General features: G+C 71.2%; 55 protein-coding genes and 1 pseudogene (2 of these 56 running past the window's edge). 40 read left to right on the top strand and 16 right to left on the bottom strand.

Annotated elements, in window-relative coordinates:
- Together C1A38_RS01235 and C1A38_RS01230 are read left to right on the top strand one after the other, a co-directional pair.
- Positions 1-667, top strand: partial view of a glycine betaine ABC transporter substrate-binding protein gene (locus tag C1A38_RS01235; protein ID WP_102655974.1) — the 3' portion only. Its footprint begins 335 nt before the window's first position; only the last 667 of its 1,002 coding nucleotides appear in the window; its start codon lies beyond the left edge, outside the window; it ends in the stop codon at positions 665-667.
- Positions 668-816: 149 nt separating this feature from the next.
- Positions 817-2,394: a hypothetical protein gene (locus C1A38_RS01230; RefSeq protein ID WP_102655973.1), complete on the top strand. Its 1,578-nt coding sequence runs from the start codon at positions 817-819 to the stop codon at positions 2,392-2,394.
- 28 nt (positions 2,395-2,422) lie between these two features.
- Here the strand turns inward: C1A38_RS01230 and C1A38_RS01225 are convergent, their stop codons facing one another.
- Positions 2,423-3,604 carry an NADH-quinone oxidoreductase subunit D gene (locus tag C1A38_RS01225; RefSeq protein ID WP_199180039.1) on the bottom strand — a complete coding sequence of 394 codons (1,182 nt, stop codon included), beginning with the start codon at positions 3,602-3,604 and terminating at the stop codon, positions 2,423-2,425.
- 18 nt (positions 3,605-3,622) lie between these two features.
- Positions 3,623-4,933, bottom strand: a complete 1,311-nt coding sequence (locus C1A38_RS01220) for an SAM-dependent methyltransferase (protein WP_502696910.1) — start codon at positions 4,931-4,933, stop codon at positions 3,623-3,625.
- A 145-nt stretch (positions 4,934-5,078) separates the two neighbouring features.
- On the opposite strand from C1A38_RS01220, the gene C1A38_RS01215 reads away from it, so the two are divergent.
- The 11 genes from C1A38_RS01215 to C1A38_RS01165 all read left to right on the top strand — a co-directional run bounded on the left by C1A38_RS01215 (position 5,079) and on the right by C1A38_RS01165 (position 18,011).
- Complete coding sequence (locus tag C1A38_RS01215) at positions 5,079-6,035, top strand: Rossmann-like and DUF2520 domain-containing protein (protein WP_199180038.1); 957 nt, start codon at positions 5,079-5,081, stop codon at positions 6,033-6,035.
- Between the two features lie 20 nt (positions 6,036-6,055).
- The gene (gene panC, locus C1A38_RS01210) at positions 6,056-6,904 is read left to right on the top strand and encodes a pantoate--beta-alanine ligase (protein WP_102656026.1); all 849 of its coding nucleotides are present in this window, start codon (positions 6,056-6,058) and stop codon (positions 6,902-6,904) included.
- A 29-nt stretch (positions 6,905-6,933) separates the two neighbouring features.
- Positions 6,934-7,353 (top strand): aspartate 1-decarboxylase, encoded by a 420-nt coding sequence (gene panD / locus C1A38_RS01205; protein ID WP_102655970.1) that lies wholly within the window; start codon positions 6,934-6,936, stop codon positions 7,351-7,353.
- Positions 7,354-7,510: 157 nt separating this feature from the next.
- A complete protein-coding gene (locus C1A38_RS01200; protein WP_102655969.1) occupies positions 7,511-8,407 on the top strand; it encodes a septum formation family protein in 897 nt (298 codons plus the stop codon).
- A gap of 61 nt (positions 8,408-8,468) precedes the next feature.
- On the top strand, positions 8,469-10,163 hold the full coding sequence (locus C1A38_RS01195; RefSeq protein ID WP_102655968.1) for an L-aspartate oxidase: 1,695 nt from the start codon (positions 8,469-8,471) through the stop codon (positions 10,161-10,163).
- 26 nt (positions 10,164-10,189) lie between these two features.
- On the top strand, positions 10,190-11,086 hold the full coding sequence (gene nadC / locus C1A38_RS01190) for a carboxylating nicotinate-nucleotide diphosphorylase (protein ID WP_102656025.1): 897 nt from the start codon (positions 10,190-10,192) through the stop codon (positions 11,084-11,086).
- Positions 11,087-11,119: 33 nt separating this feature from the next.
- Entirely contained in the window at positions 11,120-11,878 is a 759-nt protein-coding gene (locus C1A38_RS01185; RefSeq protein ID WP_102655967.1) for a type III pantothenate kinase, read from the top strand.
- Between the two features lie 128 nt (positions 11,879-12,006).
- Positions 12,007-13,515, top strand: coding sequence for a lysine--tRNA ligase (lysS, locus tag C1A38_RS01180; protein WP_102655966.1), 1,509 nt, complete (start codon positions 12,007-12,009; stop codon positions 13,513-13,515).
- Positions 13,516-13,629: 114 nt separating this feature from the next.
- The gene (locus C1A38_RS01175) at positions 13,630-13,980 is read left to right on the top strand and encodes a histone-like nucleoid-structuring protein Lsr2 (RefSeq protein ID WP_013736254.1); all 351 of its coding nucleotides are present in this window, start codon (positions 13,630-13,632) and stop codon (positions 13,978-13,980) included.
- A 457-nt stretch (positions 13,981-14,437) separates the two neighbouring features.
- Complete coding sequence (locus C1A38_RS01170; RefSeq protein WP_102656024.1) at positions 14,438-16,978, top strand: ATP-dependent Clp protease ATP-binding subunit; 2,541 nt, start codon at positions 14,438-14,440, stop codon at positions 16,976-16,978.
- A gap of 382 nt (positions 16,979-17,360) precedes the next feature.
- Positions 17,361-18,011 carry a C39 family peptidase gene (locus C1A38_RS01165; RefSeq protein WP_102655965.1) on the top strand — a complete coding sequence of 217 codons (651 nt, stop codon included), beginning with the start codon at positions 17,361-17,363 and terminating at the stop codon, positions 18,009-18,011.
- A 112-nt stretch (positions 18,012-18,123) separates the two neighbouring features.
- On the opposite strand, the gene C1A38_RS01160 is transcribed toward C1A38_RS01165, so the two are convergent.
- Positions 18,124-19,026: an iron-sulfur binding domain-containing protein gene (locus tag C1A38_RS01160; protein WP_102655964.1), complete on the bottom strand. Its 903-nt coding sequence runs from the start codon at positions 19,024-19,026 to the stop codon at positions 18,124-18,126.
- A 97-nt stretch (positions 19,027-19,123) separates the two neighbouring features.
- Here C1A38_RS01160 and C1A38_RS01155 point away from each other — a divergent pair, with 97 nt between their 5' ends.
- The 3 genes from C1A38_RS01155 to C1A38_RS01145 all read left to right on the top strand — a co-directional run bounded on the left by C1A38_RS01155 (position 19,124) and on the right by C1A38_RS01145 (position 21,084).
- On the top strand, positions 19,124-19,636 hold the full coding sequence (locus C1A38_RS01155) for a glycine cleavage system transcriptional repressor (protein WP_102655963.1): 513 nt from the start codon (positions 19,124-19,126) through the stop codon (positions 19,634-19,636).
- Between the two features lie 23 nt (positions 19,637-19,659).
- Entirely contained in the window at positions 19,660-20,220 is a 561-nt protein-coding gene (locus tag C1A38_RS01150; protein ID WP_102656023.1) for a peptide deformylase, read from the top strand.
- Between the two features lie 135 nt (positions 20,221-20,355).
- Positions 20,356-21,084, top strand: coding sequence for a hypothetical protein (locus tag C1A38_RS01145; RefSeq protein ID WP_102655962.1), 729 nt, complete (start codon positions 20,356-20,358; stop codon positions 21,082-21,084).
- Positions 21,085-21,091: 7 nt separating this feature from the next.
- Here the strand turns inward: C1A38_RS01145 and disA are convergent, their stop codons facing one another.
- From disA to C1A38_RS01125, 4 genes are all read right to left on the bottom strand, one after another.
- Positions 21,092-22,270, bottom strand: a complete 1,179-nt coding sequence (gene disA, locus C1A38_RS01140) for a DNA integrity scanning diadenylate cyclase DisA (protein ID WP_102655961.1) — start codon at positions 22,268-22,270, stop codon at positions 21,092-21,094.
- A gap of 107 nt (positions 22,271-22,377) precedes the next feature.
- Complete coding sequence (gene radA, locus C1A38_RS01135; protein WP_199180037.1) at positions 22,378-23,847, bottom strand: DNA repair protein RadA; 1,470 nt, start codon at positions 23,845-23,847, stop codon at positions 22,378-22,380.
- Positions 23,848-23,950: 103 nt separating this feature from the next.
- Positions 23,951-24,661, bottom strand: a complete 711-nt coding sequence (locus C1A38_RS01130) for a hypothetical protein (RefSeq protein WP_102655960.1) — start codon at positions 24,659-24,661, stop codon at positions 23,951-23,953.
- A gap of 140 nt (positions 24,662-24,801) precedes the next feature.
- Positions 24,802-25,689, bottom strand: a complete 888-nt coding sequence (locus tag C1A38_RS01125; protein WP_377680383.1) for a UbiA family prenyltransferase — start codon at positions 25,687-25,689, stop codon at positions 24,802-24,804.
- On the opposite strand from C1A38_RS01125, the gene C1A38_RS01120 reads away from it, so the two are divergent.
- The 4 genes from C1A38_RS01120 (at position 25,688) to C1A38_RS01105 (ending at position 29,422) form a co-directional block, all read left to right on the top strand.
- Entirely contained in the window at positions 25,688-26,425 is a 738-nt protein-coding gene (locus tag C1A38_RS01120) for a methyltransferase domain-containing protein (protein ID WP_102655958.1), read from the top strand. The two genes, C1A38_RS01125 and C1A38_RS01120, sit on opposite strands and share 2 nt — an antisense overlap.
- 109 nt (positions 26,426-26,534) lie before the next feature.
- Positions 26,535-27,701 (top strand): acyl-CoA dehydrogenase family protein, encoded by a 1,167-nt coding sequence (locus C1A38_RS01115; protein WP_102655957.1) that lies wholly within the window; start codon positions 26,535-26,537, stop codon positions 27,699-27,701.
- A gap of 34 nt (positions 27,702-27,735) precedes the next feature.
- Positions 27,736-28,785: a type III polyketide synthase gene (locus tag C1A38_RS01110; RefSeq protein ID WP_102655956.1), complete on the top strand. Its 1,050-nt coding sequence runs from the start codon at positions 27,736-27,738 to the stop codon at positions 28,783-28,785.
- Between the two features lie 52 nt (positions 28,786-28,837).
- Positions 28,838-29,422 (top strand): hypothetical protein, encoded by a 585-nt coding sequence (locus C1A38_RS01105; protein WP_102655955.1) that lies wholly within the window; start codon positions 28,838-28,840, stop codon positions 29,420-29,422.
- Between the two features lie 11 nt (positions 29,423-29,433).
- Here C1A38_RS01105 and C1A38_RS01100 read toward each other — a convergent pair whose 3' ends face one another.
- Entirely contained in the window at positions 29,434-30,114 is a 681-nt protein-coding gene (locus tag C1A38_RS01100) for a hypothetical protein (protein ID WP_102655954.1), read from the bottom strand.
- 481 nt (positions 30,115-30,595) lie between these two features.
- On the opposite strand from C1A38_RS01100, the gene C1A38_RS01095 reads away from it, so the two are divergent.
- The 4 genes and pseudogenes from C1A38_RS01095 to C1A38_RS32125 form a co-directional block, all read left to right on the top strand.
- Positions 30,596-31,081 carry a CarD family transcriptional regulator gene (locus C1A38_RS01095; RefSeq protein WP_007073334.1) on the top strand — a complete coding sequence of 162 codons (486 nt, stop codon included), beginning with the start codon at positions 30,596-30,598 and terminating at the stop codon, positions 31,079-31,081.
- A 56-nt stretch (positions 31,082-31,137) separates the two neighbouring features.
- Positions 31,138-31,854: a 2-C-methyl-D-erythritol 4-phosphate cytidylyltransferase gene (gene ispD, locus C1A38_RS01090; RefSeq protein WP_102655953.1), complete on the top strand. Its 717-nt coding sequence runs from the start codon at positions 31,138-31,140 to the stop codon at positions 31,852-31,854.
- Positions 31,851-32,333, top strand: a complete 483-nt coding sequence (gene ispF, locus C1A38_RS01085) for a 2-C-methyl-D-erythritol 2,4-cyclodiphosphate synthase (RefSeq protein ID WP_102655952.1) — start codon at positions 31,851-31,853, stop codon at positions 32,331-32,333. The genes ispD and ispF overlap by 4 nt, the downstream gene beginning before the upstream one ends.
- A gap of 9 nt (positions 32,334-32,342) precedes the next feature.
- A pseudogene (locus C1A38_RS32125) lies at positions 32,343-32,990 on the top strand (tetratricopeptide repeat protein); the annotation flags it as partial.
- An 858-nt stretch (positions 32,991-33,848) separates the two neighbouring features.
- Here the strand turns inward: C1A38_RS32125 and C1A38_RS01075 are convergent.
- Positions 33,849-35,012, bottom strand: a complete 1,164-nt coding sequence (locus C1A38_RS01075; protein ID WP_102655950.1) for a homogentisate 1,2-dioxygenase — start codon at positions 35,010-35,012, stop codon at positions 33,849-33,851.
- 84 nt (positions 35,013-35,096) lie between these two features.
- Here C1A38_RS01075 and C1A38_RS01070 point away from each other — a divergent pair, with 84 nt between their 5' ends.
- From C1A38_RS01070 to C1A38_RS01055, 4 genes are all read left to right on the top strand, one after another.
- Positions 35,097-35,963 carry a hypothetical protein gene (locus C1A38_RS01070; RefSeq protein ID WP_102655949.1) on the top strand — a complete coding sequence of 289 codons (867 nt, stop codon included), beginning with the start codon at positions 35,097-35,099 and terminating at the stop codon, positions 35,961-35,963.
- 8 nt (positions 35,964-35,971) lie between these two features.
- Positions 35,972-37,168, top strand: a complete 1,197-nt coding sequence (gene fahA, locus C1A38_RS01065; protein WP_102656021.1) for a fumarylacetoacetase — start codon at positions 35,972-35,974, stop codon at positions 37,166-37,168.
- Positions 37,169-37,342: 174 nt separating this feature from the next.
- Positions 37,343-37,552, top strand: coding sequence for a DUF397 domain-containing protein (locus tag C1A38_RS01060; RefSeq protein ID WP_102656020.1), 210 nt, complete (start codon positions 37,343-37,345; stop codon positions 37,550-37,552).
- 151 nt (positions 37,553-37,703) lie between these two features.
- Complete coding sequence (locus C1A38_RS01055) at positions 37,704-38,948, top strand: outer membrane protein assembly factor BamB family protein (protein ID WP_102655948.1); 1,245 nt, start codon at positions 37,704-37,706, stop codon at positions 38,946-38,948.
- 113 nt (positions 38,949-39,061) lie between these two features.
- On the opposite strand, the gene hisC is transcribed toward C1A38_RS01055, so the two are convergent.
- The 4 genes from hisC to hppD are packed head-to-tail and all read right to left on the bottom strand — an operon-like array spanning position 39,062 to position 43,122.
- Positions 39,062-40,162 carry a histidinol-phosphate transaminase gene (hisC, locus tag C1A38_RS01050; protein WP_102655947.1) on the bottom strand — a complete coding sequence of 367 codons (1,101 nt, stop codon included), beginning with the start codon at positions 40,160-40,162 and terminating at the stop codon, positions 39,062-39,064.
- Positions 40,159-41,097: an RDD family protein gene (locus tag C1A38_RS01045; RefSeq protein ID WP_102655946.1), complete on the bottom strand. Its 939-nt coding sequence runs from the start codon at positions 41,095-41,097 to the stop codon at positions 40,159-40,161. Before C1A38_RS01045 ends, hisC begins: the two co-directional genes overlap by 4 nt.
- A gap of 22 nt (positions 41,098-41,119) precedes the next feature.
- The gene (locus C1A38_RS01040) at positions 41,120-41,905 is read right to left on the bottom strand and encodes an RDD family protein (protein ID WP_233196551.1); all 786 of its coding nucleotides are present in this window, start codon (positions 41,903-41,905) and stop codon (positions 41,120-41,122) included.
- A gap of 11 nt (positions 41,906-41,916) precedes the next feature.
- A complete protein-coding gene (gene hppD / locus C1A38_RS01035; RefSeq protein WP_102655944.1) occupies positions 41,917-43,122 on the bottom strand; it encodes a 4-hydroxyphenylpyruvate dioxygenase in 1,206 nt (401 codons plus the stop codon).
- A gap of 138 nt (positions 43,123-43,260) precedes the next feature.
- On the opposite strand from hppD, the gene C1A38_RS01030 reads away from it, so the two are divergent.
- Entirely contained in the window at positions 43,261-43,767 is a 507-nt protein-coding gene (locus C1A38_RS01030) for an Lrp/AsnC family transcriptional regulator (protein ID WP_102655943.1), read from the top strand.
- A 37-nt stretch (positions 43,768-43,804) separates the two neighbouring features.
- Here the strand turns inward: C1A38_RS01030 and C1A38_RS01025 are convergent, their stop codons facing one another.
- Positions 43,805-44,791, bottom strand: a complete 987-nt coding sequence (locus C1A38_RS01025; RefSeq protein WP_102655942.1) for an ArsR/SmtB family transcription factor — start codon at positions 44,789-44,791, stop codon at positions 43,805-43,807.
- A gap of 65 nt (positions 44,792-44,856) precedes the next feature.
- On the opposite strand from C1A38_RS01025, the gene C1A38_RS01020 reads away from it, so the two are divergent.
- The 6 genes from C1A38_RS01020 (at position 44,857) to C1A38_RS00995 (ending at position 52,252) form a co-directional block, all read left to right on the top strand.
- Positions 44,857-46,155 (top strand): MFS transporter, encoded by a 1,299-nt coding sequence (locus tag C1A38_RS01020; protein ID WP_502696908.1) that lies wholly within the window; start codon positions 44,857-44,859, stop codon positions 46,153-46,155.
- Between the two features lie 103 nt (positions 46,156-46,258).
- Positions 46,259-47,713 (top strand): outer membrane protein assembly factor BamB family protein, encoded by a 1,455-nt coding sequence (locus C1A38_RS01015; protein WP_102656019.1) that lies wholly within the window; start codon positions 46,259-46,261, stop codon positions 47,711-47,713.
- A gap of 169 nt (positions 47,714-47,882) precedes the next feature.
- The gene (locus C1A38_RS01010) at positions 47,883-49,544 is read left to right on the top strand and encodes a fumarate hydratase (RefSeq protein ID WP_102655940.1); all 1,662 of its coding nucleotides are present in this window, start codon (positions 47,883-47,885) and stop codon (positions 49,542-49,544) included.
- Positions 49,545-49,644: 100 nt separating this feature from the next.
- The gene (locus tag C1A38_RS01005; RefSeq protein WP_043725901.1) at positions 49,645-50,049 is read left to right on the top strand and encodes a hypothetical protein; all 405 of its coding nucleotides are present in this window, start codon (positions 49,645-49,647) and stop codon (positions 50,047-50,049) included.
- Positions 50,050-50,162: 113 nt separating this feature from the next.
- Positions 50,163-50,825, top strand: a complete 663-nt coding sequence (locus C1A38_RS01000) for an Abi family protein (RefSeq protein ID WP_102656018.1) — start codon at positions 50,163-50,165, stop codon at positions 50,823-50,825.
- Between the two features lie 17 nt (positions 50,826-50,842).
- Complete coding sequence (locus C1A38_RS00995; RefSeq protein ID WP_199180035.1) at positions 50,843-52,252, top strand: class II fumarate hydratase; 1,410 nt, start codon at positions 50,843-50,845, stop codon at positions 52,250-52,252.
- Between the two features lie 6 nt (positions 52,253-52,258).
- On the opposite strand, the gene C1A38_RS00990 is transcribed toward C1A38_RS00995, so the two are convergent.
- On the bottom strand, positions 52,259-52,543 hold the full coding sequence (locus C1A38_RS00990; RefSeq protein ID WP_102655938.1) for a hypothetical protein: 285 nt from the start codon (positions 52,541-52,543) through the stop codon (positions 52,259-52,261).
- A gap of 255 nt (positions 52,544-52,798) precedes the next feature.
- Here C1A38_RS00990 and C1A38_RS00985 point away from each other — a divergent pair, with 255 nt between their 5' ends.
- The 3 genes from C1A38_RS00985 to C1A38_RS00975 are packed head-to-tail and all read left to right on the top strand — an operon-like array spanning position 52,799 to position 54,182.
- Complete coding sequence (locus tag C1A38_RS00985) at positions 52,799-53,611, top strand: helix-turn-helix domain-containing protein (RefSeq protein ID WP_102655937.1); 813 nt, start codon at positions 52,799-52,801, stop codon at positions 53,609-53,611.
- Positions 53,602-53,790, top strand: a complete 189-nt coding sequence (locus C1A38_RS00980) for a DUF397 domain-containing protein (protein WP_102655936.1) — start codon at positions 53,602-53,604, stop codon at positions 53,788-53,790. The genes C1A38_RS00985 and C1A38_RS00980 overlap by 10 nt, the downstream gene beginning before the upstream one ends.
- The gene (locus C1A38_RS00975; RefSeq protein ID WP_102655935.1) at positions 53,787-54,182 is read left to right on the top strand and encodes a pyridoxamine 5'-phosphate oxidase family protein; all 396 of its coding nucleotides are present in this window, start codon (positions 53,787-53,789) and stop codon (positions 54,180-54,182) included. Before C1A38_RS00980 ends, C1A38_RS00975 begins: the two co-directional genes overlap by 4 nt.
- A 73-nt stretch (positions 54,183-54,255) precedes the next feature.
- Here the strand turns inward: C1A38_RS00975 and C1A38_RS00970 are convergent, their stop codons facing one another.
- Positions 54,256-54,801 carry a CGNR zinc finger domain-containing protein gene (locus C1A38_RS00970; RefSeq protein ID WP_102655934.1) on the bottom strand — a complete coding sequence of 182 codons (546 nt, stop codon included), beginning with the start codon at positions 54,799-54,801 and terminating at the stop codon, positions 54,256-54,258.
- Positions 54,802-54,884: 83 nt separating this feature from the next.
- Here C1A38_RS00970 and C1A38_RS00965 point away from each other — a divergent pair, with 83 nt between their 5' ends.
- Both C1A38_RS00965 and C1A38_RS00955 read left to right on the top strand, forming a co-directional pair.
- On the top strand, positions 54,885-55,844 hold the full coding sequence (locus C1A38_RS00965) for an EamA family transporter (protein WP_102655933.1): 960 nt from the start codon (positions 54,885-54,887) through the stop codon (positions 55,842-55,844).
- A 160-nt stretch (positions 55,845-56,004) separates the two neighbouring features.
- A protein-coding gene (locus C1A38_RS00955) for a S8 family serine peptidase (RefSeq protein ID WP_102656017.1) crosses the window boundary here: on the top strand, positions 56,005-56,430 show its beginning. It continues 1,251 nt past the right edge of the window; 426 of the gene's 1,677 nt are visible here — the first part of the coding sequence; it begins with the start codon at positions 56,005-56,007; its stop codon lies off the right edge, out of view.

Here is a 56,430-nt window from a genome sequence, read left to right as displayed (position 1 = left end):
GGCGGCGCAGGAGTTCAGCGACGCCAACGGGCTCGCCGACGGGGTGGAGAAGGGCCCAGGCGGAAAGATCACGGTCGGCGCGGGCAACTTCACCGAAAGCGAGATCATCGCCGAGCTTTACAAGATCCAGCTGACTGCGGCCGGTTACCAGGTGACCGTCCAGCAGATCGGCAACCGGGAGCTGTACGAGCCGGCGCTGGAGAAGGGTGAGATCCAGGTCGTCCCGGAGTACGCGGCGACGATGGCCGAGTTCCTCAAGGGCAAGACCGGCGGCGGCAGTGACCCCGTCTCCTCGCCCGACGTGGAGAAGACCGTCACCGCCCTGCGCGGTCTCGGTGAGCAGGTGGGCCTCAGCTTCGGCCAGCCGGCACCGGCGCAGAACCAGAACGCCTTCGCGGTGACCAAGGAGTTCGCCGAGAAGTACGGCGTACGGACGCTGTCCGAGCTGGCCACGAAGTGCTCGGGTACCGCCACGGTGCTGGGTGGCCCGCCGGAGTGCCAGGAGCGCCCGTTCTGCAAGCCGGGGCTGGAGCAGACCTACGGCCTCTCGGTCGGCTCGTTCTCCTCGCTGGACCAGGGTGGTCCGCTGACCAAGACCGGGTTGCGTAACGGCACGATCAGTGTCGGCCTGGTCTTCTCCACCGACGCGGCGTACGCCACGAGCTGAACCGACACCGCCCCCGGCCGGACTGGTGGTCGGGGGCGGCCCGTCGTTGCTGCTCACGGGTAGATCAGCGGCCGGCGTCGAACTTCGGCAGCGATCGCTGCCACTGGCCCCGTTCCCAGCCAACGCAACTCTCGGTAGGCTCCGGACCCATGCCCGCAACGGTGCCCACCGATCCGCGCAGCAAGCAGTTACTCACCGCTCTCTTCTGGGGCGGGGTGGCGCTGGCCCCGGTCGCGGCGCTGATTCTGCTGGTCGCCGACGGGAACGGTCCACTGCGGTTCGCCGCGCTGCTGGCCATCCTGGCGGTGGTGTTGATCGGGCTCTCCATCACGCTGCGCAGCGAGAACGGTCACGAGCAACACGCCGAGGAACTGCGCGCGGAACTCGACGAACTGCGGCGGGAACTGCGTAGTGAGATCGTGGCGGCCGCGCAGCGGGGCAATCAGGCGCTGGACGAGCTCCAACGGGTCCAGCAGACGCTTGCCGGGTTGCGCCGGACTGCGGACGCCGCCGGTTCCTCAGCCGTCGATGCTGTGCCCGCCGGTGCGGAACCGGTCGGCGGAGGCCGCGCCCGGGTCGCGGCACCGGAACCTCCACCGTCCGCCCCCTTCACGGACCGGCCCCCGTCAGCCCCTTTCGGAGACCGGCCTGCGTCGTCACCTCCCTTCGGAGACCGGCCTGCTTCCCCTCCCTTCGGGGAGCGGCCCGCGCCGGCTGTGGCGGGGGAGCGGCAGACCCGCCCCGGCGGGGTCTACGGCTCGGCCCAGCCGACAGGCCAGGGCGTCGTCCGCCACACCGAAACCGTGCATGTCACCACCCGGCACACCATCGTGGACGGTGGCGGGATGGGCGAGGCACCCCGCTATGGCGGCTACGCCACCCCATGGTCGGCAGGGGAGCGGTCACGTGGCGGACCTGCGGACCCTGCCGAACGACACTGGCCTGACAGCGACGAGCGCCCTCGCCGCGACGACGAGCGAGCCTGGTCGGGACCGGCCCGGGACGAGCACGCCGCCTGGTCGGAGCCCCGCGACGACCGTCCCTGGTCCGGGTCTCGTGACGACCGGTTCGCACCACCCGACGAGCGGTCCGCCTACCGTGACGACCGCTCCGCACACCAGGACAGCTCCGCTTACCAGGACGGCTCTGCGTATCAGGGCCGTTTCGCGTATCAGGACGGCTCTGCACCCCACGACCGCTCGGCACACCAGGGCGGCTCCGCGTACCGGGGCGAACAGGGCTGGGATGACGGTGGGCAGCAGTGGGCGGCCGCCGCCGAGGTGGAACCTGGTCCGTCGCGTCCGGACGACACCGGCGAGTACTGGGCGCAGTTACGTGCCGGGGACCGCTGGGCCGCCGTACGCGACGACGATCGGGGGCGTGAACTGCGGGTCGGTGAACGCCACGCCGAGGTGAACGCGGACCACACCGGCACCGAGTACCGGATGGCGGACCGCTGGGCCAGCGTGCGCCACGCCGAACCACGTCGTGCCGCCGACGGTGACGAGCGATGGCGCGACGGCCGGGGCGAACCGGAGCGGCGGCCCGGCCTGCCCGCCGGGGGTGTGCCGGTCCCGGACGAGTGGCGTCCTCCACGACAGCGCGGACACCAGCCCGAGCCGCCCCGGGCGTACCAGCCCGAACCGGAGCCGTACGGTCGGCGTCACCGGGCCGAGGACACCGGCTACGGGCAGCCGGTCCAGGATCCGAACAACCGCTGGCGCTGATCGGATCGCCGCGCCACCGGCCGCCGGATCACTTGTCGATGTCGCCGACCACGAAGAACATCGAGCCGAGGATGGCGATCAGGTCCGGCACCAGGCAGCCGGGCAGCAGGGTGGCAAGTGCCTGCACGTTCGCGTACGACGCGGTGCGCAGCTTGAGCCGCCACGGCGTCTTCTCGCCCCGGGACACCAGGTAGTAACCGTTGATGCCGAGCGGGTTCTCCGTCCAGGCGTAGGTGTGCCCCTCAGGGGCCTTCAGCACCTTCGGCAGGCGGGTGTTGATCGGCCCGGTGAGCCGATCGACCCGGTCCAGACACTGCTCGGCGAGGTCCAGTGAGGCGTACACCTGGTCGAGCAGCACCTCGAACCGGGCGTGGCAGTCTCCGGTGGTGCGGGTGACCACCGGCACGTCGAGCTGGTCGTAGGCCAGGTACGGCTCGTCGCGGCGCAGGTCCAGGTCCAGCCCGGAGGCGCGGGCGACCGGGCCGGAGGCACCGAAGGCGGCGGCGTCGGCGGCGGAGAGCACCCCGACGCCTACCGTACGGGCCAGGAAGATCTCGTTACGCCGGATCAGGTTGTCCAGGTCGGGCATCCGGCGGCGTACCTCACCGATGGCGGCACGGGCCCGACCGGTCCACCCGGACGGGACCTCCTCCTTCAACCCACCGACCCGGTTGAACATGTAGTGGATGCGCCCGCCGGAGACCTCCTCCATCACCGCCTGGAGCGTCTCCCGTTCCCGGAAGGCGTAGAACATCGGCGTGATCGCGCCGATCTCCAGCGGGTACGAGCCGAGGAACATCAGGTGGTTGAGCACCCGGTTCAGCTCGGCGAGCGCCATCCGCAGCCAGGTCGCCCGCTCCGGCACCTCCATGCCCATCAGCCGTTCCACGGCCAGCACCACGCCCAGCTCGTTGGCGAACGCCGAGAGCCAGTCGTGCCGGTTGGCCAGCACGATGATCTGCCGGTAGTCGCGGACCTCGAACAGCTTCTCCGCGCCGCGGTGCATGTACCCGACGATCGGCTCGGCGGCGACCACCCGTTCGCCGTCCAGGACCAGCTTCAGCCGCAGCACACCGTGCGTGGACGGGTGCTGCGGTCCGATGTTGAGCACCATGTCCGTGCCGAGTTGCTCCCCGCCGGTGCCCGCCACCAGCCCGGCGCCGGTGCCGACGGTCAGCTCACGCAGGTCGCCCGTGGTCATGCCCGCCATCGTGCCATGACCGGCCGGTCACGACGGCGCAGCGGTGTCGATCGGTCCGGCACACCCCGCCGGTAGCAGGTCCGTGGACAGGCCGACGGGCTGCCACAACCACAAGTGCCCACCGAGCCCGGCCGGATCGGTCAGCTCGGCCGCCGCCGATGCCGCGGCCAACGCCCGCACGTACCCGGCCGGGTCACCGGCGGCCAGGCTCAGCGGCGGTCGCCCTCCGTCGGCCCCGAGCGCCCGCAGCCCGTCCCGCTGCGACCCCAGGAGGTACGCACACCGGGCGACCCGCTCACCGGCGGAGGCGACCGAGTCCATGGCCACGTGCACGGTGACGTCACACGACCCGTCCGGCACCGGCGGCACCTGCCGTCCAGCCCGGTACCCGGTCAACGTCCCGTCGACCGGCCGCTCCGCGCGCAGATGCCCGTAGTCCACCGCCAACGCCAGCCCACGTTCGACGTGGCCGACCGCGTCAGCCCAGGCTTCGTCCCTGGTCCTGCCGATCTCCACTCGTTCGAGCGGGACTGGGGTGCGGTCCGTGGGGGTTTCCGGGCAGCCCGACCGGCTCCGGGCGGTCAGGCTTGATCCCTGCGCCGGTCGGGCTGCCCGGAAACCCGACCCGGTCGAGCTGTCACTGTCAGGTACGAGAGGGCTGGGCCACCAGGTGGAGATCCAGTCGAGGTCTGCTCGGCTGAGCGGGTCTCCGATCGTCTCCTCGCCCGAGGTGGGGTCGACGAGGAGGTAGTGCCAGCCGTGCTGGGTGTGCACGGCGAGGTCCAGGGGGACGTTGTCGAGCCACTCGGTGGCCAGCAGCAGACCCGTGACACCGGCGGGAATCCGGTCGGTCCAGCGGATCTCTTCGGGCAGGTCATCGGGGCGCGGAGCCAGCTCGACGGCGGTGAACCGTACCCGCTCGACCAACGGCACCGACCCGCCCACGGTGAGATCCGACGCGCAGCTGTCGTCGTACCCCGTCGTGATCGTCAATGGGTTGACGGGTGAGGGCCGGACGGTGGCCGTGGTGGTCGGGGTTTCCGGGGAGCCCGCCCGCGCAGGGATCAAGCCTGACCGCCCGGAGCGGGCGGACTCCCCGGAAACCCCCACGGACAGCGACCGAAGCAACTCCCCCCGCCCCGCACCCACATCCACCACGTCGAAGACGGAAGGAAACCCGAGCACCCCGTCAAGGTGATGGATCAACCGGAGCAGCGCACCCGCGAAGACCGGGGAAGCGTGCACGCTGGTGCGGAAGTGCGCCGCCGGCCCCGCACCGGAGACGAAGAAGCCGTCGGTGCCGTAGAGCGCCCGCTCCATCGCCTGATGCCAGCGCATTGCCATCAGCTCGGTCCTCGCTTTCGGCGCTTCCACCACGCCTGATTCAACGGCGGTGAACGATTTCACACATCCTTGTTTCGGATCCCCGTCGGCGACGCATACTTGCCTCGACCGGTACCCATCTCGAGGACTGGATCGTGACATGAGCGCACCGCTGCGCACGCGCCCGGCCGCCCGTCGGCGGCCCGCGACCGTGCCATTCGCCACCATTCCCGCCGTGCTCACCGTCGGCGTCGTCGGCGCTGGACGCGTCGGTGCCACCCTGGGGGCCGCGCTCGCGGCCGTGGGTCACCGGGTGGTCGCCACCACCGGCAGTTCGGGGGCATCGCAGGCGCGGGTGGCGCTGCTGCTGCCCACCGTCTCCCGTGGCCCGGCCGTCGAGGTCGCCCGGGCGGCCACCGATCTGCTGCTGATCGCCGTACCCGACGACGCCCTGGCCGGGGTGGTCGCCGGGCTCGCCGCCGAGGGGGCGTTGCGACCCGGCCAGGTGGTCGCGCACACGTCGGGGGCGCACGGCCTCGCGGTGCTGGCCCCGGCCGTCGCGGTCGGCGCCCGCCCGCTGGCGCTGCACCCGGCGATGACGTTCACCGGTACGCCCGACGACCTCAGCCGGCTGCCCGGTATCTCGTACGGGGTGACCGCGCCGGCCGAACTGCGCCCGTTGGCCGCCCGACTGGTGGCGGATCTCGGCGGGGTGCCCGAGTGGATCGGGGAGGCCGACCGGCCGCTCTACCACGCGGCGCTGGCGCACGGCGCGAACCACCTGGTGACGCTTGTCAACGAGGCGGCCGACCGGCTGCGCGACGCCGGTGTGGCGCAGCCCGAGAAGGTGCTCGCTCCGCTGCTGCGGGCCGCGCTGGAGAACGCGCTGCGCCTCGGCGACGACGCGTTGACCGGCCCGGTGGCCCGGGGTGACGCTGGTACGGTCGCCCGGCACCTGACGCAGTTGGCCTCCACCGCGCCCGAATCGGTCCCCGCCTACCTGGCGTTGGCCCGGCGTACCGCCGATCGGGCGATGGCCGCCGGCCGACTGCGGCCGGTGGATGCCGAGCCGCTGCTCGGGGTACTCGACCGGGATCAGAGCGGGGTGGCGGCATGAGTGGGACGGCGATGGATCACGTGACGAGGCTCGTGCACACCCGTGCCGAGTTGGCCGAGGCCCGCGCCGCCCTCACCGGGACGGTGGGGGTGGTGATGACCATGGGAGCCCTGCACGAGGGGCACGAGTCGTTGCTGCGGGCAGCCCGGGAGCGCGCCGATCACGTGATCGTGACGATCTTCGTGAACCCGCTCCAGTTCGGCCCGACCGAGGACTTCGACCGCTATCCCCGGACCCTCGACGCTGATCTCGAGGTGTGCCGACGGGCCGGTGCCGACCTGGTCTTCGCCCCGGCGGTGCCGGACATGTATCCCGGTGGCGCACCGCAGGTACGGCTCAACCCGGGCCCGCTCGGCGAGGACCTGGAAGGGCTGAGCCGCCCCGGCTTCTTCCACGGTGTGCTCACCGTGGTGCTGAAGCTGCTCCAGCTCACCCGCCCCGACCTGACGTTCTTCGGGGAGAAGGACTACCAGCAGCTGACCCTGGTCCGGCGGATGTGTCGGGACCTGGACGTGCCGGTCGAGGTGGTCGGCGTACCCACCGTCCGGGAGCCCGACGGGTTGGCGCTGTCCAGCCGCAACCGTTACCTCTCCAGCGAGGAGCGGCAGGTGGCGCTCGGCCTGTCGCGGGCGCTGCGGGCCGGTGCCGAGGCCGCCGAGGCGGGCCGCGACGCCGGGGCGGTGCTGAGCGCCGCGCACGCCGCCTTCGGAGCCGGCGAGCCCGGTGCCCGCCTCGACTACCTGGTCCTCACCGACCCCGACCTGGAACCGGGGCCGGTCGAAGGGCCGGCCCGGCTGCTCGTCGCCGCCTGGGTGGGCCAGACCCGGCTGATCGACAACGCGCCCGTCCTGCTGCACCCGGCCTCCTGACCAGACACATCAGCGCGAAAGGCGTCCCGATGTACCGCACCATGCTCAAATCCAAGATCCACCGGGCCACGGTGACCCAGGCTGATCTGCACTACGTCGGGTCGGTGACCGTCGACGAGGACCTGCTCGACGCCGCCGACCTGCTGCCCGGCGAACAGGTCGCGATCGTGGACATCACAAACGGCGCCCGGCTGGAGACGTACGTGATCCCGGGCCGGCGGGGCAGCGGCGTGATCGGCATCAACGGTGCGGCGGCGCACCTGGTGCACCCGGGTGACCTGGTCATCCTGATTTCGTACGGGCAGATGGACGACGCCGAGGCCCGCACGTACCGCCCCCGGGTGGTGCACGTCGACGCCGACAACAAGGTCGTCGACCTGGGTGCCGACCCGTCGACCGCCGCCCCCGGCACCGCCGGCAGCCCCCTCCCCAACCCGCTTTCGGTGTAAGGAAGGGCACCTTATTAACGCCTCATGAGGTGAAAGGGCCCCTTGTTAACGCCTGCCTCCCGCAGTGCCCCGGAATCCGGTCTGTCACCGGAAGGTCATTTCTGGTTACGCTGTGACCGCCGTCGGGGGACGGCCGCTGGCTGGGGGAGGCGGCGTCATGCAGCGTGCGACGAGAACCCTGACCGCGGCCCTGGCCGTCGCGGCGGTGCTGGCGGGCTGCGGTGCGCCGCACGGACTCGACGGTGACCTGACCGACGACTGGCCGGCCATGGCTGCGCCCGGCGCGTTCACCCCGGCGGCCGAGGTCTGCCACGAGACGGACTTCGCCGACGCGGTGCCGGTGGCGGCGTACGCGCCGGTGGACTGCGCCACGCCGCACCGGGTGGAGACGGTGCACGTCGGGGTCTTCACCGCCGAACGCAACGAACCGCCGCCGATCGCCTCACCCGAACTGCGTACCGCCTTCGCCGACTGTGACCAGCGGACCAACGGTTACGTGGGGGACAACTGGCGGGCCGGCCGGCTGCGACTGGCGGTCGCGGTGCCCACCGGGGCCGGCTGGGCCGCCGGGTCGCGCTGGTACCGCTGCGACCTGATGGAGGTGACCACCGCCGAGGCGGGAGCCAAGGTGGTGACCCGCAGCGGCTCGCTGCGCAACGCCCTGCGGCCACCGTCACCGCTCTGGTTGGGGTGCCAGCAGGCCCGTACCAACCGCTCCGGGGTGGTGCAGGCCCTGGCGCAGGTGGACTGCGCCGAGCGCCACAATGCCGAGTTCGCCGGAGTGTGGCAGGCGCCTGACCGCCCGTACCCGGCGAACGGTGCAGAGTGGGCGCCGTTCTACGCCGGCTGTCGTACCGCCCTCGCCCGCTACGCCGGTCTGCCGGACAGCACCGACCTGCTCTACCGCACCGACCTGGTGGTCCGCCCGCCCAGCGCCGGGCGGTGGCGGGCCGGTGACCGGGGGGTGCGGTGCTACCTCTGGCTCAGCGACCGGCAGGTGACCGGCTCGCTCAAGGGGGCCGGTCCGGCCGGCCTGCCGGTCCGGACGAAGTAGCCGGAACCACTCGTCCCGCCCCCGCCGCCCGAGCCGAGTGACGTTCGGGTTGACTGAGGGGATGGAGCTACCGACCGTCGGCCTGCCGGCGCTGCCCCGCCTGCTGTCCGCTCCGGCACCGGGTTGGGTGGAGACGACCGACGTGATCGTGGTCGGCTCCGGAGTGGCCGGGCTGACCGCCGCGCTGCACCTGCGCGAGGCCGGCCTGCACGTCACAGTGGTCACCAAGGTGAACATCGACGAGGGCTCGACCCGCTGGGCCCAGGGCGGCATCGCAGCGGTGCTCGACCCGGCGGACACCCCGGCGATGCACGCCTCCGACACCGAGATCGCCGGCGTCGGGCTCTGCGACCCGGCGGCGGTCGGTGTGCTGGTGGAGGAGGGGCCGACCCGGCTGCGGGAACTCATGCGCATCGGCGCCGCCTTCGACCGCAACCCCGACGGCTCGTTGATGCTCACCCGGGAGGGCGGGCACCGGGCGGACCGGATCGTGCACGCCGGCGGCGACGCGACCGGCGCCGAGGTCCAGCGGGCCCTGCACGAGGCGGTCCGCCGTGACCCGTGGATCCGGTTGGTCGAGCACGCGCTGGTGTTGGACCTGCTCCGCGCCCCCGGTGACGGCCCCGACGGGCTCGGCAGGGCGTGCGGCATCACCCTGCACGTGCTCGGCGAGGGCAGCGAGGACGGCGTGGGCGCCATCCTGAGCCGGGCCGTGGTGCTGGCCACCGGCGGGATGGGTCAGGTCTTCGCGGCGACCACCAACCCCGCGGTCTCCACCGGTGACGGGGTTGCCCTGGCCATGCGGGCCGGTGCCGCGGTCACCGACGTGGAGTTCGTGCAGTTCCACCCGACCGCGCTGATCGTGCCCGCGCAGGCCCGTACGCCCGGCGACGGCCACGCCCAGCAACCGCTGGTCTCCGAGGCGCTGCGGGGCGAGGGCGCGTACCTGGTGGACGCCGACGGCAAACGGTTCATGCTCGGCCAGCACGAGCTGGCGGAACTGGCCCCCCGGGACGTGGTGGCCAAGGGCATCCACCGGGTGCTGCTGGCCACCGGTGCCGACCACGTCCACCTCGACGCCCGCCATCTCGGCGGCGACTTCCTGGCCCGCCGGTTCCCCACCATCGTCGCCTCCTGCCAGGCCATCGGCGTGGACCCGGGCGTGGACCTGATCCCGGTGGCGCCCGCCGCCCACTACGCCTCGGGCGGCGTCCGTACCGATCTGCACGGTCGCACCTCCATCCCCGGCCTGTACGCCTGCGGTGAGGTTGCCTGCACCGGCGTGCACGGCGCGAACCGGCTGGCCAGCAACTCGCTGCTGGAAGGGCTGGTCTTCTCCCGGCGGATCGCCGATCACATCGCCGCCGGGCTGCCCGAGCAGGCACGCCCGGCGGAAACCGGAGCCTGGCGGGGTGGCGACGGCTGGGTGCTGCCGGCTGCGGCCACACCCGTCCTGCAACGGGCGATGACCCGGGGCGCGGGCGTGCTCCGCTCGTCGGCGACGCTCGCCGGGACCGCCGCCGAACTGGTCGAGCTGGGCGCGGAGCGCGGTACGCCCCGTACCGCCGACTGGGAGGCGACGAACCTGCTGACGGTGGCGACGATGCTTGTCGCCGCGGCGTTCGCCCGGCAGGAGACCCGGGGCTGTCACTGGCGGGAGGACCACCCGTCGGCCGATGCGCGGTGGCACGGCCACCTGGTCGGCGCGATCGGGGCGCAGAACCGGCTGGCCATGCGGTGGGAGGAGACACGATGAGCGACAACGGTGCCGCAGGGGTGGGCATGAGCAAGGCAACCGAAGGGCTGCTGCGCGCGGCCGGACTGGCGCCCGAGCAGGTGCGCCGGATCATCGAGACCGCGCTTGTCGAGGATCTCGGCCCGGACCTGCTCGACGTCACAAGCGTGGCGACCATCCCGGCGACGCAGACCGACACCGTCGACGTGGTGGCTCGGGCCGACGGGGTGGTGGCCGGGCTGGCCGTGGCCGCCGCCGTTTTCGAGGTGGCCGACGAACTGACCGGCGGTGGTCGTACCGTCGAGGTGTCCGTGGTGGCCCACGACGGCGATCGGGTGGCCCGCGGCGACGTGCTGGCCACGGTGACCGGCCCCACCCGGGTGCTGCTCACCGGCGAACGCACCGCGCTCAACCTGCTCAGCCGGATGTCCGGGGTGGCCACCCACACCCGGGCCTGGGCGGACGTGTTGGCCGGCAGCAAGGCGATGGTCCTCGACACCCGCAAGACCACGCCGGGCCTGCGAATGCTGGAGAAGTACGCGGTCCGCGCGGGCGGCGGCACGAACAAGCGGATGGGCCTGTACGACGTCGCCATGATCAAGGACAACCACAAGTACGCCGCCGGCGGGATCACCGCGGCCTACCGGCGGGTCCGCGAGGCCTTCCCCGACGTACCGGTGCAGGTGGAGGTGGACACCCTCGCCGAGGCGGTGGAGGCGGTCGAGGCCGGCGCGAGGTTCCTGCTGCTGGACAACATGTCCCCGCAGCTGCTCACCGAGGTGGTGGCGGCTGTTGGTGACCGCGCCGAGCTGGAGGCGACCGGCGGGCTGACCCTCGCCGACGCCGCCGAGGTCGGGGCGACCGGCGTGGACTTCCTCTCCGTCGGCGCGCTCACCCACTCCTCGCCGATCCTGGACATCGCGCTGGACCTGCGTACGGAGTGAGCCCCGCAGGACCGGCCGTCTAGGCTGCGTGGCGTGCTGCTCTGCATCGACATCGGGAACACCAACACCGTGCTGGCGACCTTCGACGGCGACCAGCTTGTGCACTCCTGGCGGATCAAGACCGACGCCCGCTCGACCGCCGACGAGCTGGGACTGATGTTCCGGGGGTTGCTCGCCGGGGACGCCGTCGAGATCACCGGGGTGGCGGCCTGCTCGACCGTGCCGGCCGCGCTGCGGTCGCTGCGGACCATGCTGACCCGCTACTACGGGGAACTGCCGAGCGTGATCGTGGAGCCGGGGGTACGCACCGGCGTGCAACTGGCCATCGACAACCCGAAGGAGGTCGGCGCCGACCGGGTGGTGAACACCCTGGCCGCGTACGCCCTCTACGGCGGCCCGTCGATCGTGGTCGACTTCGGCACCACCACCAACTTCGACGTGATCAGCGGTCGTGGCGAGTTCCTCGGCGGCGCGTTCGCGCCGGGCATCGAGATCTCCTTCGACGCGCTGGCGGCCCGCGCCGCCCAGCTCCGCAAGGTCGAGGCGACCAAGCCGCGTTCGGTGATCGGCAAGAACACCGTGGAGTGCCTGCAGGCGGGCCTCTACTTCGGCTTTGCCGGCCAGGTGGATCGGATCGTCGAGCGGATGGCCGAGGAGATGGGCGAGCTGAAGGCGGTGATCGCCACCGGTGGGCTGGCGCCGTTGGTGCTCAACGAGTGCCGGACGATCACGCACCACGAGCCGATGATCACGTTGATGGGGTTGCGCATGGTCTATGAGCGGAACGTCTGAGTCGGGCTGCACCGGCTTGCTGGGTGGGGTGGGTCATGGGGGGCGGGTTATCCGGTAACGGGAGTTCGGGGGCTTGAGTACGCTCTGGGCTTGACCCCGTCCGAATTCTCCCTCTGAGGAAGCGTGCCGTGACCCAGCAGAGCCCCGTGCCAGTCGACCCCGCCGACGACCTTCCCGAGCAGATGAAGGTCCGCCGGGAGAAGCGGGAGCGGATGCTCGCCGACGGCGTCGAGCCGTACCCGGTCAGCTTCCCGCGTACCAGCAGCCTCGCCGAGGTGCGGGAGCGCTACGCCGACCTGCCCACGGACACCGCGACCGGCGACCAGGTCTCGGTCACCGGCCGGGTGATCTTCGTACGGAACACCGGCAAGCTCTGCTTCGCCACGCTGCGGGACGGCGACGGCACGGAACTGCAGGCCATGCTGTCGCTGGACCGGGTCGGCGCGGAGCGACTGGACGACTGGAAGCGCCTGATCGACCTGGGTGACCTGGTCGGCATCACCGGCGAGGTGATCACCAGCCGGCGGGGTGAGCTGTCGGTGCTGGCCGAGCAGTGGGCGGTCACCGCCAAGGCCCTGCGCCCGCTGCCGGTGGCACACAAGCCGCTCAGTGAGGAAGCCCGGGTACGGCAGCGTTACGTCGACCTGATCGTCCGCCCTCAGGCACGCCAGATGGTGCGTACCCGGGCGGCTGCGGTACGCAGTCTGCGCGATTTGCTGCACGACAAGGGATTCATCGAGGTCGAGACCCCGATGCTCCAGTTGCTGCACGGTGGTGCGGCGGCCCGACCTTTCGTGACCCACAGCAATGCACTCGACACCGACCTGTATCTACGAATCGCGCCGGAACTGTTTCTCAAGCGCGCCGTGGTGGGTGGCGTCGAGCGGGTGTTCGAGATCAACCGTAACTTCCGTAATGAGGGCATCGACTCTTCGCACTCACCGGAGTTCGCGATGCTCGAGGCGTACCAGGCGTACGGCGACTACAACACGATGGCCGAGTTGACCCGGAATCTCGTACAGCAGGCGGCGATCGCGGCAACCGGGTCGACCGTGGTGACGCACGCCGACGGTCAAGAGTTCGACCTGGGCGGCGAGTGGCGTTCGGTGAGCCTCTTCGGTGTGCTTTCCGAGGCGCTCGGCGAAGAGGTCACGGTCCGCACCGAACGGGCCCGCCTCGTCGAGTACGCGGACAAGGTCGGCGTGAGCGTCGACCCCAAGTGGGGGCCGGGCAAGTTGGTCGAGGAGTTGTTCGAGGAGTTGGTCGTGCCAGGGCTTCAGGCGCCCACTTTCGTGCGCGACTATCCGGAGGAGACCAGCCCGCTGACCCGTGGACATCGCAGTGAGCCGGGCGTGGCCGAGAAGTGGGACCTGTATGTGTTCGGGTTCGAGTTGGCCACCGCGTACTCGGAGTTGGTCGATCCGGTGGTACAGCGGGAACGGCTGCTCGCCCAGGCGCAACTGGCCGCTCGTGGCGACGATGAGGCGATGCGGCTGGACGAGGACTTTCTCCGGGCGATGGAGTATGGAATGCCGCCGGCCGGTGGCATGGGAATGGGAATCGATCGACTCCTGATGGCGCTGACCGGCCTGGGAATTCGGGAAACCATCCTGTTCCCGTTGGTTCGCCCGGAGTAGTCGTACGGAACTCGTCGGCTCGTTACCGCGTCCTATTGACGTGACAAGCATCTGACAGGTTATTGTTGCTGTCGCAGATGGCAGTATCAGCCCTGCTCGAAAGGAATGTGGGACGTGGCCAAGCAGATCATTCACAAGCTGGTCGATGACCTGGACGGCGGGGACGCGGACGAGACCGTCAAGTTCGCCCTCGACGGCGTTCAGTACGAGATCGACCTGTCGAGTTCCAACGCCGACAAATTGCGTGATGCATTCGCGCAGTACATCGCGCACGGCACCAAGGTCGGCCGTGGCGGTGTGGTCGTCGGTGGGCGCGCCGCCCGTGGTCGTGGTGGAGCCACCGCCGACCGCGAGCAGAACAAGGCCATCCGGGCCTGGGCGCGCAAGGCCGGCAAGGACATCTCCGACCGGGGTCGCATCCCGCAGGAGATCGTCGACGAGTACCACGCCAAGGCGGGTCACTGAGACGACTCCCGCGAAGGTCGTCGGCCGACGCCGGCCCGGAGGAACATTCCGGGCCGGCGTCGGCGTCGTTTCAGGCCCGTCCGCGGGGACTAAAGCCGGCGGGTCGGGCGTTGTCCACAGCCGGTGGATGTGTTGTCCACACCCTGTGGATGGCGTCGGAAGGGATGCCGTCCGGTCTCCGGGGCCCCTCCGTGCGCGGTCCCGATGGCTTACGGCTGTCCGTCGAATTTCGCTCTGCGCGTACAGACCCCCCGCCCGGAACACCCGCTGAGCGCGGAGGGTTGTGCAAAACGACGCGTACCGGGCCCACCGCGCAGACACACGAGGTCAGCCGAGCCGGTTCGCGGCGATAGAGTAATGAGGCGCGGACGCCCGTCCCGGGCGCTCGCGCACCGGCCCCGCCGAGAGTCTTGACCACCAAGATCGAGTGCGCACGGCACGTGAGGAGCACGAGGGCATGTTCGAGCGGTTCACCGACCGAGCGCGACGGGTTGTCGTCCTGGCCCAAGAAGAGGCCCGGATGCTCAACCACAACTACATCGGTACGGAACACATCCTGTTGGGCCTGATCCACGAGGGTGAGGGCGTCGCGGCCAAGGCCCTGGAGAGCCTCGGGATCTCCCTGGAGGGCGTCCGCCAGCAGGTGGAGGAGATCATCGGCCAGGGCCAGCAGGCGCCGAGCGGGCACATCCCGTTCACGCCGCGGGCCAAGAAGGTGCTGGAGCTGTCGCTGCGCGAGGCGCTGCAGCTCGGCCACAACTACATCGGCACCGAGCACATCCTGCTCGGCCTGATCCGCGAGGGTGAGGGCGTCGCCGCCCAGGTGCTGGTCAAGCTCGGCGCCGACCTGAACCGGGTCCGCCAGCAGGTGATCCAGCTGCTCTCCGGCTACCAGGGCAAGGAGCCTGCCGCGGCGGGCACCGCGCCGGGTGAGGCCGCGCCGTCGACCAGCCTGGTGCTGGACCAGTTCGGCCGGAACCTGACCCAGGCGGCCCGCGAGGGCAAGCTCGACCCGGTGATCGGGCGCGAGAAGGAAATCGAGCGGGTCATGCAGGTGCTCTCCCGCCGTACCAAGAACAACCCGGTCCTGATCGGTGAGCCCGGCGTCGGCAAGACCGCCGTGGTCGAGGGGCTGTCCCAGAAGATCATCAAGGGCGAGGTGCCCGAGACGCTCAAGGACAAGCAGCTCTACACGCTCGACCTGGGCGCGCTGGTGGCCGGCTCCCGTTACCGCGGTGACTTCGAGGAGCGCCTCAAGAAGGTGCTCAAGGAGATCCGCACCCGCGGCGACATCATCCTGTTCATCGACGAGATTCACACCCTGGTGGGTGCGGGTGCCGCCGAGGGCGCGATCGACGCGGCGAGCATCCTCAAGCCGATGCTGGCCCGTGGCGAGCTGCAGACCATCGGCGCGACCACCCTCGACGAGTACCGCAAGCACCTGGAGAAGGACGCGGCGCTGGAGCGCCGGTTCCAGCCGATCCAGGTGGGTGAGCCGTCGCTGGCGCACACCATCGAGATCCTCAAGGGCCTGCGCGACCGCTACGAGGCGCACCACCGGGTGAGTATCACCGACGCCGCGCTGGTGGCTGCCGCGACGCTTGCCGACCGCTACATCTCCGACCGGTTCCTGCCGGACAAGGCGATCGACCTCATCGACGAGGCGGGCGCCCGGATGCGGATCCGCCGGATGACCGCGCCGCCAGACCTGCGTGACTTCGACGAGCGCATCGCCCAGGTGCGTCGCGACAAGGAGTCCGCGATCGACGCGCAGGACTTCGAGCGCGCCGCTCAGCTGCGCGACAAGGAGAAGCAGCTGCTGGGCCAGAAGGCGCAGCGGGAGAAGGAGTGGAAGGCCGGTGACCTGGACGTCGTCAGCGAGGTCGACGACGAGCAGATCGCCGAGGTGCTGGGCAACTGGACGGGCATCCCGGTCTACAAGCTGACCGAGGAGGAGACCTCGCGCCTGCTGCGCATGGAGGACGAGCTGCACAAGCGCGTCATCGGCCAGGAGGACGCGGTCAAGGCGGTCTCGAAGGCCATCCGGCGTACCCGTGCCGGCCTGAAGGACCCGAAGCGCCCCTCGGGCTCGTTCATCTTCGCCGGCCCGTCCGGTGTGGGTAAGACCGAGCTGTCCAAGGCGCTCGCCGAGTTCCTGTTCGGCAGCGAGGACGCCCTCATCCAGCTGGACATGTCCGAGTTCCACGACCGCTACACGGTCTCCCGGCTCGTCGGTGCCCCGCCCGGGTACGTCGGCTACGACGAGGGTGGCCAGCTGACCGAGAAGGTGCGGCGTCGGCCGTTCTCGGTGGTGCTCTTCGACGAGATCGAGAAGGCCCACCCGGACGTGTTCAACACGCTGCTCCAGATCCTGGAGGACGGTCGGCTCACCGACGGTCAGGGTCGGATCGTGGACTTCAAGAACACGGTCATCATCCTGACCACCAACCTGGGCACCCGGGACGTGGCCAAGGCGGTCTCGCTGGGCTTCCAGGCCTCGGAGGACTCCGAGTCGAACTACGACCGGATGAAGCAGAAGGTCAACGACGAGCTCAAGCAGCACTTCCGGCCCGAGTTCCTCAACCGGATCGACGACACCATCGTCTTCCACCAGCTGCGTCAGACGGAGATCCTGTCGATCGTCGACATCATGATCGCCCGCATCGAGACCCAGCTGCGGAACAAGGACATGGGTCTTGAGCTGACCGACAACGCCAAGAAGTACCTGGCTGCCAAGGGCTTCGACCCGGTGCTGGGCGCGCGGCCGCTGCGCCGCACGATCCAGCGCGACATCGAGGACAACCTCTCCGAGCGGATCCTCTTCAACGAGCTGACCCCGGGTCAGATCGTGGTGGTGGACTGCGAGGGCGACCCGAACGACATCGACAAGTCCAAGCTCGTCTTCCAGGGCTCCGAGCGCCCGGTCGACGTGCCGGACGCCGTCCCGGCTGATCTCGGTGGCACCGCTACCACCGGTGCGGACGAGTCTGCGGCCTGAGTTCTACCAGCTCACATCGACGGCGGCCCGGTGGCATCTGCCACCGGGCCGCCGCCTTTTCGCGCCACGGCAGCGACCGGATCCCGTCGGGCAGCGATGGTTATACCGGACAAAACGTCAGACCGGCCCCACCGTGGGCAGACGATCCGAGTCGTCGGTCAGAGTCGTCAACCTTGTGGTGACGGTCACGGTTTGCCGGGGCATGTGCGCCCACCAGGAGCGGTTGTACGAGGGGTACGCGGCGGCACCCACCCGGTGAGACCGTTGCCGTCCGACAGCCGCCTTGCCGAATGACGCCGAGGCATGCTGCTACTTCCCTCCGACGCGATTCGCACCCCTCCCCTTTTCCGGGGTGTCGTGTCGATCCCCGAGATGGAAGGCGATGACCATGACGACTCTGATCTACAAGGCCGCCCTGACCGTCGCCGGTGCCGTTGTCGCTGGTGGAGTGGTCGCCGGTCCGACCGGCGCAGTCGCCGCTTCCCCGAACTCCAGCCAGCCGGTCGCCGACCGCGGCCACGCCAAGGGTGAGCGGCAGCTCAACGTGCGCTATCAGGCGCAGCCCAACTACTACTACTGTGGCCCGGCCGCGGTGCGCAACGCGCTGACGGCCATGGACAAGGACGTCCCGCAGGACGAGTTGGCCCGAGAGATGGGTACCACCGAGCGTGGCACCGACTCCGCGTACGACATCACCAAGGCGCTCAACGAGCGGGTCGGTAAGGACGTCTACCGCACGGTGGAGATCCCCGGCCGGGCCGCTGACGGTGCCGAGACCGATCGGTTGCGCGCCGACATCGTCCGCGCGGTGGACGAGGGTCGCAGTGTGGTGGCAAACGTCGCCGGCACGGCGTTCGACCTTGACGGCGGGACGCACTCCTTCGAGGGCGGGCACTACGTCTCGGTGACCGGTTACCGGGACGGCGGTGCCCAGGCGAAGATCGCTGACTCCGCCGACCCGGCGAAGGCCGAGTACTGGATCGACATCGAGGCATTGGCCGACTGGGTCGCCACCCGCGGCTACTCCGCCTGACCCGTCAGCCACCTGACCTGTCGACCGCCTGATCGGCTGGCAGCCGGATCGGCCAGACACTCTCAGGGCCGGCCTCCGGATGGAGGCCGGCCCTGACGCGTCGGAGCCGGGCTCAGCCGGGCACGGGTGCCGGTGGGCCGTCGCCGATCAGGCGGAAGGACGCCTCGCCGACCGGCTCGACCAGGCCGTCGGTGACCAGGCCGGCCAGCGCCCGAGCCCGTTGCACGTCGTCGTCCCAGACCTGGTCCAGGCGTTGGTGCGGCACCGGGCCGGTCGCCTCCCGCAGCACCCCGAGCAGCAGGCCGCGTACCTGGCGGTCGGTGCCCGCGTACCGCTGCGGTCGTCGGGTCGGCCCGGCCGGGGCGACCTGGCCAGAGGCGCGCCAGGCGCAGATCGACTCCACCGGGCAGGCCGGGCAGCGGGGTGACCGGGCGGTGCAGATCACCGCCCCCAGCTCCATGATCGCGGCGCTGGCCAGGGCGGCGGCAGCCAGCTCGACGGGCAGCAGTTCCTCGGTGGCGACCAGGTCGGCGGGGCGGGTCGCCGGGCCGGCGTCCGGCTCGCCGGCCACCGCGCGGCAGACCACCCGGCGTACGTTGGTGTCGACCACCGGGTGTCGCTGACCGTACGCGAAGGCAGCCACTGCCCGGGCCGTGTACGTGCCGACGCCGGGCAGGGCGAGCAACTGCTCCAACCGGTCCGGCACCGCGCCGCCGTGCCGCTCCACGATCGCCACCGCGCAGTCGCGCAGCCGGACCGCACGACGCGGATAGCCGAGCCGTCCCCACATGCGGATCGCCTCGGCCGGACTGTCCTGTGCCAGGGCGGCCGGTGTGGGCCAGCGGTCCAGCCACGCCTGCCAGGCGGGCAGCACCCGCACCACCGGGGTCTGCTGGAGCATCACCTCGCTGACCAGGATCGCCCACGGGCTGACGTCGGGTTTGCGCCAGGGCAGGTCCCGGGCGTTGTGCTCGTACCACCGGCTCACCAGTCCGGCGAATGTCGGTTCCGTCATCGCGTCGCTGATGATGTCACGCGCTCCGGTTCCGCCGATTGGACACCTCCGGGCGGGCCGTGGCCAGTGGCGACCGACGATCGGGGAGAATGCCCGGATGAACGAGCTCGCGATCACCGTCATCGGCCGGGACCGGCCCGGCATCGTGGCCGACGTCGCCGAGGTGCTCGCTCGGCTCGGGGCCAACCTCACCGACAGCACGATGACCCGGCTACGGGGGCACTTCGCGATGACCCTCATCTGCGTCGGTCCGTCGGCCGCGGAGGTCGAGGACGCCCTGGGCCCGCTGACCGCCGACGGCCAGCTGCTGGCGACCGTACGACAGGTGCGGCCGGACGGGGAGACCACGCCCACCGGTGAGCGCTATGTCATGTCGGTGCACGGCGCGGACCGGATGGGCATCGTGGCCGCGATGACCCGCGCCGTGACCGTGGCCGGCGGCAACGTCACCGACCTGAGCACCCGGCTGGTGGGATCGCTCTACGTGGTCGTCGCCGAGGTCGATCTGCCGGCCGATGTCACCGACACGCTTCCGGGTCAGCTGGCGGAGGTCGCCGCCGGCCTGGGCGTGGAAGTCACTCTCCGTCCCGCCGACCCGGATCTGCTGTGAGCGGGCAGGTGGGCGGGCCGGATCTGGACCCACAGTCACCGACGGGCCTCGGTGACTGGACACCGGAGCTGCTCGGCCCGGGTCAGGTGTTGCCTGTGGTCTCCGCGCCGCACCCGGTGCTCAGCCGGGCCGGTGCGCCGGTCGACCCGACCGCGGAGGAGACCGTACGGCTGGCTGCCGACCTGGTCGCCACGATGCGGGTGTCGCCGGGCTGCGTGGGTCTGGCCGCGCCGCAGGTGGGTGTGGGCGCGCAGGTGTTCGCGGTGGACGTGACGGGGCACGCCAAGGCGGTCACCGTGCACGGCACGTTCGTGCTCTGCAACGCCCGAGTGGTCGAGGCGACCCGATGGAAGGCGGGCCGGGAGGGGTGCATGTCGGTTCCCGATCTCACCGGGGACGTCAAGCGCGCCAGCCGGCTCGTTGTCGAGGGGGCGTTGCCCGGCAGCGGTGAGCAGGTCCGCCTGGTGACGGACGGTTTCGAGGCGCGCGCCCTGCAACACGAGATCGACCACTGCGCCGGGCTGCTCTTCCTGGACCGGGTGGCCGGCGCACACGCGATCTATCAGCGCAAGGTCTATCTCTGAACCGGCCGCGCCGGTACGAAGAGTGACGACCCTGGTCGGGTCTGTCGACAGTGGAGGATGGGTTCCGATGGCTCCGGTCTGCCTCGGCGCGTCGTTACCGTCCGTTCTGCACGACGCCGCTACGGTGGGGGCATCATGCGTCTGACGGTCGGCCCCCTGCCTCCCGCCGTGTACTGGCGGCGTCGCGCCGTCGTGCTCGGCGCGGTCCTGCTTTTCCTGATTGTGCTGCTCTACTCGTGCAACGGCCCGCGTGGCGGCAACGATGCGACCGGGGGCGACCAGCCCGATCCGGGCGTCTCCGGCACGCCGGAGCCCACTACCTCGGTGCTGACGCCCCAGACCGGTTCGCCGCCGCCGTCGTCGTCGTCGGGTGACGCCGGTGCCGGTCCGGCCACACCGACCGAGACCCCCGGGCCCGGGTCGAGCCTGACAAACAATCCGCCGGCCGTCGCACCCGTGGCCGACGAGGGCACCTGCACGGACGCGGAACTCTCGGTGACCGCTGTGGCGCTGCCTGCGAAGGTGGTCCGGGGTGCCTCGGTGGACCTGCACCTGAAGGTCCGCAACCGGGCCGACCGAACGTGCAGTCGGGATGTCGGTGCGACCGCCCAGGAGATCTACATCAAGTCCGGTGCCGAGGTGGTCTGGTCGTCGGACACCTGCGGCACCGCCGCCGGGTCGGACGTGCAGTCCTTCACCTCGGGCTTCGAGCGCTCGTACCAGGTGGGCTGGAACGGCAAGGACAGCAGCCGGTGCGCCAACGGGCTGGCGAGCGGCGAAACCCCGCCCGCCGGGACGTACGAGGTCTTCGCTCGGGTGGGTACCAAGCTGAGCCAGCCGGTCAAGCTCGTCCTCACCGACTGAGCGAGCGTCAGACGTACCGCTCCAGGATGGACGCCTCGGCGAGCCGGGACAGGCCCTCGCGTACGCCTCGGGCCCGGGCGTCGCCGACGCCCTCGACGGCCTGCAGATCCTCCACGGTGGCACCGAGCAGCCGCTGGAGACTGCCGAAGTGCAGCACCAGCCGGTCCACCACGGCCACCGGCAGCCGGGGCACCTTGGCCAGCAGCCGGAAACCGCGAGGGCTGACCGCCGCGTCCAGCGCGTCGGAGGCGGCCGGGTAGCCGATGGCCTTGGCGACCGAGACCAGATCGATCAGCTCGGTGGCGGTGAGCAGGTCCAGCTCGACCAGGGCCTCGTCGAGCGTGCGGGGCTTCCGACCGGTCGGCAGGTAGTCCCGGATGACAAGCGTGCGGTCGGCGTCCACCCCGGCCATCAACTCGTCGAGCTGGAGGGCGAGCAACCGGCCGTCGGTGCCCAGCTCCACCACGTAGCCGGCGATCTCGTCGGCGATCCGGCGGACCATCTCCAGCCGCTGCACCACGGCTACCGCGTCACGCACGGTGACCAGGTCCTCGATCTCCAGCGCCGAGAGCGTGCCGGAGACCTCGTCCAGCCGGAGCTTGTAACGCTCCAGGGTGGCCAGCGCCTGGTTGGCCCGGGACAGGATCGCCGCCGAGTCGTCGAGCACGTGCCGTTGCCCGTTGACGTAGAGGCTGATGATCCGCATCGACTGGCTGACCGAGATCACCGGGTAGCCGGTCTGCCGGGCGACCCGCTCGGCGGTGCGGTGCCGGGTGCCGGACTCCTCAGTCGGGATGGTCGGATCGGGCATCAGGTGCACCGCGGCGCGGACGATCCGGGTGCCGTCACTGGACAGCACCACCGCGCCATCCATCTTGCACAGCTCGCGGACCCGGGTGGCGGAGAACTCGACGTCGAGCGGGAAACCGCCGGTGCACAGCCCTTCGACCACCTTGTCGTAGCCGAGCACGATCAGGGCGCCCGTCCGCCCGCGCAGGATGCGTTCCAGACCGTCGCGCAGTGCGGTGCCGGGTGCCATCAGGGCCAGATTGGCGCGCAGCGGATCGCCGGCGCTGCCACCCCCGGTCACGCTGATGCTGATCGGACGGGCGGGCGAGCCCACGGCGCCGGTGCGGGCGTGGGGCGTCGCGCCGGCAGGCTTGGTGGTATCGCGGTCGACTGGCACGGGCACAGTCTACGGACTGCCGTGCGGTGGGTGCTCCTGTGGTTACTGTGATGTGTCACGATCCGTCCCTCCGTCCGGGCCGGGCGGAATCACCCGGGACGTGGCTTTCATTCCGCCGATGCCCGGGCTGCCGCCTGAAGCGCCGAACGGACGTTGTCGACCTCGATCACCCGCATCTGGTCGGGACCGGCACCGGTGCTGGTCGGCCCGCAGCCCGGTGGCACCAGGGCCAGCCGGAAGCCGAGTCGGGCCGCCTCGGTCAGCCGGCGGGGCACCGCGCCGACCCGGCGTACCTCACCGGTCAGACCGACCTCGCCGATCGCCACGAGGTGGGGTGCGATGGCCAGGTTGAGGCCGCCGGAGGCGACGGCGAGCGCGACCGCCAGGTCTGCCGCCGGCTCCACCACCCGGATGCCCCCGACGGTGGCCGCGAAGACCTCCCGGTCGTGCAGGGTGAGTCGCTCGGTGCGGCGCTGCAGCACCGCGAGCACCATCGCCAGACGGGCCGAGTCCAGACCCGAGACGGTACGCCGGGGGGAGCCGGCCACCGTGGCACCGATCAGCGCCTGCACCTCGGTGACCAGGGCCCGCCGCCCCTCCATCGCCACCGTCACGCAGGTGCCCGGCACCGGCTCGGCGTAGCGGGTGAGGAACAGCCCGGACGGGTCGGCGAGGCTGCTGATGCCGCCCTCGTGCATCTCGAAGCAGCCCACCTCGTCGGCCGCGCCGAAACGGTTCTTGACCCCGCGCACCATCCGCAGCGACGAGTGCTTGTCGCCCTCGAAGTGCAGCACCACGTCGACCAGGTGCTCCAGCACCCGAGGGCCGGCCACCTGGCCGTCCTTGGTGACGTGGCCGACCAGCACGGTGGCGATTCCGCGTTCCTTGGCGACCGAGACCAGCGCGGCGGTGACCGCCCGCACCTGGGTGACCCCGCCGGGCACCCCCTCGGTGCCGGTGGTGGAGATGGTCTGCACCGAGTCGAGCACCAGCAGGCCGGGCTTGACGGCGTCGAGGTGACCGAGCACCGCCGCCAGGTCGCTCTCGGCGGCCAGGTAGAGCTGGTCGTGCAGGGTGCCCATCCGCTCGGCCCGCAGCCGCACCTGGCTGACCGACTCCTCGCCGCTGACCACCAGCGACGGGCTGCCCGCGCCGGCCGCCCACTGCTGGGCCACGTCGAGCAGCAGGGTCGACTTGCCGACACCGGGCTCACCGGCGAGCAGCACCACCGCCCCCGGCACCAGCCCGCCGCCGAGCACCCGGTCGAGCTCGCTGACGCCGGTGGGCCGGGCCCGGGCCGGTGCCGCGCTGATGGTGGCGATCGGCCGGGCCGGCTCGGCGGGCATCCGGGAGCTGACCACCCGTCCCGAGACGGTGGGACCGGTGATCGTGCACTCGACCACCGAACCCCATTCGCCGCATTCGGGGCAGCGTCCCACCCACTTCGGTGGCTGGTGGCCGCAGGCGTCGCACTCGTACGCGGGCCGGGGCTCGCGGGCGGAGGCCTTGCCGCGCCCACCGGTGGTGCCGCGCCCACCGGCGGCGCCTCGGGCCGGAGTCGATCGGGAGATGCTCACCCCAGCGACGCTAACCCCCGGGTACGACGACGGCGCCGCCGGCATGGGGTCACCACGCCGGCGGCGCCGGAATTCGGTCGGGCGGGACCTGCCGCCCGGTGGGTCAGTGGCCGCCTTCGCCCTCGAACTCGGTGTGCCGCTCGATGATGGGCGAGGGCGGCGGCGGCGGGGTGAGCGGCACGGCCACCGGGGCCGGGCTGGTGATCTGGTCGCCGCCACCGAAGTCGAATTCGACTGTGATGTTCTGGCCCGCGAGCACGGCCCCGTTCAGCCCGATGAGCTGCAGCACCCGGTCACCCTCGGTGTTCAGCTGCACGTAGCTCAGCGGCGGGATCTCGATCCGGGCCGGCTGGCTGTCCGGCGACGAGGTCGGATCCGGCGACGGCGAGTCGTCGGGCGAGGGGGAGTCGTCGGGCGAGGGCGAGCCGGTCGGTGAGGGGGAGCCGGTCGGCGACGGGCTCGCGGTGGGCGACGGGCTGGTCGCCGCACGGACCGTGGTGAGCACGACCTCGCGGGCGTCCGGCGAGGTGACCGTTACGGTGATCGGGTTGTGCGTGTCGTTGTAGAAGACCGCGTTCAGCACAGCGTTGTCGCCGGCCTGGTAGCCCTCGACGCCCGGGTACGCGACCAGGACGCCTTGCACGCCGTACTTGCCCTCGGCGCCCTGGAGGTTGACGCCCTGGACCGACGGCACCTTGTTGGCCGTCTCGGAGATCTGGCCGGCGCCGCACCCGGACAGCAGCAGCGCCGCTGCCGCCGCGATTCCGGGCAGCAGTACGGCAGCTCGCCGGGATCCCCTGATCGAGCGCGTCACGTCGGTCCTCCTCGTCACGATCACTACCCGGCTAACCCGCCGGACCCGCTGGCCATGCCCGCGCAGACCGCGCTCCAGGGTAGTTGGAGCTGATCGTGGGCCGCACGCCGACCCGGTGCTGCCACCTGCCCGGGTGAGGCTCAGACCAGCCGACCACTCGTGACCAGCAGCACGACATCGATCAGAGCTACCAACATCATCGCCCGGAAGGCGGCCACCGGGCGGACGCCGGCTCGTTCGGCGCTGCGACCGGCGTACCAGGCGCTTGCGGTGATCATCAGGGCGGCGGCGACTGTTGCGAGGCCCACGCCCGACGGCGGGCCGGGCGGTCCGAGCACAAGCGTGCCGGTCGCCGCGACCAGCAGCCCGACGGCCGCCAACCGGCTACCCGCCGGGCCCAGCCGGTGTGGCAGCCCGCGTACTCCCGTCCGGGCGTCGTCGGCGAAGTCGGGCAGCACGTTGGCGAAGTGTGCGCCCGCGCCGAGCAGGGCAGCGGCGGCGACCAGCCAGAAGGGCGGGGCGGGTGCGCCGGGCAGGGCCAGGACCACGAAGGCGGGCAACGCGCCGAAGGAGATCGCGTACGGCAGCACCGAGATCGCCGTCGACTTCAGCGGCCAGTCGTAGAGCAGGGCCGAGACCAGCCCGATGGTGGCCCAGAGCGCGGCCACCGGGTTCGTGGTCAGCGCCAGCGCCACGGTGGTGATGGCGGCCAGCGTCGCGGCCACCGCCACCAGTCGGCGGCTGACCAGCCCGGCGGCGACCGGTTTGTCGGCCCGGCCGACCAACGCGTCCCGGTCGGCGTCGACCAGGTCGTTGGTCCAGCCGACGGCGAACTGACTGGCCGCCACGGTGATCGCCACCGTGGCGATGCCGTGGGGCTGGTGACCGGTGCCGGCGGCGAGCAGGGCGGCCACTGTGGTGACTGCCGCCGTCGGCTCCGGATGGCTCGCCCTGACCAGCCCTAACACCGTCGACGACATAACGGAAGTCTGGTCGTTACCCGTCAGTCGTGCCACGCTCGATGTCATGCGTGATGCCGGCCTGAGCCTGCCCCGCAACGATCCGCGCCAGTACGACGACCTGGCCGGGGAATGGTGGCGGCCGGACGGCGCCTTCGCCATGCTGCACTGGCTCGCCCAGGCCCGGGCGGCCCTGGTGCCTCCGGCGGCACGTCCGGGTGCGCTCCTGGTCGACCTCGGTTGCGGTGCCGGCCTGCTCGCCCCGCACCTGGTCGGCAAGGGTTACCGGCACGTCGGGGTGGACCTGACCCGCTCGGCGCTGATCCAGGCGGCCGACCACGGCGTCACCGTGGTCAACGGTGACGCCACGGCGGTGCCGCTCGCCGACGGCTGTGCCGACGTGGTCGCCGCCGGCGAACTGCTCGAACACGTCCCGGACTGGCGCGCCGCGGTCGCGCAGGCGTGCCGGTTGCTGCGACCGGGCGGCCTGCTCGTGCTCGACACGCTCAACGACACGGCCCTGAGCCGGCTGGTCGCGGTCCGGATCGCCGAACGGCTGCCCACCGTGCCGCGTGGCATCCACGACCCACGGTTGTTCGTGGACGATCGTGAGTTGGTCGCCGAGTGCGCCCGACACGGGGTGGATCTGCGGGTGCGTGGCGTCCGCCCGGCCGTGCCCGGCCTGCTGCGCTGGTTGCTCCGCCGGGCTCGTGGCATCGGGACGCCGCCGGACCAGGTGCCGCGCATCGTGCCGACGGCCTCGGCCGCCGTGCTCTACCAGGGCCACGGGGTACGCGACGGATAGCGGAACTCGACGGGGGGTATGGGGATGGGCGAGGAGGGTTCCATGAACGAGCGTCATCGGGTGGGTGGTCGGCGGGGCGCGGTGACCCGCGTCGATGCGGAGCGCCGGCATGGGTGAAGCGGCCGCGGCCGCGGCTCGCCGGTTGGCGCCCCGGTTGGCGGCGCGGGCCGCCGAGCATGACCAGGCCGGTTCGTTCCCGGCCGACGACTTCGCCGATCTGCGCGCGGCCGGACTGTTCGGGTTGATGGTCCCCGCCGAGCTCGGTGGTGCGGGCGCCACCTTCGCCGAGTACGCAGCCGTCGCCACCGAGCTGGCCCGCGGCAACGGCGCGACGGCACTGGTGTTCAACATGCACGCCTCGGTCACCGGCGCGCTGGGGGCGGTCACCGAGGAACTGGCCGAGGCGCTCGGCGTACCGAAGGAGGCGCTTGCCGCCCGGGACCGGTTGCTGCGGGCGGCGGCCGACGGGGCGTGGTACGCCGTCGCGATGAGCGAACGCGGCGCCGGCGCCCGACTGTCCCAGCTCAGCACGGTATACGAGCCGGTCGACGGCGGCTGGCGGATCAAGGGCAGCAAGACGTTCTGTTCCGGTGCCGGTCACGCCGACGGCTACCTGGTGGCCGCCCGCAGCGCGACCGACCCGTCGATCGTCTCGCAGTTCCTGGTTCCGGCGGGGGAGGGTCTCACCGTCGAACCGACCTGGGATTCCCTCGGCATGCGGGCCACCGCCTCGCACGACCTGCACCTGGACGTCACGGTGCCGACAGATCGGCTGCTCGGCGGGGTGGAGGGGCTGGCCCTGGTGGTCGCCCAGCTCATGCCGCACTGGCTGGTGGCCAGCTACGCCGCCGTCTACGTCGGGGTGGCCCGGGCGGCGATCGACGCGGCGGCGGAGCACCTCAACGCTCGCAACCTCGCCGGCCTGCCGGCGGTACGCGCCCGCCTCGGTCGGGCCGACGCCGCAGTGGCGGCGGCACAGCTGACGGTGGCCGAGGCGGCCCGCCGGGTCGACGAGGCACCCGGTGACGCGGAGACCAACCGGTGGGTGTGGCGGGCCAAGCTGCTGGCCGGTACGACCGCCGCCGACGTGGCGGCATCCGTGCTGGAGGCGGCGGGCACCTCCGCCACCCGACGTGGCCACCCGTTGGAGCGCCTCTACCGGGACGCCCGGTGCGGGTCGCTGCATCCGGCCACCTCTGACGTCTGCGCCGACTGGCTCGGTGTCGCCGCCCTCGGTGGTGACCCGGACCGTGAGGGCTCGGCCCCTCGTTGGTGAGGGTGGTAGGTCCGACCAGAAGGAGGGTGAAGCCGTGTCGGTACCGGTGATCGCGGGCCTGGGCACGGCTTCGCCGCCGTCGGCGGACCAGGACGAGTTGTGGGAGCGGTTCTTCTCCCGGCACTACTCCGGCAGCACCCGAGCGCTCGCCGAGCGGATCTTCGCGAACTCGGGGGTCGACCGGCGACAGGCCGCGGTCAACCCGTTGATCGAGGACGTCTCCGACTGGCCGACCGAGCGGCGGATGCGCCGATACCAGGTCGAGGCACTGCCGCTGGGTAAGGAGGCGGTGGGCCGGGCGTTGACCGCCGCCGGGCTGGCGGCCGGTGACATCGGGCTGTTCGTCGTCTGTTCCTGCACCGGGTACGCCACGCCGGGGCTGGACATCCTGCTCGCCCGGGACCTGGGCATGGCCCCGTCGACCCAGCGGATGTTCGTGGGTCACATGGGTTGCTACGCGGCGTTGCCCGGGCTGGGCGCGGCGAGTGACTTCGTGACCGCGCGGGGACGGCCGGCGCTGCTGCTCTGTGCCGAGCTGACCAGCCTGCATCTGCAACCGTCGTCGGCGAGGGTGGACACCCAGCAGATCATCTCGCACGCGCTCTTCTCGGATGCCGCCGTCGCCGCCGTGGTGGTTCCCGGCGGCCGTGGGTACGCCGTACGCGCGGTCACCTCGGTCACCGACTCGTCCACCGCCGATCACATGACCTGGGACGTGACCGATACCGGCTTCCGGATGGGGCTGTCCCCCAAGGTGCCGCAGGTGCTCTCGGCCCACGTCCGGGGTCTGGTCGACGAGTTGTTGACCAGTCACGGCAGCAGCCTGTCCGACGTCGACGGCTGGGCCGTACACCCGGGGGGACCGCGCATCCTCAACGTGGTCGAGCAGGAGTTGGCCCTGGCCCCTGCCGCGCTGACCGCCTCTCGGCAGACCCTTGCCGAGCACGGCAACTGCTCGTCTCCCACCGTGCTGCTGATTCTCGACCGGCTGTTGCGGTACGCGCCGTCGCCACGTCGAGTGGTGATGCTCGCCTTTGGACCCGGGTTGACCCTTTACGCAGCGTTGCTGGAACGTCAGGCCTGAGCGGCTCGGCGGCGGCTACCCTTCAGGGGTGGACGTCGATGCCATTTCCCGCTTGCGTGCGGCCTTGCTGGTCGGGATCGGCGTCGCCGCGTTGGCCCTGGGCGGCTGGTGGTGGCGGGCGGAAGCCCCGGCGTCGCCGCCGGCGGGGGAGCGCCTCGAGGTCGCGTCGGAGGATGCCGTCTGGCAGGCGGATCGGAGCAGGTTCCGACAGGAGCCGGGCACATCCTCGTCGATCGTGATCGAGTCCACCACCGGCACGGTGCTTGTCGATCCGCACACCGGGCAGGTGATCGGGTCCGTTGCCGAGAGCGACGCCGGCCGTGGCGCGGGACGGGGTACCGCCCGACACGCGGCGGTGTGGACCGAGCGGGCCTCGCTGAACGCGGGCACGGCGCTGGCCCGGGAGTCCCGGCTCGATCGCGACGAGCGGAATGTGCTGGTCTTCAGTTGCACCGGTCCCGGCGAGCTGCTGGTCACCGTCGTGGGCGCCAGAGCCGGCGATCCGCTGACGGCGGCCTGCGACGGCACAGTGATCACGACGGAGATGGTCGGCACCGGCGCGAACGTGACAGTGCTGTTCTCCACCGCCGGTGCGGCGCCGCTGCAACTGGTGGCCCGCCTGGTCGACCCGTCCTGAGCAGGCGGGCTTCAGCCGGCCAGGACGGCCAGTTCCCCCTGGTAGTCGGCGACCGAACCGACTGCGGGGACCACCAGCACGATTCGACCGGTGCGGTCGGCGAGCAGGGCGGTCACCGCGTCCGGGCGGGCCGGCAGGTGCAGGAAGGCGCGCAGCCCGCCGGCCGGATCGCCGAGGGCGCGTGCATTGCTGCCCGCAGGAGCTGTTCGAGGGCGTTGCGCCCCGACGGTGACGACGTTGACGCCGACGGGTGCCACCGCGGCCGCCTCGGTGACCCGATGCGGGCAGGCGCACCCGTCCACCAGCAGCACCACCGCCGGCAGCAGCCCGCGCAGCGGCACCGGCGACTGTTCGGCGTCGACGAGGTCCAGTGCCGGTAACGCCCGCCCGTTGAACTGGGTGGGTGTGGGTTCGGGCCCCGCCGTGGCCGGTTCGGGAGTTCCCCTGCCGGCGCGGGGCCAGGTGACGGTGACCAGGCCGGCGACGGTGGCGATGACCGCGACGAGCAGCACCAGCACGGGCGCAGTCGGGGGACGCCACCGGCGGGGTGGGCCCATCATCTGCGTACGCAGCTCACGGCGGACCTGTTCGGCCTCTGCGGCCAGCGCGGAGGCGTCGTCCGGCACGACCACCCGACCCCACTCGGGAGGCAGGTCGGGCAGCCCGGGACCGTCGGCGTCAGCCTTGCCCATCACGACCCCCTGGTGCTTCCTGGGTACGCGGACAGTGGCCTCTCCAGCGTCCCGTACTGCGCGCGGTCCCGCTACCGCTGCCCACACTTGGGTACGGCGAGATATCATGGGGTGGGTGCGTAGCCTTTGATCTCTGGTTACTTGATCTTTGAGTGCCTGATCATCGGGTGTCTGAGCAATGAGGTACTTGATCTCTGGCGTGGGCGGAAATCGCTGACGTAGAGGTATTGGTCTGCAGACGTATTGATCATTGGTGGGTTGATCATTGACGGGCACGCCGAGGATCACGGCCTTTTCGTCGGCCATGCCCGATGGGTCATCTTCGGATTACAGAGCGTGCTCGAATCATCGGATCGGTCATATGTCAAGCCGAAGAAAGACCTCTCACAGGGCCCCTGAGCTGCGCCAACGGTCAGGACAGCGGTGAGACATCGGTGCCTGAGCGTGTTACCCTAGACACAGCGAAAGGGGTTTCGAACCTATGGTTTTCAGTGTCGGCGAGACCGTTGTTTACCCCCACCACGGGGCCGCACTCATCGAGGCAATCGAGACTCGGGTCATCAAGGGCGAGCCCAAGCAGTACCTCGTCCTGAGGGTCGCGCAGGGTGACCTGACGGTCCGGGTGCCTGCCGAGAACGCCGAGATCGTGGGTGTGCGCGAGGTGGTGGGCGAAGAGGGCCTGGGCAAGGTCTTCGACGTTCTCCGGGCTCCGCACACCGAGGAGCCGACCAACTGGTCGCGACGTTACAAGGCGAATCTGGAGAAGTTGGCCTCCGGCAATCCGCTGAAGGTGGCCGAGGTCGTCCGCGACCTGTGGCGCCGGGAGCGGGAGCGGGGCCTTTCCGCAGGTGAGAAGCGCATGCTCGCCAAGGCCCGGGACATTCTCGTCGGCGAGGTCGCGTTGGCCGAAAAGAGCACCAAGGACGAGGCGGAGACGTTGCTCGACAAGGTGCTGACCGAGGCCTAGTCCGCACAGCATCGTCGTACCCACTTCGTAGCGAAGAAACCATCGAGGACCGCGACGTGACCGCGCAGCTGAATCCGCGCGGTGACGTCGCGGTCCTCGTGCCTGCGGCCGGTGCCGGCGTACGCCTCGGCCCCGGCCGACCCAAGGCGCTGCGGCTGTTGGCCGGGGAGCCGCTGCTGGTGCACGCGGTCCGTCGGCTGGCTGCCGCCGCGTCGGTGCACACCATCGTGGTGGCTGCCCCGATCGCCGAGGTCGCGGCCGTACGTGACCTGCTCGCCCCGATCGCACCGGTCACCGTGGTACCCGGTGGGGCCGAACGGCAGGAGTCCGTGGCCGCCGCCCTTGCCGCCGTGCCCGTCGGGCCCGACATCGTCCTGGTGCACGACGCGGCCCGCGCCCTGACCCCGCCCGCCCTGGTGGAGTCGGTGGCAGCCGCGGTGCGCTCGGGCCACGACGCGGTCATCCCGGTACTCCCGGTGGTCGACACGATCAAGGAAGTCGACGCGGATGAGCTGGTGCTCGGCACCGTCGACCGCCGAGCGCTGCGGGCGGTGCAGACCCCGCAGGGGTTCCGCCGGTCGGTACTGGCCGCCGCGCACGCCGCCGCCGGTGACGCGTTGACCGACGACGCCGGGCTGGTGGAGAAACAGGGCGTACCGGTGTTCTGTGTTCCCGGCTCGGATCACGCCCTGAAGATCACCCGCCCCTTCGATCTCGCGTTGGCTGAGCACCTGCTGGCGACCGATCTCCGCACGCGTACCCTCGATTCATGATCGTTCCTCGGGTGGCCATCGGCACGGACGTGCACGCCTTCGAGGCCGGCCGACCCTGCTGGGTGGCCGGCCTGCACTGGTCGGACCAGGACGGGTTGGCCGGGCACTCCGACGCCGACGTGGCCGCGCACGCGGCCTGCAACGCGCTGCTCTCCGCCGCCGGGCTGGGTGACCTCGGCGCCAACTTCGGGGTGGGGCAGCCGGAGTGGGCCGGGGCGAGTGGGGTACGCCTGCTGGTCGAGACCGCGCGCCGGGTCCGCGCCGCAGGCTTCGCCATCGGCAACGTGTCCGTGCAGGTCGTGGGGGTACGACCCAAGATCGGTCCACGCCGGGAGGAGGCCGAGCAGGTGCTGTCGGAGGCGGTCGGCGCCCCGGTCACGTTGTCCGCCGCGACCACCGACGGGCTGGGTTTCACCGGGCGCGGAGAGGGACTCGCCGGGATCGCGGTGGCCTTGGTGTACGCCCAGCCGAGCGCCTAGGCTCGCGCGATGTCCGCCGACGTACCCGCCGACCCGCCCGCCGCCGACGGCTACCTGCAGCGCGCCACCCTCCTCGCCGAGCTGGGCCGCTACGACGAAGCGGTCGGTGAACTCGGTTTCGCGCTCGCCCTCGACCCCGCCCACGTGGAAACGCTCGTCATGCTCGCCCGGGTGCAGCTGGCCGCCGACCGGCCCGTCGAGGCGTTGGCCGCCGCCGAATCCGCCGTTGCCGCCGCACCGGGGCAGGTTCCCCCGCTCGTCCTGCGTGGCCTGGCTCTCGGCGACCTGGAACGGTACGGCGAGGCCGCGGGTACCGCCGACGAGATCCTGGCCCTGGGCCCGCAGGACGCGTACGCCCAACGCAGCGCGGCGGCGATCCTGGCTGGTTCCCGCAACGGCCAGCCGGCCCTGAACGCCGCCTGGCACGCGGTGGAGTTGGCACCCGAGGAACCCCAGGGGCACCTGGTGCTCGGCCTGGTGGCGGCGAACATGCGGATGTTCGATCTCGCCGAGCGGGCCTACCGGGAGGCGTTGCGACTGGACCCGCGACTGGCCGAGGTCAGTGAGGACGTCGGCGTGCTGCGGTTGGAACAGCGACGCTGGAGCGCCACTCTGGAGCAACTCGCCGAGGCCGCCGTGCCGACGCTGCCGCCTACCGATCCCCGCCGGACCGAGGTGAACCGTCCGGAACAGGCTCCCGACGATCTGCCCCGGCAGGGCCCGTACCCGCCCAGCGGTCCGGGCACCAACCAGCAGCCCGGCTGGCCGACCGAGGGTAGGACCGGGCCGGGCGGGCCGGCTGAGGGTAGGACCGGGCCGGCTGACGGGGGTACCTGGCCGAGCGGACCGCCGGCGGGGTGGGACACGCCTGCTGGCGAGCGCCGCCCGGGGCCTGTTCCCAGCGCGGGTGGGGAGCAGCCGGGCCACGGTGCGGCCGAGTTCCCTGAGCCGGGCCGGCGCGGCGAGCCGGTGGATGCGGGTCGGGCCGGCACCGGTCCGTTCGTCGCGCGTCGTCCGGTGCCGGCGGCGCTGCGGCAGTTCGTGCTCTGGGGGGCCGGCTGGTCGATGGTGGCCGCCATCGTGATCGCCTGTTCGGCGACCACCGGTTCCGGGTTCTCCCGGTTCATGGCGGTGCTGGCGGCCGCCGGCGGGGGCATCGTGCTCTGGCGGCACGCGTCCCGACTGCCCGGCCTGACCCGGACCGTGCTGCCCGTACTGCGGCGAACCGACCGTCCGCTGGTCCTGGCCGTGTACGCGGCAGCCGCCGCGCCCGCGCTGATCCTGCTCTACGCCCTGGTCGGCACGCCCTGGCCGCTGGTGCTCTCCATCGGCATCGCCACCGTCGCCCAGTTGACGATCGTCTCGCGCCCGGTGGCCTGAGCCCCGCCCTCGCCGTACGGCAGGGCAACGGGCCTGGCGTTGGTGCGACGTGCGCAGCTCCAACGCCTGCGATCCTGGCGCGTTAAGAAGGGGCCCCTTCACCTCGCGAGGCGTTAACAAGGGGCCCTTCCTTCGTCAGCGGCGGGACCAGGTCCAGGCGTAGGCGTCGTCCTCGCAGTCGGCTGCCGCGTCGCACAGGTCGAGCGGGCGGAAGGTGTCGACCATGACGGCCAACTCGTCGAAGAAGTCGACACCGATCGAGCGTTCCGCGGCACCGGGCTGGGGGCCGTGGGTGAAGCCGGACGGGTGCAGCGAGATGGAACCCTGCTCGATGCCGGAACCGCGCCGCGCCTCGTAGTTGCCGCCGGTGTAGAAGAGCATCTCGTCGGAGTCGACATTGTGGTGGTGGTACGGCACCGGGATGGCGTCCGGGTGGTAGTCGACCTTGCGGGGGACGAACGAGCAGATCACGAAGTTCGGGCCCTGGAAGGTCTGGTGCACCGGTGGCGGCTGGTGGATCCGGCCGGTGATCGGCTCGAAGTCGTGGATGGAGAAGGCCCACGGGTACATGTGACCGTCCCAGCCGACCACGTCGAACGGGTGGTTGGCGTAGACGTGGCGGGTCCAACCGCGCCGGTGGCGTACCAGCACCTCGACGTCGGTGCCGTCGACCAGCAGCGGCGCGTCCGGTCCCCGGACGTCCCGCTCGCAGTACGGCGAGTGTTCCAGGAACTGGCCGCGCACCGAGAGGTAGCGCTTGGGTGGGCCGATGTGGCCGGTCGCCTCGACGGCCAGCAGCCGGGTCGGCGTGTCCCCGGTGGGCACCAACCGGTGCACCGTCGAGGTCGGAATGATCACGTAGTCGCCGGCCACCGCGTCCAGTACGCCGAAGGTCGACTCGACCCGCAGGGTGCCCGCCTCGACGTACAGGCAGTGGTCGCCGGTGGCGTCGCGGAACAGCGGGGACGGCCGGTCGGCGAGCACGTAGGCGATGCGTACGTCGTCGTTGGCGAGCAGGTAACGCCGACCCAGGATCGGGTCGGCCCCGGTGCCGTCGAGTTTGTGGGTGCGCAGGTGCCGGGGCTTGAGCGGCAGGTTGGGCATCCGGGTCACGGCCGGCGGGGTGAACTCCTCGGCGGCGACGATCGCGGTCGGGGCGTACCGGTGGTAGAGCAGGGACGAGTCGGAGGAGAAGCCCTCCTGGCCCATCAACTCCTCGGTGTAGAGGCTGCCGTCGGGCTGCCGGAACTGGGTGTGGCGCTTGCGCGGCAGTTCGCCGACGCTGCGGTAGTACGGCATGTCGCCTCCCGGTCACCAGCTCGATGCGTCCGATTATCGGACGCTGTTGTCCGCTCCTTGTAGCGTCCCGTACATTCTTGTCTCGTGTCAACGCAGCTGCCCGCACTCGTCGCCGGCCTGGTCGACGATGCCGCCGTCTTCCCGCCGGGCAGCGCGTCGCTGCCCGACGCCGTCGCCGCCCACCGGCGACACCGCGCCGACTGGTACGCCGACCTCGTCGGCCCGCTGCTGCTGCCCGCCTCCAAGGTCGCGGCGGGCGAACTGAGCGGGCTGGTCGACCCGGCCGAGGGCTTCGTGATCGGGCTGATCGGCGACACCGGCCTCGACCGGCTGCCCTTCGCGCTGTCGTTCCTGCCGCCGCTCGGAGTGGCCGTCCGGCAGCTGGAGGCCCCGGTCGCCAAGCGGGGTGAGGACCCGCAGCCCGGCCTGACCGAGCTGATCAACCTCACCGAGCGGCTGGGCGAGGTCGCCGTCTTCGCGGAGATCCCGTTGACGTTCGGCCTGAGCGCCGCCCTGGACACGCTTGCCGAGGCGCGCTCCCGTGGGCTGTCGGTCGCCGCCAAGTTCCGTACCGGTGGGTTGGCCGCCGAGCTGTTCCCCACGCCCGCCGAGCTGGCCGCGGTCATCTGCGCCTGCCGGGACCGGCAGCTGCCGTTCAAGCTGACCGCCGGGTTGCACCACGCGGTGCGCCACCTCGACCCGGAAACCGGCATCACCCATCACGGCTTCGCCAACGTGCTGGCCGCGACGCTGGCCGCCGCCGAGGGCGCTGCGGTGGGGACGGTGACCGAGCTGCTCACCGTCCGCGACGAGCGACCCCTGGTGCAGCAGATCGAGGGCCGGCACGACCTGGCGCGTCCGCTGTGGATGGGCTTCGGCTCGTGCAGCATCGTGGAACCACTTACCGATCTGATCCGGCTGGGGCTGGTGAACGGGAGAAATCAGGCATGAGCGAGCGAGTGAGCTGGGTGGCGGGCGCGGAAGGGTCCGGTTTCGGCATCCAGCACCTGCCGTACGGGGTGTTCCGGGTCGGCGACGGGGAACCGCGCATCGGCGTACGCATCGCCGACGTGGTCCTGGACCTGGCCGCCGCGGAGGACGCCGGTCTGGTGCTGGCCGGCGGGGCGCTGCGCCGGCCGACGCTCAACACGTTCCTGGCGCTGGGTCGTCCGCAGTGGACCGCGGTGCGGCAGCGGATCACCGAACTGCTCACCGACCCGGCCCACCGGGCAGCCGTGGAGCCGCTGCTGGTGCCGCTGGAGCAGGTACGGATGGAACTGCCCATCGAGGTCGCCGACTACGTGGACTTCTACTCCTCGGAGCAGCACGCCTCGAACGTCGGCCAGATCTTCCGACCCGGCCAGCCGGCGCTGCTGCCCAACTGGAAGCACCTGCCGATCGGCTACCACGGGCGGGCCGGCACCGTGGTGGTCTCCGGCACCCCGGTGGTACGCCCGCAGGGCCAGCGGCCGAGCAAGGACGGGCCGGTCTTCGGCCCGTCGGTACGCCTCGACATCGAGGCCGAGGTCGGGTTCGTGGTCGGCGTACCCAGTCCGCTCGGCGCCCGGGTGGCCGCCGCCGACTTCGACGAGCACGTCTTCGGTGTGGTGCTGGTCAACGACTGGTCGGCCCGGGACATCCAGGCGTGGGAGTACCAGCCGCTGGGCCCGTTCCTGGGCAAGTCGTTCGCCACCTCGATCGCCGCCTGGGTGACCCCGCTGGACGCGCTGCGGAGCGCGTACGTGGCCGCGCCGGAGCAGGATCCGTCGGTCCTGGAATACCTGCGCGACGAGCCGCACGTCGGGCTGGACCTGCGGTTGACCGTGCAGTGGAACGGCGAGACGGTAAGCGAGCCGCCGTTCGCCGGGATGTACTGGACGCCGGCCCAGCAGTTGGCCCACCTGACCGTCAACGGCGCCTCACTGCGTACCGGTGACCTCTACGCCTCCGGCACCGTCTCCGGTGACCGGCGTGACCAGGTCGGCTCCTTCCTGGAACTCACCTGGGGCGGCGCCGAGCCGGTGACCGTGGGCGGGGCGGAACGCACGTTCCTGCTCGACGGCGACACCGTCACCATCACGGCCACCGCACCCGGACCGGACGGCTCCACCATCACATTGGCCGAGGTTACGGGGATGATCGCGCCAGCCCGCTGACCCCTATCCGACAGGCCCGCGCTGTCGCACCGGCTGTGCGATCAAGGGCCGTCACCGTCTTCGTTGATCGTCTCGGAATTCCGTCGCCACACCGCGCCGGGCTGACCGGTGCCCCCCGTTCCGGTCGGCCCGGTCGCGGCGGGCGGCATGTCGAACCCGAGGGAGATGACGACGATGCACGATCTCGTGGGCGCGGTCTGGCGTACCAGCAGCCGCTCCAATGACCAGGGTCTCTGCGTGGAGGTGGCCGACAACCTGGCCCGCCGCCACGGCGTGGTGGGTATACGTGACTCCAAGGACCAGGCCGGGCCGGTGCTGACGGTCAGCCCTCGGGGCTGGAGCGCGTTCGTCGGTGCGATCCGCGACGGCGACTTCGCCCGCTGACCGCCCAGGGTCTCCGGGGCGGACGATCTGCCCCGGAGCCCCGGATCATGATCTCGCCGCGTCGGCCGCTGACCTCCGCCGCAGCGCAGCCTGACCGCAGCCTCCGGGCCGTTCCGACTGGTGGGTAGGGTGCCGGGCGGGGAGGTGCGGCATGGGGTGGACGACGGGGCAGCGGCGGATCGTGGCAGCGGTGGCGGCGACCGGGGTCGCGGCGGCACTGGCGCTCGTCGCGTACCGCGTCCTGGCGCCGGCCGAGGTCAGCACCACCGCCCGAGGCGACTATCCCGCGCGCAGCCAGCCGGCACCCGGGGTGGTGGGCCGGCTGCCGGTCGCCCCGTTGATCGTGGACGGCAGGCTGCGGGTGTACGCGGCACAGCGCCAGGTCTACGCCGACCAACCGGCCGACGGCCGGCACCGGAGCACGCCGTACTGGTCGTACCGTCGGTGGCCGGCGACCGTGGACGCGGTGGTGGCGAGCGGTACGACTGTGGTGAGCCGGTGGTCCGACGGCATGCTGGTGGCCCTCGACGCGCGTACCGGGCAGGTCGCCTGGCGTGCGGACGGCCCTGAGCCGGACCGGGAACGGGTCACCCGACGGACCGGGTCGGCGATCGTCTGGCAGCCTCGTGGCGTCTCCGTGGTCCGGACGGCCGACGGCCGGCATGCGGTGGTGACCTCCGGTGCGGGCGAGGTGCGCGCCGTGGACCTGGCTGGCGGCGCGCAGCTGTGGCAGGCCGAGGTGGGGCGTGGTTGCCGGGAGCCGGTCGGCGGCAGCGCCGACGGTCAGCTGCTCACCCTGGACCGCTGCGACGGTCCGACGGTAATCGAGTTCCGGGACGCGACGACCGGGAAGGTGGGCGACCGGTGGCGTCCTCCGGATGCCGGTGACGAGCTGACGGCGACCCTGATCGGCTGCGCTCCGACGGGCTGCGCGGCGTTGCGTACCGCCGGTCCGGACGACATGTCGGCCCGGGGTTGGTTGATCGGCTCCGGTAAGCCGGTTGCGGCTCGGGTGCTCGACGCAGCGGACGCCGAACTGCTCGACGGGACGGCCGTGACCCTGACGGACGGGCTGCTCGTCGGCCGCGCGGTGCGTAACGGCACCGAGCGCTGGCGGGCGTCGGTCGGGCCGGGCCGGTTGATCGCCGTTCAGTCGGGCCGGGCGCATGTGTTGACAGTGGAGAACGAGCTGGTCACGGTGGACGCGGCAAGCGGCCGTGAGCTGTCCCGGTTCGTCCTGAACGTGGGCTCCGACGGCACCGGGTGGGTGCCCGGGTCGGTGTACGCCGCTGACGGATACGTCGCGGTCGAACGGCTGCGGCGTCCAGTCGACCTCGATGGGGACGACCACGCTTACTACTTCACCGCAGAACCGTTGATCGTCGCCGCAACCTGATCAGCCCGAATATCCGCAAAGCGGACAAAGAAGACATATGCTGCTGGTTGTAGGTTGCGGGCCGGTCCGCTGGGGGATGGCGGACCGGCCCGGTACTGCGTGGGGAGCCGGGCTCAGCCCAGCGCGGCCTCGGCGGCGGCCAGGAAGGCGTCGTTCTCGGCCGGGGTGCCGATGGTGACCCGGACCCCGTCACCCGGGAACGGCCGGACGATCACGCCCCGAGCCTCACACGCCTTGCCGAACTCCAGCGCCCTGTCGCCCAGCGGCAGCCAGACGAAGTTCGCCTGGCTGGCGGGCACGTCCGGGATCAACTTGCTCAGCGCCTCGGTGACCCGCTCCCGCTCGGCGATCACCAGCGCGCACCGCCGCTGCATCTCGTCGGCCTGGGCCAGCGCGGCCAGCGCCCCGGCCTGCGCCGCCATGCTGCTGGAGAACGGCGTGACGACCTTGCGTACCGCTGCCGCCACCTGCGGCTGCGCGACCAGGAACCCGATCCGTAGACCGGCCAGACCCCAGGCCTTGGACAGGGTGCGCAGCACCGCCACGTTGGGCCGGTCGGCGTAGGTCAGGCCGTCGGGCACCTCCGGGTCGGTGACGAACTCCCGGTACGCCTCGTCGATCACCACAAGCACGTCGTCCGGCACGTCGTCCAGGAAACGGTCCAGTTCGGCGCGGCGGATGGCGGTGCCGGTCGGGTTGTTGGGGTTGCAGACCAGGATCATCCGCGTCCGGTCGGTCACCGCCGCGGCCATCGCCGCCAGGTCGTGCCCGTGCCCGGCGTCGTTGGGCACCTTCACGCTCGTCGCGCCGCTGGTCGCCGCGATGATCGGGTACGCCTCGAACGACCGCCACGCGTAGACCAGCTCGTCACCGGGCAGGCAGGTGGCGCGTACCAGGTGCTCGGCCAGCGCGACCGAGCCGCAGCCGGTGGCGATCCGGTCGGCGTCCACCCCGTACCGGTCGGCGAGCGCCTGGCGCAGCGCCACCACGCCCATGTCCGGGTAGCGGTGCACCCCGGCGGTGGCCTCGGCGACCGCCTCCACCACACCGGGCAGCGGGCCGTACGGCACCTCGTTGCTGGCCAGCTTGATGGCCTCCGGCAGACCCAGTTCGCGAGCCAGGTCGGCCGGGCTGCGGCCGGGCACGTAGTTGGGCAGCGCGTCGAGGTCGGCACGGGTCAGCCGCACTGTCGGCTGGCGTCCGGTGTCGGTCATGGGGCATCTCCGGGTGGGTTGGCGCCGTCGGCGGGGGTACGGGGAACCTTGACCACCACGGTCTGCGCCCGCTTGTCGTGCAGCGCCTGTCGCAGCGGGTGGTCGAAGAGCGGGGAGAGTGCGTCGATCAACTGGAGCAGCAGACCGAGGCCGCAGCAGTACCAGAGCAGGGTGGGCAGACCGAGGGTGTTCCATCGACGCAGCGCGCGGCCGAACCCGAGCGGGGCGTCGGCCTCGACCGGTACCGCCCGGATGCCCATCAGCCGCTTGCCGAAGCTCTGCCCGCTGGCCGCCATCGACGGCACCTCGTACGCCAGCCAGAGCATCGTGGCGATCAGCAGAATCACCACGATCAACGACCCGGTCTGGTCGCCGGCCTGCGGCAGCGGTTCGGTGTTGCGTTCCGGGTTCTGCAGGCGGCGGCCGAACTCGTTGAGCGGCACCGAGACCTCGTCCAGCAGGCGCGCGACGAACCAGCCGTTGACCAGCACGTTGAGCAGGAACACGATGCCGAAGTCGATGAGTCTGGCACCGAGCCGAGCGCCGAAGCCGGCCAGCGGCATACCGTGCGGCCGGGGCTCCGGTGGCCGTCCGGGCCAGGTCGGGTACGGCCAGCCGGGCGGTGGCCCGTGCCGCGGATCGCCGGCCGGCGGCCACTGCTGCCAGCCGGCGGGCGGGGGATGCCCCGGGGGTGGGCCCCCGACCGGTGTGCCCGGCGGGGTGATCTGTGTGCCGGGCGGGGCGGTTGGTGTGCCGGGCGGGGTGGCCGATGTCACCGGCTCGGGTTCCGGTGTCGGTTCGGGCTCGGGCGGGGGCGGGCCTTCGGGTGGGGTGGCGTCGACCGGGATGGGCGCGCCGATCCAGCCCTCGCCGTCCCAGTATCTGCGGGTTTGCGGGTCGGCGGGGTCGACGTACCAGCCGGGTGCCACGCTCACGGCGCGGCCTTGCTGTGCTCGGTCACCTGGCCACCTTAACGACGACGGTCCCGGCGAACTTGTCGTGGAGGCACTGCTGCCAGGGCTTGTCCCACAGCTGCCAGAGGCCGTCGACGTAGCTTCCGCCCGGCACCAGCGACCCGCCCACGAACTGCACGAGGTACCGCTTCCCGGCCATCCGCCGATCAAGGGTCTGGGTCGGGTCGAGCGGAACCACCCGCAGTTTCATCACCCTCTTGCCGAAGGTCTGCCCGGTCCGCTTCATGTACTCGACGTGATACAGCCAGTAGAACCCGAACATCACCACGAACAGCGCGCCCTGGAGGAGCAGCATCGGCAGCATGATCTCCGTGATGAGGTCGCTGGGGTCCGCCAGGCTGCCGTCCGGGTTGGTCTCCGGAGTCACGGAGAGGATCCGGAAAGCGAATGTCAGGAAGAACGGCATGAACAACAGCAGCAGGGCGGCGGAAGACATCGCGACGTCGATCAGGTACGCCAGCAGCCGGTCACCGAAGCTGGCCAGCGGCTGCCCACCCGGCCCCAGCACCGGCGGTGGCGGTCCGCCCGCCCACTTCGGTGGCGGCTGACCAGGCGGCCAGCCCGGTGGCGGCTGACCCGGATGCCAGCCGGGCGGCGGGCCACCGGGGACGCCAGGTGGGGGTGGTGAGCCGGCCCAACCCGCGGGGGGTGGGGCGTACTGGGGCGGGGGGCCGGTGGGCGGCAGGGCGTCACCGGCGACGGGCGGCGGCCCACCGATCGGTGAGCCGCCGCCGGCCGGCGACGTGGGGTGGGGTGAGGGCTGGGTCACGCTCGACAGTGTTACAGGTTGCCGCGCTTCTCCTGCTCGCGCTCGATCGCCTCGAAGAGGGCCTTGAAGTTGCCCTTGCCGAAGCCGAGGGAGCCGTGCCGCTCGATGAGCTCGAAGAAGACGGTCGGGCGGTCCTGCACCGGCTTGGTGAAGATCTGGAGCAGGTAGCCGTCCTCGTCCCGGTCCACCAGGATCTTGCGGGCCTTCAGCTCCTCGATCGGTACGCGTACCTCGCCGATGCGGGCCCGCAGCTCCGGGTCGTCGTAGTACGAGTCCGGGGTGTCCAGGAAGTCGACGCCCGCCGCCCGCATCGCGTCGACGCTGGCCAGGATGTCGTTGGTGGCCACGGCGATGTGCTGCGCGCCCGGGCCCTGGTAGAACTCCAGGTACTCGTCGATCTGCGACTTCTTGCGGGCGATCGCCGGCTCGTTGAGCGGGAACTTCACCTTGCGGGTGCCGTTCGCGACCACCTTGCTCATCAGCGCCGAGTAGTCGGTGGCGATGTCGTCACCGACGAACTCGGCCATGTTGGTGAAGCCCATGACCCGCTTGTAGAACTCGACCCACTCGTCCATCCGGCCGAGTTCCACGTTGCCGACCACGTGGTCGACGGCCTGGAAGAAGCGCTTCGGCTGGATGCCGGCGTCGATCATCGGCTGCCGGTCCACGATCGGGCCACGGGCGACGAAGCCGGGCAGGAACGGCCCGGTGTAGCGGGACCGGTCGATCAGGGTGTGCCGGGTGTCGCCGTACGCGGCGATGGCGGCCATCCGGACGGTGCCGTGCTCGTCGCTGACGTCGTGCGGCTCCAGCAGGCCGGTCGCGCCCTGCGCGGTGGCGTGCGCGTACGCGGCGTCCACGTCCGGCACCTCCAGCGCGATGTCGCTGACACCGTCGCTGTGCTTGGCCACGTGCTCGGCGCCGTCGGCGTCGGGGCGTACCGCGCCGGTGAGCACGAACCGGGCCGAGCCGCTGGTCAGCACGTACTGGGCGTGGTCGCGGTGGCCCTGCTCCGGACCCCGGTACGCCACGCAGGTCATGCCGAAGGCGGTGGAATAGTAGTGCGCGGCCTGCTTGGCGTTGCCGACCAGGAAGTGCACGTGGTCGAGGCCCTTGACCGGGAACGGGTCACGGGCGATGTCGTGGTCGACGGCGCCGACGAGGGCATCGACGTCGACGTCGTCGGTCGACTGGGGTCGGTCGATCGCCTGGGTCATGGTGGCCTCCCTTGCGTACCGGCCGGCCTGCTCGGCCGACTCTGTGCTCGTTCCCCGGACTATCACCGTGACCCCGCTCACTGAGCAACTGTCGGCTCAATCGCTGGTCAGGTTGCACAACAAGTAGGGTGATCAGTCGTGAACCCTGGACAGGATGTACAGCTCGACGCGCTGGATGTCAGCCTGATCGAACTGCTCGCCGCGGAACCGCGGATCGGTGTACTGGAGTGCTCCCGTCGCCTGGGGGTGGCTCGCGGCACCGTCCAGGCGCGGCTCGACAAGCTTGTCGACCGGAAGGTGATCGGCGGATTCGGGCCGGAGGTGTCGCCCGCCGCGATCGGGTTCACGGTGACCAGCTTCGTCACCCTGGAGATCAGTCAACGGCACGGGCACGTCCCGGTGGCCAGCCATCTGGCCGGGATTCCCGAGGTGCTGGAGGCGCACACCATCACCGGCTCCAGCGACCTGCTCTGCCGGATCGTGGCCCGCTCCAACGCCGACCTGCAACGGGTGATCGACCAGATCGTCGCGTACGAGGGCATCCGCCGCGCCTCCACCATCATCGCCCTCGCCGAACAGATCCCGTACCGCGTCCTGCCGCTCGTCCGCTCCGCCGTCCGGGGCGAAGGAAGGGCACCTTCTTAACGTCTCCGGTAGAGCAGGGGTCCCCTTTTAACACGGATCAGTCGGCGACCAGCGCGTCACCGAGCGGGGTGCGCCGGTAGCTCACGGCTCGGCCGGTGCGGATCCGGCTGACCAGCCCGGCCTCCCGCAGGACCGTGAGGTGGTCGCCGACACCGCCGAGGCTGAGCCCGAGTTGAGCGACGAGTTGGCTGGTGGTGGCGGGCAGGGCGAGCGCCCGCAGCACCGCCGCCCGCGAGCGGCCGACCAGCCGATCCAGGGCGTCGTCGGGGCGGGCCGGGTCGGGCGGCCCGAGCAACTCGGCCACCCCGGAGGCCCGGTAGACGATCGCGTACGGCCAGGGCTGCTCTACGTACGCGATCAGGGTGCCGAAGACGGTGGGCACGAAGAGCAGGCCCCGACCGGCCAGCGAGTGGGTGTCGGGGTCGTTGCTGTCGATCTCGATGACGCCGACGTCACCGGGGATCCAGCGCAGCCGGGGATCCAGGTCGGCGACGGCCGCACCCCAGCCGTAGGCGAGCAGGCGACCCGCCCGACGGACCAGGTCGCGCTCCAGGATCGCGCGCAGACGCGGCCAGTCCGGCTCGACAAGCGCCTGCCAGGCCGCCTCGATGGCGTCCGCGATCAGGTCGACCACGTTCGGCGCAGCGTAGATCCGGCGGGCGTACGCCGGTGGGGTGGCCCGGGGTCCGGCGAGGTTGCGGGCCAGCTCGTCGCGGGCCTGCGCCAACGGGGTCGCCCGGACCACGGCCAGTTCGCCGTGGAAGTCCCGGGCCGTGCCGTCCGGCGGCGGCTGGATGAAGTCGGCGTTGTAGCCGCCGCGACGCAGCAGCGCCAGTAGCGCCCCGACCGCCGGCACCTCCCGGCGCAGCCGCTCGTACGCGGGCCGGGTCCGGGCCACCCACGGCCCCAGCCCGTCGGAGGCCCGTTGACCGGCGTGCAGCCGCAACGCGGACACCGTCTCACCCAGCGGAGAGACGGCGTACCGACTGGCGGCCACGTCGGCCGGGGTGACCTCGATCCGCATCCCGTACCTTTCGCTTGACAGCGAAAGGATAGAGCGGACCGGGGCCTTCGACCAGGCTGATCACCGTGACCGACACGCGTACGCCCACCGCCGAGCGGCCGGCGACCTTCGGCGACGTCTTCGCCGTCGCCGAGTTCCGGGTGATCTTCGGCAGCTTCGGCATCTTCATGATCGGCGAGACGGTGAAGATGCTCGCCCTCTCCGTCCTGGTCTACGAGCGCACCGGCTCCGGCTTGCTGGCCGCGCTGGCGTACGTGACCGGGTTCCTGCCGCACGCGCTCGGCGGTGTGTTCCTGCTGGCTCTGGCGGACCGGATGCCGGCCCGCGCGCTGATCGTCGGGTACGACCTGTTGCGGCTGGCGGTGGTCGTGGTGCTCGCCACCGGCGTGCTGTCGCCGCCGCTGATGCTCGGCCTGGTCGCCGTTGTGGCGCTGTTCGGCCCGGTCAGCAGTGCCGCGCGGACCGCGCTGCTGCCCGAGGTGCTGCACGGCGACGCGTACGTGTTGGGACGGTCGCTGCTCTCGGTGGCCGCCGGGGGCACCCAGGTGGCCGGCTTCGCCGTCGGTGGTCTGCTGCTCGGGCTGGTCGGGCCCTACGGCGCGCTCTGGCTGACCGCGCTGACCTGCGGCCTGTCCGCGCTGCTGGTACGCGTCGGGCTGACCCGCCGTCCCGCCCGGATCCGCACCGACCCTGCCACCGATGCCGTGAGCACTGGTGCCGTGGGCCCGGCCAGCGGTGCCGGGGGCACAGCCGTGGGGCGCGGCAGGGGTGGTGCCGTTCGGGAGACGCTGCGGGTCAACCGGCAGCTGCTCGCCGATCGCCGGATCCGGGGACTGCTGCTCGCCCAGTGGCTGCCCGGCTCGCTGCTCGTCGGTGCCGAAGGCGTGGCGGTGCCGTACGCGGCGCAGTTGGGGCCGGGCGCCAGTGCCGGCGTACTGCTGATGGCCGGTGCGGGCGGGATGCTGGTCGGTGACCTGGTGGTGGGTCGGTTCGTGGCGCCGGCGCGCCGGGAGCGGTGGACGCCCTGGCTCGCGCTGCTGCTCGGCGTACCGATGCTGGCGTTCCTGGCCGGTCCGGGGCTGCTGCCGGCGGCGGCGCTCTTCGCGGTGGCCACCGCGGGCTTCGCCTACCAGCTCGGGCTGGCCCGGCGCTTCCTCGACGCGGTGCCCGAGTTGCGCCGGGGGCAGGCGTTCGGGCTGGTCAACACGGGGATGATGGCGATGCAGGGGCTGGCGGCGGCGAGCGCGGGCGGGCTGAGCGAGTGGCTCGCCCCGGGCGTGGTGATGGCGGTGGCCGGTGCCGCGTCGATCGCCGCGACGCTGACACTGTGGCCGGTGCTGAAGCCTGCCGCTCACCCGCGTTAACAAGGGGCCCTTCTACTACCGGAGGCGTTAATAAGGTGCCCTTCCTTTCACGACACGCGGTGGGGTGCGCGCAGTGGGAGGTGCGGGTGGCTACCGTGTTCCGGTGGCGAAGGGCAGCGGCCTCGGCGTGCGTGGCTGGCTGCTGCTTGGCCTGACCACGGTCGTCGCGCTGGCCGCCACCGGAGTCTGGAATCCGTTTCCTGGTATGTGGGACTGGGTGAACAGGCGGTCGCCCATCTCCGAGCCGGACCTCGTCTGGCAGCAGCGCATCGGTGGCACCCCGCGCAGCGTCACCATCGCCGGGGAGACGGTGGTGGTCGAACAACGCACCCGGGTCGAGGCCCGCAGCCTGGCCACCGGCAGCCAGCTCTGGGAGCGCAAGGCCGACTGGAGCGCGGTGGCCGGCGGCGGTGCCGAAGCCGTGGTCGCCGTCGGTCGCCTGCTGGTCAAAGGGTACGAGGTTCTCGACCCGACCACCGGCGTGACCCGTCGGCGCGACAACGACGCGGTGGCCGTGTGGACCTACCGCAACCTGCTGCTCGACGCGCGTTGCCTGGCGGCGACCGACTGCACCCTGAGCGCCTGGGAACCGCGCGGGGTCACCCCGCTGTGGACCGCCTTCCTACCCGGGGTCAGCAGCGGCCTGCTCGCCGACAACCCGAATCTGCTCGACAGTCGTCGGCTGTCCAGCCCCCGGATCCACGGTGAGGTGGCGGGCCCGGAGACCGTACCGGCGCTGCTCGGCTTCCCGGTCGACGGGCGGGTGCACGTGGTGGACACCGCCACCGGTCGGGTGTTGCAGAACGTGGAACCGGAACGTGACGAGCGGCTCGCGGTGATCGGGGGCCGGCTGCTGCGCATCGTCGCCCGCTCCCAGGACGGCAACTGCTACTTCACCATCTCCGGCCGGGACGCGGCCACCGGGCAGGAGACCTGGCAGCGTTCCGGGCTCAACCTGCGTACCGCCGACAGCGCCGGGTGCGTGCAGCGGGAGGACCCGTACGGCGCCCGCAACGTGCTGGTCGGAGTCGCCCCGGACGGGCGGGAGGCGATCCTCGACGGGTACGACGGGCGGCTGCTGCTGGCCACCGAGAACTCCGAACGGGTGCTCGCCGTGGACGACCGGTACGCGGTGGTGCGCACCGCCGGCCGGGACGGGATCTCCGGCCGGGAACTCAGCTCAGGTCAGGTGCGGTGGAACCGGCCGAGCGGCGAGAAGGCGGGTGCGGCACTGACCCCGTACGCGGCCGTCGTCGCCGACGAGAAGCCGAACCGGCTGGTGGCCCTGGACCCGCGTACCGGCCGGGAACTGGTCGCGCTGCGCACCTCCGCCAACGCGCTGGCGGTCGGCCCGGCCGGCATGGTGATCGGTGAGGGCCGTGAGATCGGGTACATCCGCTTCGGTGCGGCGAGCGGCGACCCGGCCCGTAATGGTGATCCGGGTCGCAACGGCGACGGGAGTGTGCCGGGGCCGGCGGGCAGTCCCGGCGCGCCGGGGCCGCAGGGCAGCTGCGGGCCGAAGAACGAGCTGTGCAGCGACCCTGATTCCGGCAAGTGACGCCGTCCGCCGGGCCGGACGAGGGTGAGCGGCACCACCCCACCCGGTGGGTAGGAGTGATCGAACCTTCTGCCCTAGGCTTTGCCGTCATGGGCGAGCGTCAGCGAGCGAATCACGGGTGTAGTGCGGTGGTGCCCCACGGCGGCACGGAGCGCAGTGGAGTGGCGGCATGAGCACGGAATTCTCGTACGCCCCGCTGTTGCCGACCGGGCCGGACCAGACGGAGTACCGCCTGGTCACCGACGAGGGCGTCGACGTGGTGAACGGCCCGGGTGGTCGCCGATTCCTCACCGTCGACCCGGCCGCGTTGACCGCGTTGACCGCCGAGGCGATGCATGACATCGCCCACTTCCTGCGGCCGGCGCACCTGGCCCAGCTGCGGTCGATCATCGACGACCCGGCGGCCTCGCCGAACGACCGGTTCGTCGCGCTGGACCTGCTGCGCAACGCCAACATCGCCGCCGGCGGAGTGCTGCCGATGTGCCAGGACACCGGCACCGCGATCGTGATGGGCAAGCGTGGCCGGCACGTGCTCACCGACGGCAGCGACGCCGAGGCGATCTCCCGCGGCGTCTGGCAGGCGTACACCCGACTGAACCTGCGCTACTCCCAGCTCGCCCCGCTGACCATGTGGGAGGAGCGCAACACCGGCAGCAACCTGCCCGCCCAGGTGGAGTTGTACGCCGAGGACCCGGACGGGCACCCCGACGCGTACAAGTTCCTGTTCATGGCCAAGGGGGGCGGCTCGGCCAACAAGTCGTACCTCTACCAGGAGACCAAGGCACTGCTGAACCCGACGCGGATGATGCAGTTCCTGGAGGAGAAGCTGCGGCTGATCGGTACCTCGGCCTGCCCGCCGTACCACCTGGCCGTGGTGATCGGCGGCACCAGCGCCGAGTACGCACTGAAGACCGCCAAGTACGCCTCCGCCAAGTACCTCGACGCGCTGCCGACCTCCGGCTCGATGACCGCGCACGGCTTTCGTGACCTGGAGCTGGAGGCGGAGGTGCTGGAGCTGACCCGCAACTTCGGCATCGGCGCGCAGTTCGGTGGACGGTACTTCTGCCACGACGTACGGGTGGTGCGGCTGCCCCGACACGGCGCGTCCTGCCCGGTGGCGATCGCGGTCTCCTGCTCGGCCGACCGGCAGGCGGTTGCCAAGATCACCCCGTCGGGGGTGTGGCTGGAGCGCCTCGAAACCGACCCGGCCCGCTACCTGCCCGAGGTCACCGACACGCAGCTGGACACCACCGAGGTGGTACGCGTCGACCTGAACCGGCCGATGGACGAGATCCGCGCCGAGCTGTCGAAGTACCCGGTCAAGACCCGACTGTCCCTGACCGGCCCGCTGGTGGTCGCCCGGGACATCGCGCACGCCAAGATCGCCGAGCGGTTGGACGCGGGCGAGCCGATGCCGCAGTACCTGCGCGATCACGCCGTCTACTACGCCGGCCCGGCGAAGACCCCGGAGGGCTACGCCTCCGGCTCCTTCGGCCCGACCACCGCCGGCCGGATGGACGCGTACGTCGAGAAGTTCCAGGCTGCTGGCGGCTCGATGGTGATGCTCGCCAAGGGCAACCGCTCCGCTCAGGTGACCCGCTCCTGCGAGCAGCACGGCGGCTTCTACCTCGGCTCGATCGGCGGCCCGGCGGCCCGGCTCGCCCAGGACTGCATCAAGCACGTCGAGGTCCTGGAGTACGCGGAGCTGGGCATGGAGGCGGTCTGGAAGATCGAGGTGGAGGACTTCCCGGCCTTCATCGTCGTCGACGACAAGGGCAACGACTTCTTCGCCGAGGTCACCAAGCCGGTGCTTACGATCGGCCGCCGCTAAGAAAACTGAGGATTCTGAGTTCCCCTTGATTTTGAGGGGACGGCTGTTGCTCTGAAGATTCTGATGGCGTACTCTCCTGTGTGAGCAGGGGGGTGTGCACATGCCGCAGATCGAAGTTGACGACGCGACTGATAGGTACCTGACCTTCGCGGCGGGCATCACCGGCATGACGAAGGGGCAGTTGGTGGCTCGCCTTGTGGAGCAAGCCCAAGCGGCTGCAGCGCCGGAGCCGGCTACGCCAGATGGCGATGAGCCGGCTTCGGTGCGGGTCTACGCGGACTATGCAGGCCACCGCACCTATGGGATGTTCGTGCCCGGGCCAGGACGAATCGAGATCACATCGGGTCCGCTGGCCGGCCGTTCCTTTCGGACTCCCAGCCAGGCTGCGCGGGAAATCGTCCAGCACTACAACCCGGCCGTAAGCCCGCACCGCAACGGCTGGAGCTTTTTCTTCGTCGCCGCGACCGGCGCCCCGTTGCAGAGCCTCCGGCACCGGTCGGTCTGAGCGGCCGTCCTGCTGTTTCTGACAAGGCAATGCCCCGGGTTGCTTGCAAGCAGAGGCAACATCCGGGGCGTACGCATGAACTTTACCCCAGAACGACAAGAAGGGCGACTGTGATGGCCGACATCGTGGCGCTGGAGAGGGCTCTCTCGGCAGGTCGGCTTGAGCCGTACGTCAAGGCGGCAGGAGGCGGGCTCGCCGAAGGAATCCAACTCTACGAGTGGAACACGGCTGTGTCCGCTGCGTTCTTCGAGGTGCTGGGGCACTTCGAAGTGGTGCTGCGTAACGCGCTCCATGAACAACTCAGGGTGCTGGGCGGGCGGGAGGACTGGTGGTTGGCGCCGCGGTTCGACTTCACCCCTCCTGCCAACGACATGATCGCCAAGGCATGTGCCGAGATGGGGCGCAGAGGCGCCAGCGGCAGCCTGGGCCATGTGGTGGCAGCCTTGCCGTTTGGCTTCTGGGTCGCACTGCTGAGCGCCGGTGGCGACTGCAACTACGAGATGTCGCTCTGGCGGCCGGGTCTCCGCCAAGCCTTCCCTGGATACAGCGGAACCAGAGCGAGGCTGCACCCCCGCTTGAACACTCTTCGACTGCTCCGGAACCGGATCGCCCACCACGAACCGATCTACCGGCGGCACCTGGCGGCTGACCACGACACCGTGCTTGAGGTGGTGGGGTGGACCGTCCCCGGATTTGCCAATTGGATGCGGCAGCGGAGCCGGGTGCCCAACTTCCTCGCCCAGCGCCCGTTTTCTGCCGAGCCGCCCTGCGATTAGCTCTTGGTCCCGGCAGGATGGTAGGCGTGACGACTCCAGAGGCGGCGGGCTACCGGATCGAACGCGACTCGATGGGCGAGGTGGAGGTGCCCGCCGATGCGCTGTGGCGGGCCCAGACACAGCGGGCGGTGCAGAACTTCCCGATCTCGGGTCGGGGTATCGAGCCCGCCCAGATCCGGGCGCTGGCCCAGATCAAGGGGGCGGCGGCCGAGGTCAACGGGGATCTGGGGGTGATCGACGCGAACGTGGCCGCGTCGATCGCCGCCGCCGCCGCGCACGTGGCCGACGGCGGGTACGACGACCAGTTCCCGATCGACGTGTTCCAGACCGGCTCCGGCACCTCGTCGAACATGAACACCAACGAGGTGATCGCCACGCTGGCCAGCCGGGAGCTGGGCCGCGACGTGCACCCCAACGACGACGTCAACGCCTCCCAGTCGAGCAACGACGTCTTCCCGTCCTCGATCCACCTGGCCGCCACCGAGGCCGTCGTCCGTGACCTGCTGCCGGCGCTGGACCACCTGGCCGGCGCGCTGGAAGCCAAGGCCACGGAGTTCGAGACGGTGGTCAAGGCGGGGCGTACCCACCTGATGGACGCCACGCCGGTGACCCTGGGGCAGGAGTTCGGCGGGTACGCCGCACAGATCCGCTACGGCATCGAGCGGCTGGACGGGGTGCTGCCCCGGCTGGCCGAGCTGCCGTTGGGCGGTACGGCGGTGGGCACCGGCATCAACACCCCGCTCGGCTTCGCCGCCGCCGTGATCGAGAAGCTGCGCGACTCCACCGGGCTGCCGGTGACCGAGGCGCGTAACCACTTCGAGGCGCAGGGCGCGCGGGACGCGCTGGTGGAGGCGTCGGGTCAGCTGCGTACCGTCGCGGTTGGTCTTTACAAGATCGCCAACGACATCCGGTGGATGGGCTCGGGCCCCCGCGCCGGCCTGCGTGAGCTGCGCATCCCCGACCTGCAGCCCGGCTCGTCGATCATGCCCGGCAAGGTCAACCCGGTGGTCTGCGAGGCGGTCCGGCAGGTCTGCGCGCAGGTGATCGGCAACGACGCCACGGTGGCGTTCGCCGGCTCGCAGGGCGACTTCGAACTCAACGTGATGCTCCCGGTGATGGGCCGCAACCTGCTCGAATCGATCCGGCTGCTGGCCGCGTCGAGCCGCCTGCTCGCCGACCGCTGCGTGGTCGGCCTGGTCGCGGACGCCGAGGTCTGCCTGTCGTACGCCGAAGGCTCGCCGTCGATCGTCACCCCTCTCAACCGCTACCTGGGGTACGACGAGGCCGCCTCGATCGCCAAGGAGGCACTGGCCAAGCAGACCTCGATCAGGGAGGTGGTGATCTCCCGTGGCCATGTCGACTCCGGCAAGCTCACCGAGGTCCAGTTGGACGAGGCCCTGGACCTGCTCCGGATGACCCACCCCTGACCGACGTCACGGGCGCGCCCCGGGGCGCGGTACCCAGGCCAGGAAGCGGGCGAAGAGGGCGGCCGGGGCAGGACCCTCGTCCGGGTCCAGGCGGTAGAGGTCGGCTGCCGCCTCGTGCAGTACGGCGCAGAGGTAGACGCTGAGGGCGATCCGGTCGTGGGCGTACTCGGCGATCAGCGTCAGTCGTGCCGTCGCGCAGGGCCAGGGTGCCGCGCAGGCCCGACACAGCCACAGTGGGCGCAAGGGCAGGTGAGGACGCGTCACCGGTCCCTCGGCGGATGGGGTCGGCATGGCGCGGCCTTCCGGTAGAGCGGACTCGTCACGGTCCCCGGCGATGGGACCGCCCGGCCGGGGGAGCGGGGCGGTCCCACCTCGACGCCGCCCCTCGGGGGAATGAGCGGCGAGCGTCGCTGCGCACAGTCTGCTGAGCACACCGTTACGGTCGGAAGGGTTTGGCCGTGCTGTCCGAGGCCCACTGTGGCCGGGCCGGGTTGCCGGTGGCGGTGCGCTGTAGTCGATCGACCGGTTCCTGGAGGGCGGCTGGAAATGGCGAGTGGACAGCTGACAGCGGCGGCCTTCCTGGTCGCGGAGCTACGCCGGGCGCGGGCTCGGCAGGGCTGGAGTCAGGAGGATCTGGCCAAGGCCGTGAACTACTCGCCGTCGATGGTCAGCGCGGTGGAGTTGGGTCAACAGCCGCCCACCCCGAAGTACCTGGAACAGTTCGACAAGGCCCTGGACACCGGCGGCCTCTACGGCCGAATGCTCACCCACCTGGTAGCCCTCGACAAAGCCCAGGTCTGGCTTCGAGGATGGCGTGCCATCCTCGAAGGTGCCGACGAATTGCGGTGGTTTGAACCACTGCACGTGCCAGGTCTACTTCAGACCGAGCCCTATGCTCGCGCGGTCTTCGAGGCCGACGACTCGCTGGCCCGCGCGGAGCGCGAGGAACGCCTCGCTGACCGCCTGGCGAGCCAGGGTGTTGTCTGCCAGGAGGACCCGCCCCGCATGGTGGTGGTGATAGACGAGGCCGCTCTGCGACGCCGAGTCGGTGGCCGCAAGATCATGTTGGAGCAGACGCAGCACCTGGTCCGGTTGGCCAGTGATCATCCGTCGCTTCGACTGCTTGTGGTGCCGCAGTCCGCCGATGAGTATCCGGGGCTCAACGGACCGTTCATGCTCGCCACCCTGAAAGACCGGACGGTCGTGGCCTACCTGGGTGGCCAGATCGGTGGCCGTGAACTTGATCGGCCGTCGGATCTGTCGATGCTGCAACGGGTTTGGGAAGCTACCCTGGGCGCGGCCCTACCAGCACAGGAGTCGATCGAATTGCTGAAGGAGATTGCCGAGTCATGGAGCTGAGCGGTGCGCGGTGGCGCAAGAGCAGCCGCAGCGGCTCCAGCGACCAGTGTGTCGAGGTGGCTACGAACCTGCCCGGGGTGGTGGGGGTGCGGGACAGCAAGGATGCGGCGGGGGCGGTGCTGACCTTTGACGCGTACGCCTGGCGGGTTTTCGTTGCCGCGCCGCCGCGCCTGACGTGATCAGCGCTCCCGGCGCGGAGGTGTTGGAGCGGCTGGATCGGGAGCGCGTGGTCTGGCTCTGCACGTTGCGGCCGGACGGGTCGCCGCACCTGACACCGGTCTGGTTCCTGTATCTCGACGGTGAGTGGTGGATCGGCACTGCCGAGCGCAACCGGAAGGTCCGCAACATCGCCGCCGATCCCCGGGTCTCGCTGGCGCTGCCGGACGGGGATGCGCCGGTCGTCGCCGAGGGCGTGGCGAGCATCGTGCGCCAGCCGTTCCCGGCCGCCGTCGTGGACGGCCTGCGGCACCGGTACGACGGGTGGGACGTCACAGTGGACGGCCCGGACGGACGGTACGTGCTGCTGCGGATCGTGATGACCCGCTGGCTGATGGCCGGACGCGCCCACTGATCGCCCAATGCGGGGTCTCTGGGTGCGTTTCCTGTTGCTCTGGCGACAACAAACGCACCCAAAGAGCGTGGGCTCAGCTGCGAGCGGCGGCCTTGCGGGCGCGGTAGGCGTTGACGGCGGCCCGGTTGCCGCAGCCGGCCTCGCAGAATCGGCGGGAGCGGTTCTTCGACAGGTCGACAAGCACGTTGTCGCAGTCGGGGTACTCGCAGGTGCGTAGCCTGCGCAGCTCGCCGCCGCGCACCACGTCGGAGATCGCCATCGCCGCCTCGACCGCCATCCTGGTGGCCAGCGGGGCATCCCGAGGCACGGCGTGCAGGTGGTACGGCTCGTCGTCGTGGGTGATGAGCTGGGGCAGGGCACGGTGTTCGCGGAGCAGTCCGTTGACGATCGAGACGATCTCGTCGACGTCGGCGTACCAGATCCGGCGCAGCCGGGGGCGCAGGGCGCGTACGGCCCGCAGTTCGGTTTCGGTGTGTTCGTGTCTTCCGGTGTAGGCATGGGCGGTGAAGAAGGCGCTCAGGGCCTCCACGTCGGGTAGCCCTTCGTCGCCTTGGCCGGCGGTGTTGACCAGCGCGGCGACGGCGATCAGGGAACACTCGGTGTCATGAGCGAAGAGCAACTTGACTCCTGTCGTGGCCCGACTCTAGCGTCATCGGTGTAACCCTAGTTTGCCGATGTCGCGGTGCCGTGCCAAGGAGAGCCATGCGTCAATCACCCGTCGCCGGTGCCGGCCTCGCGCTGGCCCTGCTCTCCGCGGTCACCTTCGCCACCTCGGGCACCTTCGCCCGATCCCTGATCAACGCCGGTTGGTCCGCCGAGTCGGTGGTCATCGCCCGCGTCGGCCTCGCCGCCCTGGTGCTGGCGGCACCCGCCTTGCTCGTCATGCGGGGCCAGTGGCCGGTGCTGCGCCGCAACCTTGCCTCGATCGGCGTCTTCGGGCTGCTGGGAGTGGCGGTCGCCCAGGTCTGCTTCTTCAACGCGGTGCGCTACCTGCCCGTCGGCGTCGCGTTGCTGCTGGAGTACCTCGGCATCATCCTCGTCGTCGGGTGGACCTGGCTGGTGCAGGGGCAGCGCCCGCGTCGGCTGACCGTGGCCGGGTCGGTGGCAGCCCTGGCCGGCCTGTTCTTCGTGCTCGACATGGCCGGTGCGGGTCGACTCGACCCGATCGGGGTGCTCTGGGGGCTGGGCGCGGCGGTCGGGCTCGCCGGCTACTTCGTACTAGCCGGGCGGGTCGACTCCGCGCTGCCGTCGGTGGTCATGGCCAGTGGCGGCATGGCGGTCGGTGCCGCGGTGCTGCTGGCGCTCGGCCTGGTCGGCGCGCTGCCGCTGCGGGCCAGCTTCGGCGCGGTGGAGTTCGGCGGGCAGGAGACGAGCTGGTTGGTGCCGATCGCCGGTCTGGTGCTGGTGGCTGCGGTGATCGCCTACCTGGCCGGGATCGCCGCTACCCGTGTGCTCGGCGCGCGGATGGCCTCCTTCGTGGGGCTGACCGAGGTGATGTTCGCGGTGCTGATCGCCTGGCTGGTGCTGGGCGAACTGCCCACGGTGGTGCAACTGTTCGGCGGGGCGTTGATCGTCGCTGGAGTGGCACTGGTCCGCATCGACGAACTACGCGCACCCGCCCTCCCCGAGCAGCCGAAGGCGGCGGAGCCGGCCCTCACGTGACCCCGGATGCGGCAGTTTGCTCTCTTGCTGAGCTGCCCGCTGTCCTGGTCGGCCTTTCCGGCGAAGCAGACTTTTTGCTTCCTAGTGGACGCCGGTCTGGCGAAACGTCATGCGTTGATGTCTGATGACGCCACGTCCCTCAACGAGAGGATTCGATGTGGTGAGCAAGCGCTTCACCGTCGGTGTCGTCGCGACCGCGGCGGCACTGGCACTCACGGTGACCGGCCTGGGCGTGCCCGCTGGTGCCGAGCCGTCCGGCGTCGCCCGGACCTTCACCGTGGTGGCGGAGGACGGGGTCTCCGCCGATGCCGCCATCGCCGCGATCCGGTCGGCCGGCGGGACCGTGGTGTCCCGTACCGACGAGGTCGGTGTGTTCCAGGTGACCAGCGACCGGGCCGACTTCGCGACGAAGGCGACCGCTGCCGCCGCCCTGATCGGCGCCGCCGAGGAGAAGGCCATCGGCCGTAAGCCCAAGCTGGACCGGGTCGAGCAGGAGCACCTGCTGGCAGCCGCCGCCAAGGGGGCCGGCAAGCAGCGGGGCAAGAAGATGGACCCGCTGGACGACAAGCTCTGGGGCCTGGAGATG

It is taken from the genome of Verrucosispora sp. ts21, from assembly GCF_002879555.1.
Lineage (GTDB): Bacteria > Actinomycetota > Actinomycetes > Mycobacteriales > Micromonosporaceae > Micromonospora > Micromonospora gifhornensis.
The sequence above is the reverse complement of the archived record's forward strand: the minus strand, read 5'-3'. Positions and strand labels throughout refer to the sequence as shown.

Bases quoted from the DNA above. Each gene is read 5' to 3' on its own strand.
- C1A38_RS01230 (WP_102655973.1), top strand. From the start codon at position 817: ATGCCCGCAACGGTGCCCACCGATCCGCGCAGCAAGCAGTTACTCACC.
- C1A38_RS01225 (WP_199180039.1), bottom strand. From the start codon at position 3,604: ATGGCGGGCATGACCACGGGCGACCTGCGTGAGCTGACCGTCGGCACC.
- C1A38_RS01220 (WP_502696910.1), bottom strand. From the start codon at position 4,933: ATGCGCTGGCATCAGGCGATGGAGCGGGCGCTCTACGGCACCGACGGC.
- C1A38_RS01215 (WP_199180038.1), top strand. From the start codon at position 5,079: ATGAGCGCACCGCTGCGCACGCGCCCGGCCGCCCGTCGGCGGCCCGCG.
- panD (WP_102655970.1), top strand. From the start codon at position 6,934: ATGTACCGCACCATGCTCAAATCCAAGATCCACCGGGCCACGGTGACC.
- C1A38_RS01200 (WP_102655969.1), top strand. From the start codon at position 7,511: ATGCAGCGTGCGACGAGAACCCTGACCGCGGCCCTGGCCGTCGCGGCG.
- C1A38_RS01195 (WP_102655968.1), top strand. From the start codon at position 8,469: ATGGAGCTACCGACCGTCGGCCTGCCGGCGCTGCCCCGCCTGCTGTCC.
- nadC (WP_102656025.1), top strand. From the start codon at position 10,190: ATGAGCAAGGCAACCGAAGGGCTGCTGCGCGCGGCCGGACTGGCGCCC.
- C1A38_RS01170 (WP_102656024.1), top strand. From the start codon at position 14,438: ATGTTCGAGCGGTTCACCGACCGAGCGCGACGGGTTGTCGTCCTGGCC.
- C1A38_RS01165 (WP_102655965.1), top strand. From the start codon at position 17,361: ATGACCATGACGACTCTGATCTACAAGGCCGCCCTGACCGTCGCCGGT.
- C1A38_RS01160 (WP_102655964.1), bottom strand. From the start codon at position 19,026: ATGACGGAACCGACATTCGCCGGACTGGTGAGCCGGTGGTACGAGCAC.
- C1A38_RS01155 (WP_102655963.1), top strand. From the start codon at position 19,124: ATGAACGAGCTCGCGATCACCGTCATCGGCCGGGACCGGCCCGGCATC.
- C1A38_RS01145 (WP_102655962.1), top strand. From the start codon at position 20,356: ATGCGTCTGACGGTCGGCCCCCTGCCTCCCGCCGTGTACTGGCGGCGT.
- C1A38_RS01120 (WP_102655958.1), top strand. From the start codon at position 25,688: ATGCGTGATGCCGGCCTGAGCCTGCCCCGCAACGATCCGCGCCAGTAC.
- C1A38_RS01125 (WP_377680383.1), bottom strand. From the start codon at position 25,689: ATGACATCGAGCGTGGCACGACTGACGGGTAACGACCAGACTTCCGTT.
- C1A38_RS01115 (WP_102655957.1), top strand. From the start codon at position 26,535: ATGGGTGAAGCGGCCGCGGCCGCGGCTCGCCGGTTGGCGCCCCGGTTG.
- C1A38_RS01100 (WP_102655954.1), bottom strand. From the start codon at position 30,114: ATGGGCAAGGCTGACGCCGACGGTCCCGGGCTGCCCGACCTGCCTCCC.
- C1A38_RS01095 (WP_007073334.1), top strand. From the start codon at position 30,596: ATGGTTTTCAGTGTCGGCGAGACCGTTGTTTACCCCCACCACGGGGCC.
- ispF (WP_102655952.1), top strand. From the start codon at position 31,851: ATGATCGTTCCTCGGGTGGCCATCGGCACGGACGTGCACGCCTTCGAG.
- C1A38_RS01075 (WP_102655950.1), bottom strand. From the start codon at position 35,012: ATGCCGTACTACCGCAGCGTCGGCGAACTGCCGCGCAAGCGCCACACC.
- C1A38_RS01060 (WP_102656020.1), top strand. From the start codon at position 37,343: ATGCACGATCTCGTGGGCGCGGTCTGGCGTACCAGCAGCCGCTCCAAT.
- C1A38_RS01055 (WP_102655948.1), top strand. From the start codon at position 37,704: ATGGGGTGGACGACGGGGCAGCGGCGGATCGTGGCAGCGGTGGCGGCG.
- hisC (WP_102655947.1), bottom strand. From the start codon at position 40,162: ATGACCGACACCGGACGCCAGCCGACAGTGCGGCTGACCCGTGCCGAC.
- hppD (WP_102655944.1), bottom strand. From the start codon at position 43,122: ATGACCCAGGCGATCGACCGACCCCAGTCGACCGACGACGTCGACGTC.
- C1A38_RS01025 (WP_102655942.1), bottom strand. From the start codon at position 44,791: ATGCGGATCGAGGTCACCCCGGCCGACGTGGCCGCCAGTCGGTACGCC.
- C1A38_RS01010 (WP_102655940.1), top strand. From the start codon at position 47,883: ATGAGCACGGAATTCTCGTACGCCCCGCTGTTGCCGACCGGGCCGGAC.
- C1A38_RS01005 (WP_043725901.1), top strand. From the start codon at position 49,645: ATGCCGCAGATCGAAGTTGACGACGCGACTGATAGGTACCTGACCTTC.
- C1A38_RS01000 (WP_102656018.1), top strand. From the start codon at position 50,163: ATGGCCGACATCGTGGCGCTGGAGAGGGCTCTCTCGGCAGGTCGGCTT.
- C1A38_RS00995 (WP_199180035.1), top strand. From the start codon at position 50,843: ATGGTAGGCGTGACGACTCCAGAGGCGGCGGGCTACCGGATCGAACGC.
- C1A38_RS00990 (WP_102655938.1), bottom strand. From the start codon at position 52,543: ATGCCGACCCCATCCGCCGAGGGACCGGTGACGCGTCCTCACCTGCCC.
- C1A38_RS00985 (WP_102655937.1), top strand. From the start codon at position 52,799: ATGGCGAGTGGACAGCTGACAGCGGCGGCCTTCCTGGTCGCGGAGCTA.
- C1A38_RS00980 (WP_102655936.1), top strand. From the start codon at position 53,602: ATGGAGCTGAGCGGTGCGCGGTGGCGCAAGAGCAGCCGCAGCGGCTCC.
- C1A38_RS00965 (WP_102655933.1), top strand. From the start codon at position 54,885: ATGCGTCAATCACCCGTCGCCGGTGCCGGCCTCGCGCTGGCCCTGCTC.